The 56,543-nt window shown below is 64.9% G+C and carries 53 protein-coding genes (1 of these 53 running past the window's edge); 24 read left to right on the top strand and 29 right to left on the bottom strand.

The window, feature by feature from the left end:
* Positions 1 to 165: the 5' portion of a DUF1192 domain-containing protein gene (locus JQ635_RS31715; protein WP_211413720.1), read on the bottom strand. The gene continues 27 nt to the left of window position 1, outside the view; the window shows 165 of its 192 coding nt (coding positions 1-165); it begins with the start codon at positions 163 to 165; its stop codon lies beyond the left edge, outside the window.
* Between the two features lie 110 nt (positions 166 to 275).
* On the opposite strand from JQ635_RS31715, the gene JQ635_RS31710 reads away from it, so the two are divergent.
* Both JQ635_RS31710 and JQ635_RS31705 read left to right on the top strand, forming a co-directional pair.
* Complete coding sequence (locus tag JQ635_RS31710; protein WP_211413719.1) at positions 276 to 1,274, top strand: NAD(P)H-quinone oxidoreductase; 999 nt, start codon at positions 276 to 278, stop codon at positions 1,272 to 1,274.
* Positions 1,275 to 1,413: 139 nt separating this feature from the next.
* On the top strand, positions 1,414 to 4,290 hold the full coding sequence (locus tag JQ635_RS31705) for an EAL domain-containing protein (protein WP_211413718.1): 2,877 nt from the start codon (positions 1,414 to 1,416) through the stop codon (positions 4,288 to 4,290).
* A gap of 786 nt (positions 4,291 to 5,076) precedes the next feature.
* Here the strand turns inward: JQ635_RS31705 and JQ635_RS31700 are convergent.
* Positions 5,077 to 5,325: a hypothetical protein gene (locus tag JQ635_RS31700; protein ID WP_211413717.1), complete on the bottom strand. Its 249-nt coding sequence runs from the start codon at positions 5,323 to 5,325 to the stop codon at positions 5,077 to 5,079.
* 11 nt (positions 5,326 to 5,336) lie between these two features.
* A complete protein-coding gene (locus JQ635_RS31695; protein ID WP_211413716.1) occupies positions 5,337 to 5,597 on the bottom strand; it encodes a DUF7662 domain-containing protein in 261 nt (86 codons plus the stop codon).
* 155 nt (positions 5,598 to 5,752) lie between these two features.
* Between JQ635_RS31695 and JQ635_RS31690 the strand changes: the two genes are divergently transcribed.
* Positions 5,753 to 7,249, top strand: coding sequence for a sensor domain-containing diguanylate cyclase (locus tag JQ635_RS31690; protein ID WP_211413715.1), 1,497 nt, complete (start codon positions 5,753 to 5,755; stop codon positions 7,247 to 7,249).
* A 183-nt stretch (positions 7,250 to 7,432) separates the two neighbouring features.
* On the opposite strand, the gene JQ635_RS31685 is transcribed toward JQ635_RS31690, so the two are convergent.
* The gene (locus JQ635_RS31685) at positions 7,433 to 8,311 is read right to left on the bottom strand and encodes a UTP--glucose-1-phosphate uridylyltransferase (protein ID WP_211413714.1); all 879 of its coding nucleotides are present in this window, start codon (positions 8,309 to 8,311) and stop codon (positions 7,433 to 7,435) included.
* A 200-nt stretch (positions 8,312 to 8,511) separates the two neighbouring features.
* On the opposite strand from JQ635_RS31685, the gene JQ635_RS31680 reads away from it, so the two are divergent.
* Complete coding sequence (locus JQ635_RS31680) at positions 8,512 to 9,897, top strand: lytic murein transglycosylase (RefSeq protein WP_211413713.1); 1,386 nt, start codon at positions 8,512 to 8,514, stop codon at positions 9,895 to 9,897.
* A 181-nt stretch (positions 9,898 to 10,078) separates the two neighbouring features.
* Complete coding sequence (locus JQ635_RS31675) at positions 10,079 to 11,782, top strand: SGNH/GDSL hydrolase family protein (RefSeq protein ID WP_211413712.1); 1,704 nt, start codon at positions 10,079 to 10,081, stop codon at positions 11,780 to 11,782.
* A 152-nt stretch (positions 11,783 to 11,934) separates the two neighbouring features.
* Here the strand turns inward: JQ635_RS31675 and JQ635_RS31670 are convergent, their stop codons facing one another.
* Both JQ635_RS31670 and JQ635_RS31665 read right to left on the bottom strand, forming a co-directional pair.
* Positions 11,935 to 12,297 carry a CsbD family protein gene (locus tag JQ635_RS31670; RefSeq protein ID WP_211413711.1) on the bottom strand — a complete coding sequence of 121 codons (363 nt, stop codon included), beginning with the start codon at positions 12,295 to 12,297 and terminating at the stop codon, positions 11,935 to 11,937.
* Positions 12,298 to 12,359: 62 nt separating this feature from the next.
* Positions 12,360 to 13,097, bottom strand: a complete 738-nt coding sequence (locus tag JQ635_RS31665) for an SDR family NAD(P)-dependent oxidoreductase (RefSeq protein WP_211413710.1) — start codon at positions 13,095 to 13,097, stop codon at positions 12,360 to 12,362.
* A 99-nt stretch (positions 13,098 to 13,196) separates the two neighbouring features.
* On the opposite strand from JQ635_RS31665, the gene JQ635_RS31660 reads away from it, so the two are divergent.
* Complete coding sequence (locus JQ635_RS31660) at positions 13,197 to 13,976, top strand: SDR family NAD(P)-dependent oxidoreductase (protein ID WP_211413709.1); 780 nt, start codon at positions 13,197 to 13,199, stop codon at positions 13,974 to 13,976.
* A 194-nt stretch (positions 13,977 to 14,170) separates the two neighbouring features.
* Positions 14,171 to 15,058, top strand: a complete 888-nt coding sequence (locus JQ635_RS31655) for a TauD/TfdA dioxygenase family protein (protein ID WP_211413708.1) — start codon at positions 14,171 to 14,173, stop codon at positions 15,056 to 15,058.
* A 397-nt stretch (positions 15,059 to 15,455) separates the two neighbouring features.
* Here the strand turns inward: JQ635_RS31655 and JQ635_RS31650 are convergent, their stop codons facing one another.
* Entirely contained in the window at positions 15,456 to 16,100 is a 645-nt protein-coding gene (locus tag JQ635_RS31650) for a YqgE/AlgH family protein (protein ID WP_211413707.1), read from the bottom strand.
* 142 nt (positions 16,101 to 16,242) lie between these two features.
* On the opposite strand from JQ635_RS31650, the gene JQ635_RS31645 reads away from it, so the two are divergent.
* From JQ635_RS31645 to JQ635_RS31625, 6 genes are all read left to right on the top strand, one after another.
* Positions 16,243 to 17,076 carry a protein-disulfide reductase DsbD domain-containing protein gene (locus JQ635_RS31645; RefSeq protein WP_211413706.1) on the top strand — a complete coding sequence of 278 codons (834 nt, stop codon included), beginning with the start codon at positions 16,243 to 16,245 and terminating at the stop codon, positions 17,074 to 17,076.
* Positions 17,077 to 17,920: 844 nt separating this feature from the next.
* A complete protein-coding gene (locus JQ635_RS31640) occupies positions 17,921 to 19,288 on the top strand; it encodes a flippase (protein WP_433996584.1) in 1,368 nt (455 codons plus the stop codon).
* Between the two features lie 53 nt (positions 19,289 to 19,341).
* The gene (locus tag JQ635_RS31635) at positions 19,342 to 19,578 is read left to right on the top strand and encodes a hypothetical protein (protein ID WP_211413704.1); all 237 of its coding nucleotides are present in this window, start codon (positions 19,342 to 19,344) and stop codon (positions 19,576 to 19,578) included.
* The gene (locus tag JQ635_RS39270; RefSeq protein WP_283826912.1) at positions 19,575 to 19,760 is read left to right on the top strand and encodes a type II toxin-antitoxin system RelE/ParE family toxin; all 186 of its coding nucleotides are present in this window, start codon (positions 19,575 to 19,577) and stop codon (positions 19,758 to 19,760) included. The genes JQ635_RS31635 and JQ635_RS39270 overlap by 4 nt, the downstream gene beginning before the upstream one ends.
* Positions 19,754 to 19,900, top strand: coding sequence for a hypothetical protein (locus JQ635_RS39430; protein ID WP_433996583.1), 147 nt, complete (start codon positions 19,754 to 19,756; stop codon positions 19,898 to 19,900). The genes JQ635_RS39270 and JQ635_RS39430 overlap by 7 nt, the downstream gene beginning before the upstream one ends.
* Before the next feature lie 163 nt (positions 19,901 to 20,063).
* Positions 20,064 to 20,888 (top strand): sulfite exporter TauE/SafE family protein, encoded by an 825-nt coding sequence (locus tag JQ635_RS31625; protein ID WP_211413703.1) that lies wholly within the window; start codon positions 20,064 to 20,066, stop codon positions 20,886 to 20,888.
* Positions 20,889 to 21,016: 128 nt separating this feature from the next.
* Here JQ635_RS31625 and JQ635_RS31620 read toward each other — a convergent pair whose 3' ends face one another.
* From JQ635_RS31620 to cysG, 12 genes are all read right to left on the bottom strand, one after another.
* Entirely contained in the window at positions 21,017 to 21,805 is a 789-nt protein-coding gene (locus JQ635_RS31620; protein ID WP_211413702.1) for a 3-hydroxybutyrate dehydrogenase, read from the bottom strand.
* Positions 21,798 to 22,982 (bottom strand): DUF3734 domain-containing protein, encoded by a 1,185-nt coding sequence (locus tag JQ635_RS31615; RefSeq protein WP_211413701.1) that lies wholly within the window; start codon positions 22,980 to 22,982, stop codon positions 21,798 to 21,800. Before JQ635_RS31615 ends, JQ635_RS31620 begins: the two co-directional genes overlap by 8 nt.
* 78 nt (positions 22,983 to 23,060) lie before the next feature.
* Positions 23,061 to 23,564 (bottom strand): CAP domain-containing protein, encoded by a 504-nt coding sequence (locus JQ635_RS31610; RefSeq protein WP_211413700.1) that lies wholly within the window; start codon positions 23,562 to 23,564, stop codon positions 23,061 to 23,063.
* 177 nt (positions 23,565 to 23,741) lie between these two features.
* Positions 23,742 to 24,776 carry a sulfate/molybdate ABC transporter ATP-binding protein gene (locus JQ635_RS31605; protein WP_211413699.1) on the bottom strand — a complete coding sequence of 345 codons (1,035 nt, stop codon included), beginning with the start codon at positions 24,774 to 24,776 and terminating at the stop codon, positions 23,742 to 23,744.
* Entirely contained in the window at positions 24,766 to 25,689 is a 924-nt protein-coding gene (gene cysW, locus JQ635_RS31600; protein WP_211413698.1) for a sulfate ABC transporter permease subunit CysW, read from the bottom strand. Before cysW ends, JQ635_RS31605 begins: the two co-directional genes overlap by 11 nt.
* Positions 25,690 to 25,699: 10 nt before the next feature.
* Positions 25,700 to 26,536, bottom strand: a complete 837-nt coding sequence (gene cysT, locus JQ635_RS31595; RefSeq protein WP_211413697.1) for a sulfate ABC transporter permease subunit CysT — start codon at positions 26,534 to 26,536, stop codon at positions 25,700 to 25,702.
* A 37-nt stretch (positions 26,537 to 26,573) separates the two neighbouring features.
* Positions 26,574 to 27,575 carry a sulfate ABC transporter substrate-binding protein gene (locus JQ635_RS31590; RefSeq protein WP_433996582.1) on the bottom strand — a complete coding sequence of 334 codons (1,002 nt, stop codon included), beginning with the start codon at positions 27,573 to 27,575 and terminating at the stop codon, positions 26,574 to 26,576.
* Positions 27,576 to 27,687: 112 nt separating this feature from the next.
* Positions 27,688 to 28,413 carry a phosphoadenylyl-sulfate reductase gene (locus tag JQ635_RS31585; protein WP_211413695.1) on the bottom strand — a complete coding sequence of 242 codons (726 nt, stop codon included), beginning with the start codon at positions 28,411 to 28,413 and terminating at the stop codon, positions 27,688 to 27,690.
* The gene (locus JQ635_RS31580) at positions 28,410 to 28,925 is read right to left on the bottom strand and encodes a DUF934 domain-containing protein (protein ID WP_211413694.1); all 516 of its coding nucleotides are present in this window, start codon (positions 28,923 to 28,925) and stop codon (positions 28,410 to 28,412) included. The genes JQ635_RS31585 and JQ635_RS31580 overlap by 4 nt, the downstream gene beginning before the upstream one ends.
* Positions 28,912 to 30,567 (bottom strand): nitrite/sulfite reductase, encoded by a 1,656-nt coding sequence (locus tag JQ635_RS31575; RefSeq protein WP_211413693.1) that lies wholly within the window; start codon positions 30,565 to 30,567, stop codon positions 28,912 to 28,914. The genes JQ635_RS31580 and JQ635_RS31575 overlap by 14 nt, the downstream gene beginning before the upstream one ends.
* Positions 30,568 to 30,597: 30 nt before the next feature.
* Positions 30,598 to 30,906 (bottom strand): DUF2849 domain-containing protein, encoded by a 309-nt coding sequence (locus JQ635_RS31570; RefSeq protein ID WP_211413692.1) that lies wholly within the window; start codon positions 30,904 to 30,906, stop codon positions 30,598 to 30,600.
* On the bottom strand, positions 30,903 to 32,327 hold the full coding sequence (cysG, locus tag JQ635_RS31565; RefSeq protein WP_211413691.1) for a siroheme synthase CysG: 1,425 nt from the start codon (positions 32,325 to 32,327) through the stop codon (positions 30,903 to 30,905). Before cysG ends, JQ635_RS31570 begins: the two co-directional genes overlap by 4 nt.
* A 245-nt stretch (positions 32,328 to 32,572) precedes the next feature.
* Between cysG and cysD the strand changes: the two genes are divergently transcribed.
* From cysD to JQ635_RS31545, 4 genes are all read left to right on the top strand, one after another.
* Entirely contained in the window at positions 32,573 to 33,367 is a 795-nt protein-coding gene (gene cysD, locus JQ635_RS31560; protein ID WP_211413690.1) for a sulfate adenylyltransferase subunit CysD, read from the top strand.
* A 20-nt stretch (positions 33,368 to 33,387) separates the two neighbouring features.
* Positions 33,388 to 35,304 carry an adenylyl-sulfate kinase gene (cysC, locus tag JQ635_RS31555; RefSeq protein WP_211413689.1) on the top strand — a complete coding sequence of 639 codons (1,917 nt, stop codon included), beginning with the start codon at positions 33,388 to 33,390 and terminating at the stop codon, positions 35,302 to 35,304.
* Between the two features lie 386 nt (positions 35,305 to 35,690).
* Entirely contained in the window at positions 35,691 to 37,856 is a 2,166-nt protein-coding gene (locus JQ635_RS31550) for a malate synthase G (RefSeq protein ID WP_211413688.1), read from the top strand.
* A gap of 130 nt (positions 37,857 to 37,986) precedes the next feature.
* Positions 37,987 to 38,187, top strand: coding sequence for a CsbD family protein (locus JQ635_RS31545; protein WP_027553924.1), 201 nt, complete (start codon positions 37,987 to 37,989; stop codon positions 38,185 to 38,187).
* Between the two features lie 247 nt (positions 38,188 to 38,434).
* Here the strand turns inward: JQ635_RS31545 and JQ635_RS31540 are convergent, their stop codons facing one another.
* The gene (locus JQ635_RS31540; protein ID WP_130363252.1) at positions 38,435 to 38,590 is read right to left on the bottom strand and encodes a Thivi_2564 family membrane protein; all 156 of its coding nucleotides are present in this window, start codon (positions 38,588 to 38,590) and stop codon (positions 38,435 to 38,437) included.
* Between the two features lie 273 nt (positions 38,591 to 38,863).
* Here JQ635_RS31540 and JQ635_RS31535 point away from each other — a divergent pair, with 273 nt between their 5' ends.
* Together JQ635_RS31535 and JQ635_RS31530 are read left to right on the top strand one after the other, a co-directional pair.
* Entirely contained in the window at positions 38,864 to 40,957 is a 2,094-nt protein-coding gene (locus tag JQ635_RS31535; protein WP_211413687.1) for a methyl-accepting chemotaxis protein, read from the top strand.
* 246 nt (positions 40,958 to 41,203) lie between these two features.
* Complete coding sequence (locus JQ635_RS31530; RefSeq protein ID WP_211413686.1) at positions 41,204 to 43,297, top strand: methyl-accepting chemotaxis protein; 2,094 nt, start codon at positions 41,204 to 41,206, stop codon at positions 43,295 to 43,297.
* Positions 43,298 to 43,519: 222 nt separating this feature from the next.
* On the opposite strand, the gene JQ635_RS31525 is transcribed toward JQ635_RS31530, so the two are convergent.
* Positions 43,520 to 44,167, bottom strand: coding sequence for a DUF2865 domain-containing protein (locus tag JQ635_RS31525; RefSeq protein WP_211413685.1), 648 nt, complete (start codon positions 44,165 to 44,167; stop codon positions 43,520 to 43,522).
* 19 nt (positions 44,168 to 44,186) lie between these two features.
* A complete protein-coding gene (locus JQ635_RS31520) occupies positions 44,187 to 44,963 on the bottom strand; it encodes a L,D-transpeptidase (protein WP_211413684.1) in 777 nt (258 codons plus the stop codon).
* 207 nt (positions 44,964 to 45,170) lie between these two features.
* Here JQ635_RS31520 and JQ635_RS31515 point away from each other — a divergent pair, with 207 nt between their 5' ends.
* The 5 genes from JQ635_RS31515 to JQ635_RS31495 all read left to right on the top strand — a co-directional run bounded on the left by JQ635_RS31515 (position 45,171) and on the right by JQ635_RS31495 (position 49,439).
* Complete coding sequence (locus JQ635_RS31515) at positions 45,171 to 46,283, top strand: AI-2E family transporter (RefSeq protein WP_211413683.1); 1,113 nt, start codon at positions 45,171 to 45,173, stop codon at positions 46,281 to 46,283.
* An 80-nt stretch (positions 46,284 to 46,363) separates the two neighbouring features.
* Positions 46,364 to 46,735, top strand: coding sequence for a DUF883 family protein (locus JQ635_RS31510; protein ID WP_211413682.1), 372 nt, complete (start codon positions 46,364 to 46,366; stop codon positions 46,733 to 46,735).
* Between the two features lie 91 nt (positions 46,736 to 46,826).
* The gene (locus JQ635_RS31505) at positions 46,827 to 47,282 is read left to right on the top strand and encodes a hypothetical protein (protein WP_211413681.1); all 456 of its coding nucleotides are present in this window, start codon (positions 46,827 to 46,829) and stop codon (positions 47,280 to 47,282) included.
* A 308-nt stretch (positions 47,283 to 47,590) separates the two neighbouring features.
* Positions 47,591 to 48,733 (top strand): OpgC domain-containing protein, encoded by a 1,143-nt coding sequence (locus tag JQ635_RS31500; protein ID WP_211413680.1) that lies wholly within the window; start codon positions 47,591 to 47,593, stop codon positions 48,731 to 48,733.
* A gap of 97 nt (positions 48,734 to 48,830) precedes the next feature.
* Complete coding sequence (locus JQ635_RS31495) at positions 48,831 to 49,439, top strand: TetR/AcrR family transcriptional regulator (protein ID WP_211413789.1); 609 nt, start codon at positions 48,831 to 48,833, stop codon at positions 49,437 to 49,439.
* Here JQ635_RS31495 and JQ635_RS31490 read toward each other — a convergent pair.
* The 7 genes from JQ635_RS31490 to JQ635_RS31460 all read right to left on the bottom strand — a co-directional run bounded on the left by JQ635_RS31490 (position 49,436) and on the right by JQ635_RS31460 (position 56,306).
* Positions 49,436 to 51,094 (bottom strand): CHASE domain-containing protein, encoded by a 1,659-nt coding sequence (locus tag JQ635_RS31490; RefSeq protein ID WP_211413679.1) that lies wholly within the window; start codon positions 51,092 to 51,094, stop codon positions 49,436 to 49,438. The two genes, JQ635_RS31495 and JQ635_RS31490, sit on opposite strands and share 4 nt — an antisense overlap.
* 299 nt (positions 51,095 to 51,393) lie before the next feature.
* Positions 51,394 to 52,017, bottom strand: a complete 624-nt coding sequence (gene ureG, locus JQ635_RS31485; RefSeq protein ID WP_211413678.1) for an urease accessory protein UreG — start codon at positions 52,015 to 52,017, stop codon at positions 51,394 to 51,396.
* Between the two features lie 159 nt (positions 52,018 to 52,176).
* On the bottom strand, positions 52,177 to 52,905 hold the full coding sequence (locus JQ635_RS31480; RefSeq protein WP_211413788.1) for an urease accessory protein UreF: 729 nt from the start codon (positions 52,903 to 52,905) through the stop codon (positions 52,177 to 52,179).
* A complete protein-coding gene (locus JQ635_RS31475; RefSeq protein ID WP_211413677.1) occupies positions 52,886 to 53,560 on the bottom strand; it encodes an urease accessory protein UreE in 675 nt (224 codons plus the stop codon). The genes JQ635_RS31480 and JQ635_RS31475 overlap by 20 nt, the downstream gene beginning before the upstream one ends.
* A 13-nt stretch (positions 53,561 to 53,573) precedes the next feature.
* Positions 53,574 to 53,873 carry a putative quinol monooxygenase gene (locus tag JQ635_RS31470; protein WP_124159230.1) on the bottom strand — a complete coding sequence of 100 codons (300 nt, stop codon included), beginning with the start codon at positions 53,871 to 53,873 and terminating at the stop codon, positions 53,574 to 53,576.
* A 140-nt stretch (positions 53,874 to 54,013) separates the two neighbouring features.
* Positions 54,014 to 55,729 carry an urease subunit alpha gene (ureC, locus tag JQ635_RS31465; RefSeq protein WP_211413676.1) on the bottom strand — a complete coding sequence of 572 codons (1,716 nt, stop codon included), beginning with the start codon at positions 55,727 to 55,729 and terminating at the stop codon, positions 54,014 to 54,016.
* A gap of 37 nt (positions 55,730 to 55,766) precedes the next feature.
* Complete coding sequence (locus JQ635_RS31460; RefSeq protein ID WP_211413675.1) at positions 55,767 to 56,306, bottom strand: HD domain-containing protein; 540 nt, start codon at positions 56,304 to 56,306, stop codon at positions 55,767 to 55,769.
* Between the last annotated feature and the right edge of the window lie 237 nt (positions 56,307 to 56,543).

Below are 56,543 nucleotides of genomic sequence, written 5' to 3'. Positions count from 1 at the left end.
ATCGCGCGAGGCGCGCTTTTTGGTGGCGGCTTCTTCCAGTCTGGCGATCTCGGTCTTGAGCAAGGTCACGCGCTCGGTCAGCTCCTCCACTGACAAGAGTGAGAGATCCTGTCCGATTTCGTGCGTGACCTTCTTGCGCGGGCGGTCGTCGTCTTCAATCGGCATGTCGTTCCTCCTGCGTTCGCGCTCGCACACGGCTTAAGCGGTTGCCAGCTTGGGCCGCGCTGGCTAAGCAATGGCCTCGTTCCTCCTGCACCTTTGCTCAAGGACACATCATGGACAAGCTGCCAGCGCAAATGACCGTGGTCGCCATCTCCAAGCCCGGCGGACCGGAGGTGCTGGTGCCGGAACAACGCAGCCTGCCGCAGCCCGGTCCTGACGAGATCCTGGTCAAGGTGATGGCCGCCGGCGTCAACCGGCCCGACGTCGCGCAGCGCTCCGGCGCCTATCCGCCGCCGCCCGGCGCCAGCGACCTGCCCGGCCTCGAGATTGCCGGTGAAGTGGTGGCGGTCGGCAGCAATGCCAAGCGGCACAAGATCGGCGACAAGGTGATGTCGCTCGTTGCCGGCGGTGGCTATGCGCAGTACTGCATCGCCCAGGATGCCCAGGCGATGAGCGTGCCGCCGGCGCTGTCGATCAAGGAAGCCGGCGCGCTGCCGGAAACCCTGATGACGGTCTGGCACAACGTGTTCGAGCGCGGCGGCCTGAAAGCCGGCGAGACGCTGCTGATCCACGGCGGCTCCTCCGGCATCGGCACCATGGCGATCCAGCTCGCGAAAGCGTTCGGCGCAAAGGTGTTCGTCACCGTGGGATCGCAGGACAAGGTCGACGCCTGCCTCAAGCTCGGGGCCGACCGCGCCATCAACTACAAGACTGAGGACTTCGTCACTGTCGTCAAGGAAGAGACCAACAAGGCCGGCGTCAATCTGATCCTCGACATGGTCGCCGGCGACTATGTCGACCGCAACTATGACGCTGCCGCAGTCGACGGCCGCATCGTGCAGATCGCAACGCTCAACGGTCCCAAGATCACCGCCAATATTGCCAAGGTGATGGTCAAACGCCTGACCCATACCGGCTCGACACTGCGCCCCCGTAGTAATGCGGACAAGGCGGCGATGGTGGCCGCAATCGAGCAGAAAGTGATGCCGCTTTTGCGCGAAGGCCGCGTCAAACCGCTGATGGACAGCACTTTCCCGCTGGAAAAGGCAGCCGACGCCCACCGGCGCATGGAGACGAGCGCACATATTGGCAAAATTGTGTTGGAGGTCTAGGCCAGCGGCCCACAGGAGACGCCGGAAACCCTTTGATTTTCCTCGCTTTCGTGGCATCTATCGCGACGCACCGAACCAATTCTGTCCGGTGTGAAATCGTCTTCCACCGAAGAGTTGCGTCGAACGCGGAGAACTGACCTTGCGTCTGATCAGGTGCCTCGCGCCCATCGCGCTGGGCCTCATGATTCTCGTCGCCGCGTACCCTGCGCGCGCGCTCGACGCCGTCAGCGTCCGCAGTGACGCGCCCGCGATCGACCTCACCGGCGTGCTCGAGCATCAGCGCAGCGATGCCGACCGCATCCAGGTCTCCACCGCGCCCGGCACCGACGGCATCGTCCGCCGCATCGAGGTACGCGCCCGCGAAGGCGGCCAGAACTGGGTGGTGTTCGCGCTCGCCAACAACACCGACGACCAGCTCGACCGCCTGATCGTCGCTCCGCATTACCGCATCGTTTCGTCAGGTCTGTTGTGGCCCGACCTCGGGCTGTCGCGCATCGCGACCATCACGCCGTCGATCGGCGACCGGCCCGAACGTCAGGAAAGCGCAACCGCGGACGTGTTCCGCATCACGCTCGATCCCGGCGCCGTTGTCACCTTCGTCGCGGAGCTCCGCACCGACAAGCTGCCGCAGCTCTATCTGTGGGAGCCCGAAGCCTACAAGGACAAGGTCAACTCGTTCACGCTGTACCAGGGCATCGTGATCGGCATCTCCGGCCTGCTTGCGCTGGTGCTGACCATCCTGTTCGTGGTGAAGGGCAGCATCATGTTCCCGGCCGCCGCGGCGCTGGCCTGGGCGGTGCTGGTCTATATCGGCGTCGATTTCGGCTTCTGGGGCAAGGTGCTCGACATGTCGAACAACGCCGAGCGCATCTGGCGCGCGGCGGGCGAAGCGATCCTGGCGGCAACGCTGCTGGTGTTCCTGTTCGCCTATCTGAACCTCAGTCGATGGCATGTGCGCTATTCGCACATCACGGTGGGTTGGCTCGCGTTCCTCGGCTCTCTCGTTGCGCTTGCGCTGTTCGATCCGGCCGTCGCCTCCGGCATCGCGCGTATCTCGCTGGTGCTGATCGCCTTCGCCGGATTTGCGCTGATCGTCTATCTCTCGACCCACGGCTTCGACCGCGCGGTGCTGTTGATCCCGACCTGGTTCCTCCTCGTGGTCTGGGTGGTCGCGGCCGGCATGACGGTGGCGGGCTCCGTCACCAACGACATCGTCGGCCCTGCCCTGCTCGGCGGCCTCGTGCTGATCGTGATGCTGATCGGCTTCACGGTGATGCAGCACGCCTTTGCCGGTGGCGGTGCCACCACCGGCGTCGTCTCCGACATCGAGCGGCGGGCCTTGGCGCTGGCCGGCTCGGGCGACCTGATCTGGGACTGGGACGTGTCCGCCGACAAGGTCTTCACCAGCCCCGAGACCGAAGCCCTGCTTGGATTGAAGCGCGGCACGCTGGAAGGCCCGGCGGCCTCGTGGTTGGAGGTGCTGCATCCGCTCGACCAGGACCGTTTCCGCGCCGCGCTCGACAGCGTGCTCGACCAGCGCCGCGGCCGCCTGGTGCAGGATTTCCGCCTGCGCACTCCCGACGGCCATTTCATGTGGTTCGCGCTGAAGGCGCGCCCGGTGGTCGGCTCCGACGGCGAGGTCTCGCGCGTGGTCGGTACCCTCACCGACGTCACCGAGCTGCGCAACGCCGAGGAGCGCCTGCTGCACGATTCCGTGCATGACAATCTCACCGGCTTGCCCAACCGCAAGCTGTTCATGGACCGGCTGGGCGCGGTCGCGCATTTCGCCAAGACCATGCCAACGCTGCGGCCGACGCTGATGGTGATCGACCTCGATCGCTTCAAGCAGGTCAACGATTCCGTCGGCATTGCGGTCGGCGATTCCATCCTGCTGACGCTCGCCCGCCGCCTCACCCGCATCCTGAAGCCGCAGGACACGCTGGCGCGGCTTGCCGGCGACCAGTTCGGCCTGATCCTGCTGTCGGAGCAGGACCCGGCGCGGATCACCAATTTCGCCGAGACCATCCGCAAGACCATCCGCGCGCCGATCGCCTTCAACGACCGCGAGATCTTCCTCACCGCCTCGATCGGCCTTGCGCTCTCCGACCCGCAAGTTCAGCTCACCGACGAGATCATCAAGGACGCCGAGCTTGCGATGTATCATTCCAAGCGCATCGGCGGCGACCGCATCGATGTGTACAAGCCGGCGATGCGTGCACGGAAGACCGACCGGCTGACGCTGGAGAGCGAGCTGCGCCGCGCCATCGAGCGGCAGGAGATCACGATCCTGTACCAGCCGATCGTGCGGCTGGAGGATCGCTCCGTCGCCGGCTTCGAGGCGCTGGCACGCTGGGATCATCCGAAGCTCGGGCGCATGGCGCCCTCGGAGTTCATCGGCATTGCGGAGGAGACCGGCCTGATCGTCGACCTCGGCATGTTCGTGCTCGACCAGACCGCAAAGCAGCTTTCAGTGTGGCAGCGCGCGATGCGCTCGCGCGAGCCGATCTTCGCAAGCGTCAACGTCTCCTCGCGGCAGCTGCTGCGCCACGATCTGATCCACGACATCCGCACCGTGCTGTCGCGCTCCTCGGTGGCGCGCGGCACGCTCAAGCTGGAGCTGACGGAATCGCTGGTGATGGAGAACCCGGAGCACGCAGCTCAGATGCTGACGCGCATCCGCGAGCTCGGCACCGGCCTGTCGCTTGACGATTTCGGCACCGGCCATTCCTCGCTGGCCTATCTGCAGCGATTCCCATTCGACACCATCAAGATCGACCAGTCCTTCGTGCGCACCACCAACCGCGGCACCCGCCCGGTGATCCTGAAGTCGATCATCGCGCTTGCGCACGACCTCGGCATGGACGTCGTGGCCGAGGGCGCCGAGACCGATTCCGATGCGGTCGAGCTCTACCAGATGGGCTGCGAATACGCGCAGGGCTTTGCCTTCGGCGAGCCGATGGACGCGGATGCGGCGATGCGCCTGCTGACCGAAGTGCGGCTGGAAGCGGCGAGCTGACCTCCCTCCCTCTCCTCTTCTTGAGGGGCCGCCCGCGAGGCCACGGGGTGAGGTGCCGACGAGGCCGTGCTTGATCCAGATCAATGGGCCGCTGCTCAATCGCCACGAAAAATGGCGGGCAGCATTCGATCCCGTCCTTCTCAGGAGTTACGGATGACCCGGCACCTTTTCTTCGCGATCACCCTCATAGGCACCGGAATGTTCCTCGTCCCCTCGGCCGAAGCAGTGACGGCTGCACGATGCGAGGATCGAGGCGCAAACTGCATCGGCACATGTGCCGACTACACCGGCGGGGCCGGTGACGTTCGGGGCCGCCAGAACGTATGCGTGCGCGCCTGCAACCGGCAGACAACCAGTTGTCTGATACGAGCACACGCCGCCGACGAACGCTGGCCCCGTGAGCGCCAATGAAGGCCTTGGCTCGACACCTCGGCTAGCGTCCACCGTTCTCACGCTCGCGGCGGATCGCGCGTCCGCCTGATCTGGTACCGTAGGGTGGGCAAAGGCGCACTTGCGGCGTGCCCACCATCCCTCCATGCATGCCGCGCTCATGGTGGGCACGCTTCCGCCTTCGCTCTTCGAGCTACGGCGGACAAGTCGCTTTGCCCACTCTACGATACTGCTTTCCCTTCTCCCCTTGTGGGCGAAGGTGGCGCGAAGCGCCGGATGAGGGGTTGGTTCAGCGAGTTCAAATGCAAGAGGCTCGCCCGTGGAGAGAGACCCCTCACCCGTCTCGCCGCTGCGCGGCGAGCCACCCTCTCCCACAAGGGGAGGGGGGAAGAGGAGTTAGCTTGCCTTCCGCCGCAAGCCTACGACCAGCCCAATCCCCGCCAACAGCGACACCGCCGCCAGCGCTCCCCACACCATTCCCGCCTGCTCGAGATACACGTCCTGCGAGACCGGATCGTAGCAGCGGCCGAGTTCGTTAAAACAGTCGCGCCAGCGCCAGTAGCGGGCCTCGAAGGCGAGCGCGAACAGTACGCCGAGACCAATCAGCGCCGTGCCAAAAATCCCTCTCAGCCAGCGCAGGATCATGCGGCGCGGCCTCACCTGCGCTGGGATTTCTGCTTCCTGAACCGCACGCTCTGGCCATCAGGCATCCGTGTCGCCACGAAGCCGGCGGCGAGGCAGGCTTCGCGTTGCGGCATCTGGATGTCGGGGCTGCGCAGGCTGTCCCACCATGAGGCACGATTGGCCGCGCGCGGCAGCGCCGCGCCGATGATCTCCTCGATCTCTTCGAAAGTCAGCACGAATTCCGCCTGCTTCTGCCGCAGCAGATAATCGCGCAACGCGTCGTAGTCGTTCACTCTCGTCCTCTCGTCCGAAGCCCGGATCTCTTCACATGAGGCCTGCCGAAAATCGTTAGCCGCATCAACCAATTCTTAACTCATTGCGGCAGCGCCGTACCAGCTTAAACACTGCTCAAGGTTTAGGGCGCATCCATCAGGGTCGGGAGCAAACGATGCTGTCTGGATGGCGCGAAGTCATGGCCCGCCGGCCGTGGCGGATTTCGGCGAAGCTGCTGATCATCTCGTCCGTGGTGACGGTGATCGGATTTTCCGCCATTTGCGTCAACGTCATGCTCGACATGCGCCGCGGCGAGGAGGCGCTGGCCCGCCAGACGCTGGAAAACCTCGCCACCACCATCGAGTCCGACATCAGCCGTAACATCGAGATCTACGATCTGTCGCTGAAGGCGGTCGCCGGCAACATGCTGCTGCCGGAGCTCGCCACAGTCTCGAAGCCGGTCCGCCATCTGATCCTGTTCGATCATGCGACGACGGCCCGGCATTTCGGCGCCATCCAGGTCTACGACGCGGAGGGCAGGCTGACCATCGACGCCTCCACGCTCGACCCGGCCCCCGAGAACCGCGGCGACGAGGATTATTTCAGGGTTCATCGCGACAATCCCGGCGCCGGCCTGTTCATCAGCCGCCCGATGCTGTTCCGCGGCACCTATTCGATCGTGCTGAGCCGGCGCATCAGCGACACCGACGGCGGCTTCATGGGCGTCGTCGCGGGCGCGATCCGCTTCAGCTATTTCCACGAATTGTTCGAGCGCCTGAGCCTCGATCCCGAAGACACCATCACGGTGCTCAAGCGCGACCGCACCATCATGATGCGGCGGCCGTTCGACCTCGACGTGATCGGCAGGAACCTGAACGACCGCCAGAACTGGAAGGCCGACAATCTCCGTGCCGGCGGCTCCTATGCGGGGCAAGGCCCCGTCGACACCACGCCGCGGCTCTATGTTCGCAGCAGCGGCGACAGCCCGCTGTTCGTCGTGGCCGGCAAACCCTTAAGCACCGTGTTCGAGCTGTGGCGGAAGGAGGCCTATCGAATCGGCGCCGTGGTGCTGGCGCTCATCGTGTTCATGCTGGCATCGACGCTCGTGCTCGCGCGCGAGATCGGGCGGCGCGCCGAGGCCGAGCGCAAGCTCGAGGAGCTGGCGACGACGGATGCGCTCACCGGATTGAAGAACCGCCGCAAGTTCGACACCGTCATCGACGTCGAATGGCGGCGCGCCATGCGCCAGAAGACGGCGGTCGCACTGCTGATGATCGATGCCGATCACTTCAAGGCCTACAACGACACCTTCGGCCACCAGGCCGGCGACCAGGTGCTGGTCGGCATCGCCATCTGCATTTCCGACTCGGTGCGACGCGCCGGCGACTGCGCCGCGCGCTATGGCGGCGAGGAGTTCGCGGTGCTGCTGCCGGACACCTCGGCCACCGAGGCCTTCACGATCGCCGAGACAATCCGCCTCAAGGTGCAGGGCTGGTCCGACGACCAGGCGACATCGACGGTGTCCTGCGGTATCGCCAGCCTCGTCCCCACCGCCGGCATGGACTGGACGATCCTGGTCGCCGCCGCCGACAAGGCGCTCTATGCCGCCAAAGCCGGCGGCCGCAACCAGTCCGTGGTCGCGAGCCTGCCGAAGCTGTCGCTGGTGGCGTGAGGGACGGTCCGTTGTAAGCGGAGCCGCACGCCACACCCGCGGTGTCGTCCCGGCGAAGGCCGGGACCCATAACCACAGGGAAGAGTTTGGCGAGGACTCGCAGTTCGGTACTGCTACCGACTGCAATCGATGGATCACGCGGTATGGGTCCCGGCCTTCGCCGGGACGACAGCGGGGGTGGGGCTACGACTGCCCCAGATACTTCTTCATCTCCGCGATCAGCCCGTCGCGCAGCTCGGGGCGCTTGAGGCCGTAGGCGATGTTGGCGCGGAGGAAGCCGGGCTTGGAGCCGCAATCATGGCGCTCGCCCTCGAACTCGACGCCGTAGAATTTCTGCGACTTGGCGAGGCCGATCATGGCGTCGGTGAGCTGAATCTCGCCGCCGGCGCCGCGCTCCTGCGTTTCGAGGATCTTGAAGATTTCCGGCTGCAGGATGTAGCGGCCGGTGATCGAGAGGTTGGATGGCGCGGTGCCCTTGGCAGGTTTCTCGACCATGCCATCGACCTCGAACATCTTGCCGGTGCGTTTTCCGACGCCGCAGATGCCGTATTGATGGGTGAGATGATCGGGCACCGCCTCGACCGCGATCAGATTGGATTTCTCGCCGAGCGTTGCGGCCGTCTCGATCATCTGCTTCAGGCAGCCGGGCGTGTTGAGCACGAGTTCGTCCGGCAGCACGACCGCGAACGGCTCGTTGCCGACGATGTCGCGCGCGCACCAGACCGCGTGGCCGAGGCCGAGCGGCGCCTGCTGGCGGGTGAAGCTGACGGCGCCGGCGTCCGGCTGGTTCTGCGCCAGAATCTCCTGCTCGGCCTTCTTGCCGCGCGCGGCCAGCGTGGCGTCGAGCTCGAACATCTTGTCGAAATGATCTTCGATGACATTTTTGTTGCGGCCGGTGACGAAGATGAAGTGCTCGATGCCGGCCTCCCTCGCCTCGTCGTAGACGTACTGGATCAGCGGCTTGTCGACGATGGTCAGCATTTCCTTCGGCATCGCCTTGGTGGCGGGCAGGACGCGGGTGCCGAGGCCGGCGACGGGGAATACGGCTTTGCGAATTTTCATGGGATTGATCGAATACCTGAGGACGTGAAGGGAGCAATGGCATCTTGCTAGACTGTTTGCAGCCGCTAACAAAGGCGGATGTGGGGCCTCGCGATCACAGAGTTAAGAAAAAAGCAGCCACTAAAATTTCACCTTTGTTAAGCTATTGGCAACCGGTACCGGGCCTCCTGATGGCGGATTTTTGGCCGGACAGGTGGGACATGATGCAATCGATGGCAGGGCTGGCAAAACGTGCTCGATCCGTGACCGGTGGAGCGATGATTGCGGCCGTCTTGTTGCTGCCGGTTCACGCACAAGCCCAGGCGCAGAACGGGCTGTCGAACCTGTTCGGCGGCATTTTCTCCGGCACCAATCCTGCGCCCTCGCAACCCGTACCAGGCCCGGGCGGAGCGCAACCCTGGAGCGGCGAGGACGGCGCCTCCGGCCATCCGCTGATGACGGCCGCCGCGATCCGCGAGGCTGCCGGCAATTTCGACAATTGCGTTGCCGGGATGTGGCCCGATGCCGCACGGCGCGGCATCACCCAGGACAATTTCCAGCGCTTCACCGCAGGGCTCAGCCCCGATCTACGCATCATGGACCTGATGGACTCGCAGCCGGAGTTCACAAAATCGATCTGGGATTATCTCGACATCCTTGTGAACGACAACCGCCTCGCCAAGGGCCGCGAGGTGCTCGCCAAATACAAGGCGCAGTTCGATGCCACCGAAAAGGCCACCGGCGTCGATCGCTACATCATCGCCTCGATCTGGGGCATCGAGTCCAATTATTCGACGCAAATGGGCGACCGCAGCGTGCTGCAATCGACCGCGACGCTCGCCTGCATCGGCCGCCGCCAGGCCTATTTCAAGGATGAATTCCTCTCCGCATTGGAGATCCTCAACCGCGGCGATCTCCGTCCGGAGCAGATGCGCGGTTCCTGGGCCGGCGCCTTCGGCCCGACTCAGTTCATGCCGACCGCGTTCAAGCGCTTTGCCGTCGACGGCGACGGCGACGGCCGGCGCGACGTCGTCGACAATCCCACCGACCTGATTGCCTCCACCGCCAACAATCTGAAGAAGGACGGCTGGCAGTCCGGCCAGACCTGGGGCTTCGAGGTCGTGGTGCCGCAAGGGTTCAACTACATGCTCGCCGACCGCGCCAAGGCGCAGACGATTACGCAGTGGGAGAAGCTCGGGCTGAAGCGAGCAACCAACCAGCCCTTCCCGCACCCAGCGGAGAAAGCCTATCTGCTGGCGCCGGCTGGCGCGCAGGGCCCGGGCTTCCTGATGCTGCAGAACTACCGCGTCATCATGAAGTACAACCCGGCCGAGGCCTATGCGCTGGCCATCGGCCATTTCGCCGACCGCCTGCGTGGGGGACAGCCCTTTGTGCAGCCCTGGCCGCGTCAGGAGCGCGAGCTGTCCCGCACCGAGCGGCTGGAACTGCAGCAGCTTCTGGCCCAGCGCGGGTTCTACAAGGGCACCCCGGACGGCCAGTTCGGCGGCCAGACAAGGGAAGCCCTGCGCAATTTCCAGGCCTCGATGGGGATCCCTGCGGACGGATTTGCCTCCTCCGACGTGCTGGACCGGCTGCGCGGGCGGTAAAATCGCGCCGAAAGTAACCCTGAACAGGGATTTTGCCCGGCGGCCTTGACGGGGGCGGCTGTTCCCCGGTGTATGGCGCCAGAATTCGTCAAAAATCCGCAACGGAATCTGCCCGTTTGGCGCCCGATTCCGTTATTATATCGAGCCTATTCCAGACCCCATTGCGCGCGGCCGAGATCGCATGTCGAAGAAGTCCCTGTTCAAGGCGCTGACCGAGACCGGCCCGCTGATCGCGCTGGGGACGGCGCTTGCGATATTGGTCTCGGTCGCGGGACCCGCGTCCGCGCAGTTCTTCAACTTCCCCGGCTTCGGCGGCCCGCCGCAGCGCTCGGCCCCGCCGCCGCGCCAGGGCGGCGGAGGCGGATGGTTCGGCGGCGACTTCTTCGCGCCGTTCCAGCAGCAACAGCAGCAGGCCCCGCGCCAGGATTTTTCGCGCGCGCCGGCACCGGCCAAGCGCGACACCACGCCTGACAAGAACGTGCTGGTGATCGGCGACGCCATGGCCGACTGGCTCGCCTACGGCCTGGAAGATGCCTATAGCGAGCAGCCCGACATGGGCGTGATCCGCAAGCACAAGACCACGTCCGGCCTGATCAAGTATCAGCCGAAGGGCGAGCTCTCGGACTGGACGGCGGCGGCGAAGGGCATTCTCGAGACCGAGAAGCCCGACGTGATCGTCGTCATGCTCGGCCTCAACGACCGCATCGCGATCCGCGAGCCCGTCGCCGAAAAATCCGACAAGGCCTCGGACAAGGACAAGAAGAACGACAAGGGCGCGCGCGCCAAGCAACCGGCCAAGCCCGGCGATGCCAAGCCCGGCGATACCGCTGCGAAGCCTGACGACAAGCCGGCAGATGCCGACCTGCCGCAGGATGACGCCGACAATGCCGACACGCCGGCGGCCGCGCCGGAAAAGACGGCGCGCAATCCGAACGGCCTCTATGAATTCCGCGACGAACGCTGGGTCGAGCTCTACACCAAGAAGGTCGAGGAGCTGGCCAATGTGCTCAAGGCCAAGGGCGTGCCGGTGCTCTGGGTCGGCCTGCCCGCGATCCGGGGACAGAAGGGGACGGCCGACATGCTGTTCCTGGATTCGCTCTATCGCGAGGGCGCGGCCAAGGCCGGCATCACCTATGTCGATGTCTGGGACGGTTTCGTCGACGAGGCCGGCCGCTTCCTGCAGAAGGGCCCGGATTTCGAAGGCCAGATCCGCCAGCTCCGCAGCTCCGATGGAGTCTATTTCACCAAGCCGGGCGCACGAAAACTCGCCCATTATGTCGAACGCGAGATCACGCGCCTGCTGGCGGGACGCTCCGGCCCGATCGCGCTGCCGAGCGAGCCTGCGACGCCCGACACCAGCGCCGAGCCCGGCAAGCCCGCGCCGCGTCCGCTGGCCGGCCCGATCGTGCCGCTGGTCGCGGCCTCGATCTCGACCGATCAATTGCTGGGCGGCCCGGGCTCGCGTCCCGCCGCCGTCGATGCGCTCGCTGCGAAGACGATGGTGAAGGGTGAGCCGCTAACGGCGCCCGCAGGCCGCGCCGACGATTATGCCTGGCCGCGCCGCGAGGTCGGCCGCGAGCAGGCCAAGGGCGATACGCCGATGGCGGCGACGACGCCTGACGGCAACGCCGCTTCTCCCACTGCATCATCGGGAGCGGCCGCTGCGATCGCCCCGCCCAAGCTCGCGCCGAAGAAGCCGCCGGTGGTGCAGCAGCCGACGCAGGCGACGCCGTCATTCCGGGATTTCTTCGGCTTCGGCTCGCCGCAGCCGGCACCGGGGCCGCGGCAATTGGCACCGGCGCCCGGGCCGCGCAATCCGAACCCGAACCCCGCGATTCCGCGTCCGCCGGGTAATGTCGGGCGATCGGCGGAAGTGATCCGATAGTCGATCTCGTGTCCCGGACGCGGCGCAGCACCTCTTGGTGATGCGACGCAGAGCCGGGACCCAGCATCTACTTCAAAAGAATGGGCCCCGGCTCAGCAACGCGGCGTTACACGCCGCATTGCGTCCGGGGCACGAGAGACGGGCCAGCAGGCTCAGCCGTAATAGCGCCAGCGCGGCGGCGGACGGCGGGCGGGGCGCGACATCAAAAGCGCGAGCGCAAAGCCGATGCCGCCGGCCACGAGCAGCGCGCCGAGCGGGTTGTCCCGCACTTTCTTCGACAGCGCCTGCGTGCCGTCGCGGAAGGTATCGCCGCTGTTCTCATAGGCGTCCTTGGCATAGCTCGTCGCGATGTCCGCGGCATCCTTGGCGTGGCCGTAGAGATTCTGCACGGTGCCTGCAGCTTCGCGCACCTTGCCCGACGCCTGCGTCTGCGCGTCGCCTGCGAGATCTCCGACCGCGCCTTCCGCGCGTCCGGCGAATTCCTTGGCTGATCCGACAATCCGATCCGTGTCCATGATGCCTCCTCCTCGGGGGTCAGCCCAAGTAACCGATCAGGAGCAGCGCAGTTCCACGGCGATTAGAGAATGAGCCCACCATCGACGACCAGCGTCTGGCCGATGATGTAGGACGACAACGGCGAGGCCAGGAACAGCGCCGCGCCCGCCATGTCGGCCGGCGTGCCCAGTCGCCGCAGCGGAATGCGTGAAAGTGCACCTTCGAGCCGCTTGGGATTGTCGGTCGTCACCTTCGTCATCTTGGTGTCGACGAGACCGGGCGCGATGCCATTGACGCGGATGCCGTCCTCGGCCCAGGCCTCGCCGAGCGTGCGCGTCAATCCAACCGCGCCGGTCTTCGAGGCGTTGTAGGCGGGATTGCCCATGGTGGAATGATAGGCCGCGGTCGAGGACACCATGATCAACGCGCCCTTGGCATCCCGCAACATGGAATGAAACCGCGTCGCGCAAGCCATCAGGCTCATCAGATTGACCTCGACGACCTTGCGGAAGCCAGCCATCTCGAATTCGCCGCGGCGATAGATCACCGCGCCCTGCGCGAGCACCAGGATGTCAAGGCGATCGAACGACGGCTTGAATGCTTCGATCGCAGCGGCATTGCTGACGTCGAGCTGCGCATAGGAAAGACCGGCGAGATCGGAGCCTTCTTCAGCCGAATATTCCGCTGCGTGAGCGCGCGTGCCGCAAACGGCGACAGAAGCGTCCCTGGCGCGAAAGGCCTGCGCGATGCCGTTGCCGATGCCGCTGGAACCGCCGACGACCAGCACCTGCTTGCCCGAAAAATCCAGCTCGTTCACCATCGCGGCCTCCCCTTTTGTTTTGCTTGTTTGACCTGTCTGCGGATCGATGCCAGCCTTGTCAATCTCATAACAACAAGCAAGACGCCGCGAGGAAACAGCATGTCCGAGTTCAGGGAGCTCAGCCGGTCCGTGAAGGGCCTGACCGTTCTCGTCACGGGCGCAGCGAGCGGCATGGGGCTTGCGACCGCACGCGTGTTCGCGAGTGAGGGCGCGAACGTCGCCGTCACCGATTATGACGAGCATGGCGCGCAAGCCGTCGCCAAGGAGATCGCGGCGAGCGGCGGATCAGCGAAGGCGTGGAAGCTCGATGTCGCCGACGGCGGCGAGATCAAGCGCGTGGTCAATGACGTCGCCGCGCATTTCGGCGGACTCGATATCGTCGTCAACAATGCCGGCATCTCCGTGCGCGTCGCAATCGACGACGAGACGTATGAAGACGCCTGGGCCAAAGGCATCGCCGTGATGCTGACCGCGCATCCGCGCATCATCCGCGCCGCGCTGCCGCATTTGCGCAAGTCGAAGAGCCCGCGCATCGTCAACATCGCCTCCACCGAGGCGCTCGGCGCCACCGCATTGCACAGCCCCTATTCAGCGGCGAAGGGCGGCGTTGCGAGCCTCACCCGCTCGCTGGCGGTCGAGCTCGGCCGTGAAGGCATCACCGTCAACTGCATCTGCCCGGGCCCGATCCGCACCGCCATCACCGAGCGCATTTCCGAGGAGCACAAGACCATCTACGCCAAGCGCCGCACCGCACTCGGCCGCTATGGCGCCCCTGAAGAGGTCGCGCATATGACGCTCAGCCTGTGCCTGCCCGCGGCGTCGTTCCTCACCGGCGCAGTGATCCCGGTCGACGGCGGGCTGATGGCGCGCAACGCGTGACAGGCATCCAAGGGGCGTAGCCCGGATGAGCGAAGCGACATCCGGGACTTTGCGCGCACCGTTCCCGGGTATCGCTGCGCTCACCCGGGCTACGGGCTGCCATGCACGCCGCGCGTTGACAACTCCCGGTGCGGGAGTAGCTTTTTCACCGACAGAACGGGACCAACCGTTCGCGGCACGCGGGAGAGAACGTCATGACAATCGCCATCCGGCAGCTTCAAAAACATTTTGTCGGCGAGGTGTCCGGCCTCGATCTGCGCAAGCGCCTCACGGAGGTTGAGGCGCGCGAGGTCGAGGCTGCCATGGACAGGTATGCGGTGCTCGTCTTCCACGACCAGGACATCAACGACGAGCAGCAGATGGCCTTCGCGCTCAACTTTGGCCAGCGCGAGGATGCGCGCGGCGGCACCGTGACCAAGGAGAAGGATTACCGGCTGCAGTCCGGCCTCAACGACGTCTCCAATCTCGGCAAGGACGGCAAGCCGCTGGCGAAGGACAGCCGCGCGCATCTGTTCAATCTCGGCAACTGCCTGTGGCATTCCGACAGCTCGTTCCGCCCCATTCCGGCAAAATTCTCGCTGCTGTCCGCGCGGGTGGTGAATCCGAAGGGCGGCAACACCGAATTCGCCGACATGCGCGCGGCCTATGACGCGCTGGACGAGGAGACCAAGGCGGAGATCGAGGACCTCGTCTGCGAGCACTCGCTGATGTATTCGCGCGGATCGCTCGGCTTCACCGAATATACCGACGAGGAAAAGGAGATGTTCAAGCCGGTGCTGCAACGCCTGGTGCGGACGCATCCCGTGCATCGCCGCAAGTCGCTGTATCTCTCATCGCATGCCGGCAAGGTCGTCGGCATGAGCGTGCCGGAGGGACGCCTCCTGCTGCGCGATCTCAACGAGCACGCGACGCAAGGCGAATTCGTCTACGTCCACAAATGGAAGCTGCATGACCTCGTGATGTGGGACAACCGCCAGACCATGCACCGCGTCCGCCGCTACGACCAGTCGCAACCGCGCGACATGCGCCGGGCGACGGTTGCGGGCACCGAGCCGACGGTGCAGCAGCAGGCGGCGGAGTAGGCGCGACACACACCGCTGTCGTCCCGGACAAGCGTAGCTTCTGGCAACGCGTGGCGTTGTCCAGAACGGAGCGCAGATCCGGGACCCATAACCACAGGGCGTGGTTTGGCGAAGACTCGTGGTGACTGGCCTGCCTCAAACTCCGCCCCGGGGGTATGGGTCCCGGATCTGCGCGCGCTTGAGGCGCGCTTGTCCGGGACGACAGCGGTGGATGGGCAGCGCCGTTGATTCCTCTTCGTCGTCCTGGACCAGCGAGCCGAGCGAGCGCCGATCCAGGACCCATTACCACCGGGCGCAGTTTGGCGAAGGCTTGTTGCTACCAGCCTGCCTCAAACAACGCCCTGGGGTAATGGGTCCTGGCTTTCGCCAGGACGACACCGGTGGTTGATGCGAGCAGCTACGCGTGTCCCGCCTCGTTCGAGAGCATGCCGGGGTCGATGCCTATCTTGCGGAGGGCGCGGCCGTACTTCTCGTCGACATCGTCGCCGAAGATCAGGTCGGTGTCCGCATCGCAGTGCAGCCAGCCGTTGCTCTGGATCTCGGTCTCGAGCTGGCCCGGCGCCCAGCCGGCATAGCCGAGCGCGAGGATGGCGTGCTTGGGGCCGGAGCCGTTGGCGATCGCGCGCAGGATGTCGACGGTCGCGGTGAGGCAGACGCCGTCATCGATCCGCAGCGTCGCGTTCTCGATGTAGAAATCGCTGGAATGCAGCACGAAGCCGCGGCCGGTATCGACCGGCCCGCCGCGCAGCACCTTCATGCTTTCGGCATTCTCCGGCAGCTTGATGTGCTCGCCCTTCTTGATGATGCCGAGCTGCTGCAACAGCTCGGGGAAGTCGATGCTGCCGGCGGGATGGTTGACGATGATGCCCATGGCGCCTTCCGCCGAATGAGCGCAGAGATAGATCACCGAGCGCTCGAAACGCGGATCACCCATCACGGGCATCGCGATCAGGAGACGGCCGTCGAGATAACCGGCCGAGTTCGGAAGCGCGGGACCCGCCTTGCGGGTGCTTTCGCCCGTCCTCTTGCCTGTGGGAGCCATCGGTGAAGCACTCCGGTTTCAATTCCTATCCTGATGTCGGACCTGGCCGCTGTCAAATCAAGGCTTGCAGAGATTTGATTCGAGTGCATCCATCACAAGCAATTCAATGGTTTGCCTAGGTGTGACCCTGTAAAGACCTGCTATGCTGACAAGAGTTCCCCTGCGTGCGGCGATTGGCGTCGCGACAACCCTGCTTGCGTCGGCGCTTGCCGCACGCGCCGACGACGCCTCGCCCTGGCAGCGCGACGGACATTCCGCAGTGCGGCTGCTGGCGGGATCGCGCAGCGGCGCCGTGCTGCTCGGCGGTATCGCCTTCCAGCTCCAGCCGGGCTGGAAGACCTATTGGCGCATGCCCGGCGATTCCGGCGTTCCGCCGCGGTTCGACTTCTCGAAATCAGAAAATGTCGAAGCGGTGACGGTGATGTGGCCGGCGCCGCTGAAGTTCGACGACGGCGCGGGCGGCCATTCGATCGGCTATCACGACCAGATCGTGCTGCCCCTGCGCATCGTCGCCAAGTCCGCAGACAAGCCGGTGACGCTGCGTGCCGAGATCAACTACGCCGTGTGCGAAAAACTTTGCATTCCTGTCGAGGCCAGCGCCGAGCTCGGCTTCAACAGCGTCGCATCGACCGAGGACGCGAACTTGCGTGCCGCGCTCGACACCGTGCCCAAGCCCGCCACGATCGGCGATCCCAATCCGCTCACCATCCGCGACATCAAGCGCGACGGGGCCAAGAATGTGGTGGTCGACGTGATTGTGCCTGATGGCCGCAACGTCAATCTGTTCGTCGAAGGGCCGACGCCCGACTGGTCGTTGCCGATCCCCGCGCCGGTCGAGCCCAGCCCGCCCGGCGTGAAGCGCTTCTCATTTGAGCTCGACGGGCTACCGCCGGGCGCCAAGGCCGAGGGCGCAGCGCTGAAGTTCACGCTGGTTGGACCGGAGAAGTCGTACGAGTTCAATACGAACCTGGAATGATGTTTCCCGATCGTCCCGCTCCCGTGCATAATTGCACACGAGAACGTGTACTCGAGAAGGCGCAGACGTCAGCCCCTGACGCTCAGGCGAAAATCTTACGATCAGCCAGAGCATTACTGTTCCTGGACCCAGAGCAGTCCCAATTTTAGCGATGCCGAAGCAACATGGTCAGTCTCGCAAGCGTCGTATAGGCTCTGTCAAACGTGGCATTCAGCGCCACGTCAAACCACAAGGAGCAAGCCATGATGAATCCAAGGATTCTTGGCGCGGCCGTGGTTGCGGCATCCGCCTTGTTCAGTTCTGCTGCACCAGCGCAGTGGGCCCAATCCAATCCGGACCTCTGCCAAGCTGAATTCGCCAACTGCACCGGTCTTGGAACCGGCAGTCCCCCCACCGCCCCTCGGTATCGGCAAGCATCTCGTCGAACGGCGTATCAACAGCCGGCGCCAGTAGGCGCTCCCGCCGCCGGCAGCTGGGGCAATCCCGGCGGCTGGGGCAATTCCTACGCCATGTATGGCGGCGGCGGCGGCGGTTACGGCTGGAACGGCAGCTGGTCTCAATATGCCGCCCGCAACGGCATCGTCTGCAGGCCTGGCACCCTTTACAAGGGGGCTGACGGTCGCCAGCATCTCTGCCAATAGCCCATCTGCTCTGAGAGGTTACAACAGGCGGCCCCAAAGGGCCGCCTGTTGCATGCCGCGCCCTGACGCCGAACCAATTCATGCGTACGCGCCGTAGGCCGGGACAACATCGTTGACCCAACCGTATCTTAACGAATGGTTGCTAGGTCAAGGGCTGCCGCAGCATGCGGAACGCTTGGTGCGGGACGCTTGGGGACCTCAACGTGGCCGTGATGGATGCAGAGCCAGCAACGACCGGACCGGCCGGACTGATCGCGCGACTGCGCGGCAAGCTGACGGGCGGATCGAGCGAGGCGTCGCTGACGCGGCGGCTGGCGGGCACCATCTTCATCATCCGCGTCATCAGCGCCGGCCTTGCCTATGTCTCGCAGGTGCTGCTCGCGCGGTGGATGGGCACCTCCGACTACGGCATCTACGTCTATGTCTGGACCTGGGTGCTGCTGCTCGGCAGCATGATGGATCTCGGCATCTCGGCCTCCGCGCAAAAGATCATTCCGGAGTACCGCGCCAATGGCGAGCAGGCGCTGCTGCGCGGCTTCCTCTCCGGCAGCCGCTGGCTGACCTTTGCCGCCTCCACGCTGGTGTCGCTCGGCCTTGCCGGCATCGTAAAACTGCTGTCGCCCTGGATCGATCCGGCCGAGGTGCTGCCGCTCTATATCGGCTGCATGACGCTGCCGGCCTTCGTCGTCGCCAACACCCAGGACGGCATCGCGCGCTCGCATGACTGGATGCAGCTCGGCCTGATGCCGCAATTCATCATCCGCCAGGCGCTGATCATCGGCATCACGGGCGCGGCCTTCCTGCTCGGCTATCATCTCGGCGCGGTCGCCGCGATGGCCGCGAGCCTCGGTGCAGTGTGGATCGCGATGAGCGGGCAGATGGTGGTGCTGAACCGCAAGCTCGCCGATCACATCACACCCGGACCGAAGGCCTATGACGTCAGCGGCTGGCTTGCCGTCTCGCTGCCGATCCTGCTGGTGGAGAGCTTCTACTTGCTCCTCTCCTACACCGACGTGCTGGTGCTGCAGCAGTTCCGCCCGTCCGACGAGGTTGGCGTCTATTTCGCCGTGGTGAAGACGCTGGCGCTGGTCTCGTTCATCCACTACGCGATGTCGGCGACAACGGCGCATCGCTTCGCGGAATACAACGCCAGCGGCGACAAGGCGCGCCTGTCGGCCTATGTCGCGCACGCCATCAACTGGACGTTCTGGCCGTCGCTTGCGGCGACCATCGTGCTGCTCGCGCTCGGCAAGCCGCTGCTCTGGCTGTTCGGGCCGCAATTCGTGATCGGCTACGACATCATGTTCGTCGCCGCGATCGGCCTCGTGGTGCGCGCGGCGATCGGCCCGGTCGAGCGCCTGCTCAACATGCTCGGCGAGCAGAAAATCTGCGCGCTGGCCTATGCGCTGGCCTTCGTGATGAACCTCGTGCTCTGCATCGCGCTGGTGCCGCGCTACGGCGGCCACGGCGCGGCGGCCGCGACCTCGTTCTCGCTGACCTTCGAGACGGTGCTGCTGTTCTGGATCGTGCGGCAGCGCCTCGGCCTGCACGTGCTGGCGTTTGGACGCTAGCTGTCAGCTTGAGGTGATTGGAAAGCTCTTCGGCATCTGATATAATCAGCCTCATGGCTGCAAGCGATCTGCGAAACCTTCTGGAACGTGCCCAGGCTTGGCCTGAAGAGGCCCAGAACGAGCTGGTTGCGATTGCTAGCGAAATCGAGAGCGAGCTGCTCGGCGGCGAATATGTGGCGACACAAGAAGAATTGCGGAGTATCGACGCGGCCTTAGCCTCCATAGATCGCGGCGAATTCGCCACGGATGCCGAGGTCGCGGAGGTCTTCGCGAAATTTCGGCGCGGATGAGGGTCGTCTGGACCCGAGAGGCGCTTGCTGACCTCGCAGACATCGCGACCTATTATGCCAGCAACGCCAGCCCAGCGATCGCCGACGCCATCGGACAAAGATTTGCTGATGTCATCGAGCGCGTCCGGGGGCGCCTTTCTCATCGCCACGGGTCACACACCGTTCCCAGGTCCGCGTGGTAACGGTCGTCCGCCATCCGTTTCGGATATTTTACCGTGTCAGTGGCGAGGTCATTCATATCGTCCACATCCGCCACACGTCACGGCGGCCCCTCGCGGGGCTGAACGAGCCGGAAAGGCAATATGCTTCACCTCGGACCTGAGCACGGCTGTTTCGCAGCAGGCCCGGGAAAGAGGTGAAACACCCATCGAGCCTTCCGGCGCAGCATGATTTTTCTTATTCTGTCCAAGTAGTTGCGCCCTAGGGAAACTTTATTCTACGTCATATTGCCCAACTGACGAGATAAACCTAAGATTCCCCGGACCATGATTGATCCACTCTACGTCGCCTCCGGATTCGGCGTCGGCCTGCTTGTCGGGATGACCGGCGTGGGTGGCGGCTCGTTGATGACGCCGCTGCTGATCCTGCTGTTCGGCGTCCATCCCTCCACCGCCGTCGGCACCGACCTGCTCTACGCCGCCGCCACCAAGACCGGCGGCAGCATCGTGCATGGCTGGTCTCGCAGCGTGCACTGGCCGGCGGTGCTGCGGCTCGCCTGCGGCAGTATTCCGGCCAGCGCGCTGACGCTGTTGGTGCTGTGGAAGCTCGATCTCAAAAGCGATACCGAGCGCAGCTTGGTCAATTTGGTGCTGTGCTTCGCGCTTCTGCTGACCGCCACGTCGCTGATCTTCCGCAAGGCGATCATGGAGCGCTACCGCAGGACGCTGGAGCGGGTCGACGAGCGCACCACGGCGATCGCGACCGTTATCACCGGCATCGTGCTCGGCGTGCTGGTGTCGATTTCGTCGGTCGGCGCCGGCGCGGTCGGCGTCACCGTGCTGCTGCTGCTCTACCCGCGCCTGCCGATGGCGACCATCGTCGGCTCCGACATCGCCCATGCCGTGCCGCTGACCCTGGTCGCGGGCGTCGGGCACTGGGCGCTCGGCGATGTCGACTGGGGCCTGATGGGCGTGCTGCTGCTGGGCTCGCTGCCCGGCATCATCGTCGGCAGCTACAGCGCGACGCGCGTCCCCGAGACGGTGCTGCGCCTGACGCTTGCCAGCGTACTGTTCGTGGTCGCCGGCAAGATCATGTTCGCCGAGCTGAACCTGTCGTCGGCATTCGTGACAGCGCTGGCCTGGACGCATTGAGCGGGGAACGGCCGCCTCGTTCTCGATGCCGTAGGGTGGGCAAAGCGAAGCGTGCCCACCGTCTCTCTCAATCGCGGAATGGTGGGCACGGCGCTACGCGCCTTTGCCCACCCTATGGCACCGAGTGCCTACTCCGCGGTCCAGCCGCCGTCGATCGACAGGTTGGTGCCGGTGATCTGCGCGGCATCGTCGCTGCACAGAAACAGCGCGAGGGCGGCGACCTGCTCGGAGGTGACGAACTCCTTGGTCGGCTGCGCGTCAAGCAGCACGTCGTTGATGACCTGTTCGCGCGTCAGGCCGCGCGCCTTCATCGTGTCGGGGATCTGCTTCTCCACCAGCGGGGTCCAGACATAGCCGGGGCTGATGCAGTTGCAGGTGATCTTGTGGGTCGCGACCTCCAGCGCCACGGTCTTGGTCAGGCCGGCGATGCCGTGCTTGGCCGACACGTAGGCCGACTTGAAGGGCGAGGCGACCAGCGAGTGCGCTGATGCCGTATTGATGATGCGGCCCCAGCCCTTCTTCTTCATGCCGGGCACCGCGGCGCGGATGGCATGGAAGGCCGAGGACAGGTTGATCGCGATGATCTGGTCCCACTTCTCCGGCGGGAATTCCTCGATCGGCGAGACAAACTGGATGCCGGCATTGTTGACGAGGATGTCGACCGAGCCGAACGACTTCTCGCCGAGCGCGATCATCCCGGCGATCTCGGCGGGCTTGGTCATGTCGGCGGGCGAATAGACCGCCTTGACGCCGAAATCCGACTCGATCTTGGCGCGCTCCTTCTCGATGTCCTCCGGGGAGCCGAAGCCGTTGATGACGACGTTGGCACCGGCGGCGGCAAAGGCGCGCGCATAGGCGAGCCCGATGCCGCTGGTCGAACCGGTCACGACGGCGTTCTTGCCTGAGAGACTACCCATGTTCTTCGCTCCTTTTTGGCGGGGGCGCGGTGACGTCCCCCGTGAGATCGTAGGTCACCATGGTCTCGCCGGATTGCGGCTCGTCCAACCGGTCCTTGTGGCGCATCGACAGGTGCACGTCGCGCACGCCGGCTTCCCAATGCTCGACCATGGCGACATGCGAGAAGTCGTAGTCCTTGGACGAGGATTCGTAGTTCTTGCTCCGATAGATCAGGTGGACCACCGTGACAGTGCTGTCACGTGCTGCCTTGGCAAGGAATTCGACGGAAGGGTCGTTCTTGAGATAATCGGGCAATTTGGAAATCAGGTCGCGCACGGCCCGGCGGGCATTGTGGATCTGCTTGTTCTTGTCCGTATTCATGCGCGTGCGGCTGGAGAAGCGGATGTCCTTCTCGCGTTCGGTCGCCTCGAGCAGCGAATTCGGCAAATCGCCGCGCGCCGAAAACAGGTCGACCTGGAAGATCAGCATGTCGCGCGCAAGCTCCGCGTCGAGCACGTAGTCGAGCGGAGTGTTGGAGGCGATGCCGCCGTCCCAATAGTGCTCGCCGTCGATGATCACGGACGGAAAGCCCGGCGGCAGCGCGCCGGAGGCCATGATGTGCTCGGGGCCGATCTTCTTGCCGAGCTTCTTGAACTCGTAATTGTCGAAATATTTGAAGTTGCCCGAGGTGACGCCGACCGCGCCGACCGAGAAGCGCGTCTTGAGGTCGTTGATGCGATCGAAATCGACCAGCCGCTCCAGCGTCTTCTTCAGCGGCGCGGTGTCGTAATAGCTTTCCGCTTCGGGATGGCCCGGCGGCCACATCGGGGCGGGCGGAACGCGCGGCACGAAGAAGCCGGGCACGCCGAAGGTGGCGATCAGCGCCGCACTCGTGGAGTTGAACAGCTCGCGGCTGTGATCGCTCTTGCCGACCGGCTTCCACGGCACCGGCGCCGAGACCATTTCCCAGAATTCCTTCAGCCGCTTGACGCGGGTGAGGCCTTCATTGCCGGCGATGATGGCGGCGTTGATCGCGCCGATGGAGATGCCGGCGACCCATTCCGGCTCGAAGCCGTAGCCGCACAGCGCCTGATAGGCGCCGGCCTGATAGGAGCCGAGCGCACCGCCGCCCTGCAGGACCAGGACGCGTTGCGCATTCGCGGGGACGCTGGCGGATTCCGGACTGTGATCGGTCATGAGGGAACAATAGCAAAAGGCGAGCCACCGTGGCGACACTCGGCCGCGGCGTCAATGCATCCCGGGATCAAGTCTGGCTTATCGGGGCTCGGTCGAGGCCAGGATCATGGTCCAGAACACCTTGTACTTGGTGCCCGGAGCATAGCTCGCGGCAATGCCCAATTTTGTGACACCGCCCTTGAGCATGTTGGCGCGGTGCGGAGGCGAGTCGCGCCAGCCGGAAAACGCTTCCGCCAGCGTATGATAGCCGGCCGAGACGTTCTCGACGGCAACCGTGGCCGGATAGCCGCCGGTGGCAAGGCGCTTGGCCAGCGGCGCGCGGACGTCGTGGTCCATCTTGTTGGCGGCCGCCATGGCCTGGGACTGGGATTCGGCGAGCCGCATCAGATCAGGGTCGATCACGACCGTGCCGAGCATGTTGTTCTGGCGGTATTGCGAAATCATCACCGCGGCGGCCTGCGCGTCGAGCTTGGCGCCCGGGACCGCCATGTCCGTATACATCGACGGCTGCTGGACCGGTGCTTCGTTGCCGGCGCAGCCGGCGAGCAGCAAAGTGACGAGAATTGCGGCCGCAGCGCGCATGAATCGAGGCCCCCAATGAGGGGGCCGTTGTTGCATACCAACCGTGGCTGAAAGGTGAATTTTGAGGAAAATCGTAGCTGTCGTTCCGGGGCGCGCGCCAGCGCGAACCCGGAATCTCGCGCCACAATCTCCAGATTCCGGGTCCGATGCTCCGCATCGCCCCGGAATGACGGCACCTTAGCCCGCAAATATCCGGTAGCGGCGGGGATTGAGGCCGATGGTGTCGCCGGCGCGCAGTTCCTTGTCGCGGGGGGCGTCGATCTCGATGGTTTCGCCGCCTGACAGCGCGACCTCGGCCCGCAGCACCGGGCCAAAATTGCGGACATGCTGGACCGCGCCCTCGAAGGCGCCGCTGCCGGGCGGGCCGACCAGCATGTCATGTCGCCGTACGAACAGCTTTGACGCGCCAGACGCCAGGCCCTCCGCCGCGAGCTGAAGCGGCTGGTCGCCGAGCCTGATCACGCCGCCATCGACCTGGACCGGCAGCTCGATGGACTCGCCGATGAAGCCGTGGACGAAGGCGGTCGCCGGGGTCTCATAGACATCGTCGGGCGAGCCGATCTGCTCGATCCGGCCCTTGTCCATCACCACGACGCGGTTGGCGACTTCGAGCGCCTCTTCCTGGTCGTGGGTGACGAAGATCGAGGTGACATTGATCTCATGGTGCAGCGAGCGCAGCCATCTGCGCAGTTCTTTCCGCACCTTGGCATCGAGCGCACCAAAGGGCTCGTCGAGCAGCAGGATGCGCGGCTCGATCGCGAGCGCGCGGGCGAGCGCGATGCGCTGACGCTGGCCGCCGGAGAGCTGGCTCGGATAGCGATCGGCGAGCCAGTCGAGCTGCACGAGGTCCAGCAGCTCCTTGACGCGCGCACGGATCGTCGCTTCGTCCTTGCGCACCGCGCGCGGCTGCACGCGCAGGCCGAAGGCGACGTTCTCGAACACCGTCATGTGGCGGAACAGCGCGTAGTGCTGGAACACGAAGCCGACGTGGCGTTCGCGGGCTCCTTGCGCCAGCGCGTCCTCGCCGTTGAAGGAAACTTCGCCGGAGTCGGGCCAGTCGAGGCCGGCGATGATCCGCAGCAACGTTGTCTTGCCGGAGCCAGAGGGCCCGAGCAGCGCCAGCAATTCGCCGTTGTCGACCTTGAGGTCGACGCCGTCGAGCGCGGCAAAGGTGCCGAACTTCTTGACGAGATTTTTGGCTTCAATGGTCACTTGCGTCTTCTCCTTCATCGAGATGACGTTCGAGGACGGTTTTTGCGATCAGCGTGATCAGCGCCAGCATCGCCAGCAGCGAGGCGATCGCGAAGGCGGCGACGAACTGGTATTCGTTGTAGAGAATCTCGACCAGCAGCGGCATGGTGTTGGTCTCGCCGCGGATGTGGCCGGAGACGACCGAGACCGCGCCGAACTCGCCCATCGCGCGCGCGTTGCAGAGCAGGACGCCGTAGAGCACGCCCCATTTGATGTTGGGCAGCGTGACGCGGAAGAAGGTCTGCAGGCCCGAGGCGCCGAGCGAGATCGCGGCCTCCTCCTCCTGCGTGCCCTGCTCCTGCATCAAGGGGATCAGCGCGCGCGCCACGAAGGGGAAGGTGACGAAGGTGGTCGCAAGCGCGATGCCCGGCACAGCGAACAGGATCTGGATGTCGTGGTCGCGCAGCCAGCTGCCGAAATAGCCCTGCGCGCCGAACAGCAGCACGAAGACGAGGCCCGAGATCACCGGACTCACGGAGAACGGCAGGTCGATCAGCGTGATCAGGAAGGTCTTGCCCTTGAACTCGAACTTGGCGATCGCCCAGGCGGCGACGAGGCCGAACACGAGATTGAGGCCGACCGAGATCGCCGCGACAATCAACGTCAGCTTGATCGCCGCCATCGCCTCCGGCTCGGCGAGCGCGGCGAGATAGGCGAGAATGCCGCGCGAAAATGCCTGCGCGAACACCACGACCAGCGGCAGCACGACGAAGACGGTGAGGAACAGCACCGCCAGCGTGATGATGGCGATGCGCACCGCGCGCGCCTCGGTGCGGAGGGTGTCGCGCGCGGCCGCCGCATGTGCGCGCGCCTTTTCACGTGCCTTGGCATCGGAAGCCGAGAGCGACACGGCATCTGCGATCTGCATCGTCATCGCGTCCCCCTCAGCGCGCCGGGATCCGGCTCTGCGCCCAGCGCTGGAGCCGGTTGACGGCGAAGATGACGACGAAGGACACGACGAGCATGACCACCGCGATGGCGGTCGCATCGGCATAGCGAAACTCTGAGAGCCGGATCACGATCAAGAGCGGCGCGATCTCGGAAACGTTGGGCAGATTGCCGGCGATGAAGATCACCGAGCCGTATTCACCCACCGCGCGCGCGAAGGCGAGCGCGAGGCCCGTAAGCAGCGCTGGCGCGAGCGAGGGCAGGATCACGCGAATGATGGTCTGCCAGCGGCTGGCCCCCAGGCTGCCCGCGGCCTCCTCGATCTCGGGGTCGAGATCCTGGAGCACCGGCTGCACGGTGCGCACCACGAAGGGGATGCCGATGAAGATCATGGCGACGAAGATGCCGACCGGCGTGAACGCCACCTTGATGCCGAGCGCGGCGAGTGGTGCACCCAACCACCCCTTCTCGGCGAACAGCGCGGTCAGCGCGACGCCAGCTACAGCCGTCGGCAGCGCGAAGGGCACGTCGACGATGGCGTCGAAGATGCGCCGGCCGGGGAAGCGGTAGCGCACCAGCGCCCAGACGATGATGCTGCCCATCACCAGATTGACGCAGGCCGCCGCAAAAGCGAGTCCGAAGGAGACCCGGAGCGCATTCAAAGTGCGGCGGCTGGAGAGGATGTTCCAGAACTGCTCGGGGCTGAGCTCGAGCGATTTCAGGAACAGGCCGGCGAGCGGAATCAGGATGATGATCGACAGCCAGGAAAGCGTCAGTCCCATCGTGAGACCGAAGCCCGGCAATGTCCGGCGTCGTGCTGCTAGTGCGCTCACCAGGCCCCCTGCTAAAGCCTCCTACGACAGCGCCCGATCAGTTCTTGTAAATCTGATCAAAAACGCCGCCGTCGGCAAAATGTTCCTTCTGCGCCTTGGTCCAGCCGCCGAAGACGTCGTCGATCGTGAACAGCTCGACCTTGGCGAAAGCGTTTTCATACTTCTTGGCAATCTCGGCATCGCGCGGACGGTAGAAGTTGCGCGCGGCGATCTCCTGACCTTCCTTGGTGTACCAGTACTGAAGGTAGGCGTCGGCGGCGTTGCGTGTGCCCTTCTTGTCGGCAACCTTGTCAACGATTGCGACCGGCGGCTCGGCGAGGATCGACTGCGGCGGCGCTACGATCTGGAATTTTTCCGGACCAAACTCCTTGAGCGCGAGATAGGCCTCGTTCTCCCAGGCGAGCAGCACGTCGCCGACGCCGCGCTCGACGAAGGTCACGGTGGCGCCGCGCGCGCCGGTATCCAGTACCGGAACCTGCTGGTAGAGTTTTCCGATGAAGTCCTTGGCCTTGTCGGCCGAGCCGTACTTCTTCTGCGCAAAGCCCCAGGCGGCGAGATAATTCCAGCGCGCCCCGCCAGAGGTCTTCGGGTTGGGCGTGATCACGGCAACACCGGGCTTGAGCAGATCGTCCCAGTCCTTGATGCCCTTGGGATTGCCCTTGCGCACCAGGAACACGATGGTCGAGGTGTAGGGCGATGAATTCTGCGGCAAGCGCTTCTGCCAATCGGCCGCGGTCAGTCCCTTGTTCGCGATCGCGTCGATGTCGTAGGCGAGCGCCAGCGTCACCACATCGGCCTGCAACCCGTCGATCACCGCGCGCGCCTGCGAACCGCTGCCGCCATGCGACTGCTTGATCTCGACGCTCTTGCCGGTTTCCTTCTGATAGGCGGTCGAGAACGCCTTGTTGAACTCGACGTAGAGTTCTCGCGTCGGATCGTACGACACGTTCAAAAGATTGATGTCAGCGGCGAGAGCCGAGCTTGCCCAAAGCAGTCCTGCAGCGAGCGGAACGATACGGCGCATCATATCCATCTCCATTCACCTCGACGACATCAGCGTCATCGATGGCACGCAGGCATAACTCAGGGCGAAACACTCTCAAGTCAACGGAACCGGATTTTCTTGTTTGCGGCGTTGCAGGCCGACTGTCCTACGAAGTCTTCATCGTATGGATGCCGCATTCTGTCTTCGCCTGGCCGCGCCAGCGACCGGCGCGCGCATCCTCGCCCTCGGCCGTTCTGCTGGTGCAAGGCATACACCCAACCGAGAGGAAACCGGAGGCAGCCAGTGGATGACGCGGCAATTTGGCGCGGACGAAAATCGCTTCGAGTTCTTCGCGCGAGACATTGGCGAAGGGATTGAACTTCAACCTCCCGCCGTCGTCCTCGACGACGGGAATATCAGCGCGTGCATTGCCCTGGAAGCGCTTGCGGCCGTTGAGCCAGGCATCGAACGGCTTCAGCGCGCGCGCCAGCGGCTCGACCTTGCGGATGCGGCAGCAGGCATCGGGATCGGAGAACCAGAGGTCGCGGTCGGGATCTTCGCGCGACAGCGCCTCCTCCGCCGGCTTGATCGAGCGGACGTCCTTGAGGCCCAGCGTCGCGATCAACGTATCACGATAGGCCAGCGTCTCCTCGAACAGCCAGCCGGTGTCGAGGAAGATCACGGGGATCGCGGGATCGACATCCGCCATCACCTTCAAGAGCGTCGCCGATTCCGTGCCGAAGGAGGACACCAGCGCAAGCTTCTCGCGCCCGACCGTCTTCAGCGCCGCGGCGATGACCTCCGCGGGCGAGGCATCGCGCAAGGCGCGATCGAGCTCCGCCGCCGAAGGCAACGCAGACACGGACGAAACCTGAGACGCGATCGCGTTCACGTGCCGACACCCTCGGAGTGACGCAGCTGCATGCGCCGGTGCAGCGCCGTGATGCGGCCGTCGCCGGTCGGCTGGTAGAACACCGAATAGCGCTTTGCGGTCTGCATGAAGGCTTCCGCGTCGGCCTGCTTCTTGACCTCGAAGGAATCGAAGCCGGCGCGCAGCATGAACACGAACTGGTCGCGCAGCACCTGGCCCGTCGCGCGTAGCTCACCGCGATAATTGTAGCGCTCGCGCAGCAGCCGCGCCTGGCTATAGGCGCGCCCATCGCGGAAGCTCGGGAACACCAGCGCGACCGCGGCGATCTTGCCGAGATACGGCACGAGCTCGGCGATGTCGCGATTGTTCGGCCAGATCACGCCGACCTTGCCGGTGCGCTTGAGCAGCGCGTCGGCCTCGCCGAGAAAGCGCTCGGCCGGCACCAGGATGTCGCCGCCCTCGGGCAGCGGGGTGTCGACGGCGAGCTTGACGAAGCTGTCGTCGGCAATCTTTCCGCCGTTAACGAGTGGCATAGACGCGCTCCTTGAAGGGTTCGACGCCGAGGCGCTTCACCGTGTCGACGAACAGCTCTTCCGGCCGCTCGCGCAGCGCAAGATAAGCTTCCACGATGTCCTCGATGACGTCGGCGACCTCGTCGAACTTGACGCCGGGGCCGATCAGATTGCCGAGCGCGGCGTTCTCGTCGGCGCGGCCACCGATGGTGATCTGGTAGACCTCCTCGCCGTTCTTCTCGACGCCGAGAATGCCGATATGGCCGACATGGTGATGGCCGCAGGCATTGATGCAGCCGGAGATGTTGATGTGGAGACGGCCGATCAGGTTGGCCAGCTCATGATTGGCAAAGCGCCGCGTCAATTCCTGCGCGATCGGGATCGAGCGCGCATTCGCCAGCGAGCAATAGTCGAGGCCCGGGCAGGCGATGATGTCGGTGATCAGGTTGACGTTGGGCGTCGCCAGGCCAAGCTTGTCGAGCGCCTTCCACAGCGCCGGCAGGTCGCGCTTGGCGACGTGCGGCAGCGCCAGGTTCTGTTCGTGGCCGACGCGGATCTCGCCGAAGGAATATTTGTCGGCGAGATCGGCCAGCGCATCCATCTGCTCGGCGGTGGCATCGCCGGGAGGCGCGCCGATCGGCTTCAGCGAGATCGTGACGATGGAGTAGCCGGGGTTCTTGTGCGCGGCGACCGAGTTCTTGCGCCAGGCCTCGAACTCGGGATCGGCCGCGGCCTGCCGCAGCTCGTCCGGCATGTGCGGCAGCTTCTCGTAAGACGGATAGATGAAGCGCGAGCGGATGTCCTCGATCACCTCGTCGTCGATCTGGAGCGAGGAATAGCGGATCTGCTCCCACTCCTCCTCGACCTCGCGGGAGAACTTCTCGATGCCGAGCTCGTGCACCAGGATCTTGATGCGCGCCTTGTAGATGTTGTCGCGGCGTCCGTACTGGTTGTAGACGCGCAAGATCGCCTCGATATAGCTGAGCAGATCGCGGCCGTGGACGAAGTGCTTGATGGTCTTGCCGATGAACGGCGTGCGGCCGAGGCCGCCCCCGACCAGAACCTCGAAGCCGGTCTCACCCTTCTCGTTCCTGATCAGACGCAGGCCGATGTCGTGAACCTTGATCGCGGCGCGGTCGTGATCCGACGCGGTGATCGCGATCTTGAACTTGCGCGGCAGGAACGAGAATTCCGGGTGCAGCGTAGTGTGCTGACGGATCAGCTCCGACCAGATGCGAGGATCCTCAATCTCGCCCGGCGCGACGCCGGCCCACTGGTCCGACGTGACGTTGCGCATGTTGTTGCCGGAGGTCTGCATCGCGTGGATGCCGACCTCGGCGAGATCGGCGAGCGCATCCGGCAGGTCCGACAGCTTGATCCAGTTGAACTGGACGTTCTGGCGCGTGGTGAAATGGCCGTAGCCACGGTCGTATTTGCGCGCGACATGGGCCAGCGCCCGCAACTGGTTCGACGCCAGCGTTCCATAGGGAATCGCGACGCGGAACATGTAGGCGTGCAGCTGCAGATAGACGCCGTTCTGCAGGCGCAGCATCTTGAATTCGTCCTCGGTGAGCTCGCCCGAGAGACGGCGCTGCACCTGGTCGCGGAATTCAGAGACGCGCTCGTTGACCAGCGTGCGGTCGATTTCGTCGTAAGCATACATGATTAAAGTGCCTTACAGCTCGACCTGCGATCAGACCGGCAAGCCGATTGTCACGCCGTCGCGGCGGATCTGCTCGCGCAGATTACCCGGCAGGATCTTGCCTGAAGCGTCGACCTGCACCGGTGCGATATAGGGGCCGATCGCGCCGACGTCATCGGCCACGGCCTCGGCAAGCAACGCTTTCGCCTCGTCCGAGTTTCGCACGATCGCGGCATCGGTCAGTTCCACGGACCAGCCCTTGGCGGCGGTGCGATAGACCACGACGCCGTCCCAGGTGCGGTTGGCGGTCACAACGGACGGGCCCGTGATTTTCAGTTTTTGTTGCAGAGGGGAGGTCATTCGGCTGCATCCAACAGGTCAGAGATGATTTGTTTGGGTGTTTGGCGGCGAAGCGAGCCGGCATGCCGGACCACGTCGCCAATGATGAGGATGGCGGGGCCACCATGGATCCGCCGCACGAGCTCGGGCAGGTCGCGCAGCGTACCGATCGCGCCTTGCGCATCGGGCCGCGTGACGCGGGCGAACACGCCGACCGGCGTCTCCGGCGAGCGGCCGGCCGCGAACAGGCCTGCGCGCACGGCCGGCGCTGCGGTCATGCCCATGTAGACCACAACCGTCATCTTTGTGTCGGTCATCGTGGACCAGTCCACGACTTCCGCATCGCGCGCCTTGTGCGCGGTGAGGAAGGTGATGCGGGTTGCTTCGTGACGATAAGTGAGCGGCACCTCGAAATCGGCAGCGCCACCGAGCCCTGCGGTGATGCCGGGAATGATCGAGTAGGCGACACCGGCGGCGCGCAGGGCTTCGACCTCTTCGCCGCCGCGGCCGAACACGAAGGGATCGCCGCCCTTGAGCCGCACCACGCGCCGGCCTGATTGCGCGGCCTCGATCATGCGTTTGTTGATGGCGTCCTGGCCGATGCCGGGCTTGCCGACGCGGCGACCGACCGGCACGCGCGTGGTGTCGCGGCGGATGCGATCGAGAATCTCGGGCGAAACCAGCTCGTCGTGGAAGACGATGTCGGCGTCCTGCAACGCGCGCAGCGCCTTGATGGTGAGAAGATCAGGGTCGCCGGGACCGGCGCCGACCAGCGCGACCGAGCCTTCCGGCTTGTCGGCGCGTGCGAAACCCGAGGGATCGGAAATACCCTTGAGCGCAGCGTCCGCTTCGCCCTTGCGGCCGGCGAGCACGGCGGCGCCGATCGGGCCGTCGATGACGCGCTCCCAGAAGCGGCGGCGCAGCGGAAACTCGGCGATGCGCTCGTTGATGGATTTGCGAAAGGTGCCGATGAACTCGGCGAGCTCGCCGATGCGCGCCGGCAGCAGCGCCTCGATCTTCTCGCGCACGCGCCGCGCCACCACCGGCGAGGTGCCGCCGGTGCCGACCGCGACCACGACATCGCCGCGATCGACGATGGCCGGGAAGATGAAGCTGGAGTGCTCGAGATCGTCCATGACGTTGACAGGCAGGCCAAGCGCCTTCGCCCGCGCCGACATCGCAACGCCGACATCGCCCGCGCCCGCGCAAACGATGGCGATGACGCCGGAGAGATCAGCGGTCAGCGGGTCGCCGGCCGCGATTTCGATGCGCGACGCGTTCTCTGAGCCGAAACCAAAGTCATGATTGCCGTCGATCGCATGCACGCGGAGGCGCGCGCCGGCAGCGGCGAGCACGCGCAGCTTGGCGCGCAAAAGCTCACCCGCGCCGATGAGGACCACCGGACCGGCCTTGAGATCGAGAAACACCGGCAAGAACCGCATGCGATACTCGCTTCCCCCACATCCGGGGTTGACTGGAATTATTTTCTATATATGTGTCGTTTCGAGCGCGCAAAGAGAAAATTTTTTCTTCTCTTCTGCACCGCAACTATAGAATTTTCGCCTCCAAACGCAAAGTGGCAGAGATGCATCTTCTCAAGGACGATTCCGCTGTTGTCGGAATGAGCAGCCCGGCCCCCATCGGACGCGCGGGCTCGCAAGAATTTTCTGCTGATGTTGCGCCCAGCATGGACCATCTCGACCAGCTCGAGGCGCAGAGCATCTACATCTTCCGCGAAGCCTTCGCCCGGTTGAAGAAGATTGCCCTGCTGTGGTCGCTCGGCAAGGACTCCAACGTCATGATCTGGCTGGCGCGCAAGGCGTTCTTCGGCCGCATGCCGTTCCCGGCCCTCCATGTCGATACCGGCAAGAAGTTTCCGGAGATGTATCGCTTCCGCGATCATTACGGGAAGGAGTGGGATCTCGATCTGCGTGTCGAGCCCTGCCCGCCCATCGATGCCGTCGACCCAACGCTGCCGCCGGCCGCCCGTTCCGCCGCGCGCAAGACCGAGGGCCTCAAGATGGCGCTCGCCAAATACGGCTTCGACGGCCTGATCGCCGGCATCCGCCGCGACGAGGAGGCAACCCGCGCCAAGGAGCGTGTGTTCTCTCCGCGCGGCCTCGAAGGCAATTGGGACGTGCGCGATCAGCCGCCTGAGTTCTGGGACCACTTCAACGCCTCGCCGCCGCAAGGCGCGCATTTGCGCATCCATCCGATCCTGCATTGGACCGAGGCGGACATCTGGGCCTACACCAAGCGCGAGAACATCCCGATTATCCCGCTTTATCTCTCGCAGAACGGCAAGCGCTATCGCTCGCTGGGTGATCAGGACATCACCAATCCCGTGAACTCGACGGCATCGAACATCGACGAGATCCTGGTCGAGCTCGAGCAGACCAAGGTGCCGGAGCGCGCCGGCCGCGCGCTCGACCACGAGACCGAGGACGCCTTCGAGCGCCTTCGCGTCGCCGGCTATCTCTGATCCAAGGACGCGAGCGCGATATGAACATGATCGTCACCCAAGCTTCGCCTGCGACTCCGAACGGCACCACGCGTCCGCAAGTGCGCATCGTCATCGTCGGCCATGTCGACCACGGCAAGTCGACGCTGGTCGGCCGCCTCCTGCACGAGACCGGCAGCCTGCCCGACGGCAAGCTCGAAATGCTGAAGGCCGTCAGCGCGCGGCGCGGCATGCCGTTCGAATGGTCGTTCCTGCTCGATGCGCTGCAGACCGAGCGCGACCAGGGCATCACCATCGACACCACGCAGATCCGCTTCCGCACCAATTCGCGCGACATCGTCCTGATCGACGCGCCTGGCCATGCCGAATTCCTGCGCAACATGATCACCGGCGCCTCGCAGGCCGACGGCGCCGTGCTGATCATCGACGCGCTGGAAGGCGTGCGCGACCAGACGCGGCGACACGGCTATCTCCTGCATCTGCTCGGCGTGAAACAGGTCGCCGTCGTCGTCAACAAGATGGACCGCGTCGATTTCTCCGCCGACCGCTTCAAGGACATCAGCGACGAGATCTCGGCGCATCTCAATGGCCTCGGCGTGACGCCGACCGCCGTGATCCCGATCTCCGCGCGCGATGGCGACGGCGTTGCCGAGCGCACCGACCGCATCGGCTGGTACAAGGGGCCGACCGTCGTCGAGGCGCTCGATAGGCTCGAGCCGGCGCGGCCGCTAGAAGCGCTGGCGCTGCGCCTTCCGGTGCAGGCGATCTACAAGTTCGACGACCGCCGCATTGTCGCGGGCCGCATCGAATCCGGCAGCCTCATTGCCGGCGACGAGATCGTGATCATGCCGGCCGGCAAGATCGCGAAGATCAAGACGGTCGAGAGCTGGCCGGCGACGCCGGTGGCGGGACGGCAAGGCGCAGGCCGTTCGGTCGGGATCACGCTCGATCGCGAACTGTTCATCGAGCGCGGCGATATCGTCGCGCATGCCGGCACCGCCCCGCGCGAGACGCGCCGCCTGCGCGCGCGCATCTTCTGGCTGCACGACAAGCCGCTCGCCAAGGGCGACCAGCTCCTGGTCCGCTGCGGACCGAAGGAAAGCCGCGCCACCGTCGTCGCCATCGAGAAGGCGGTCGATCCCGGCGAGCTCTCGAGCAGCGAGAACAAGGCGATCGGCCGCAACCATGTCGGCGAGATCGACATTTCTCTTTCGAATCCGATTGCCACCGATCCCTACACCGAGAACCCGCGCACCGGCCGTCTCGTGATCGAAGTGTCCGGCCGTATCGCCGGCGGCGGCCTCGTGCTGTCGGTCGATGCCGGCCAGCGCGCCGTGCCGGTCGATATCGTGCCAGTGGAATCGGCGCTGCGGCCCGACGAGCGCTCGGCGCGCTATCAGCACAATGGTGCGGTGGTCTGGCTCACCGGCCTGCCGGCTTCCGGCAAGTCGACACTGGCCAAGGCACTGGAGCGGCGGCTGTTCACCAATGGCGGTTCGCCGATCCTGCTCGACGGCGACACGCTGCGCGCCGGGCTCAACGGCGATCTCGGCTTCTCAGCCACCGATCGCAGCGAGAACATCCGCCGCCTCGCCGAGGTCGCGACGCATCTCGCCCGCAACGGCCACATCGCGATCGTCGCCGCCGTGTCGCCGGCCCGCGAGGACCGCGCCACCGCGCGCCGCATCGCCGACACCGCGTTCCGCGAGATCCATGTCGCGACGCCGGCCGGCGTCTGCGAGGAGCGCGATCCCAAGGGCCACTACAAGAAGGCCCGCGCCGGCGCGCTCGCTTCGTTCACCGGCATCGGCAACGACTACGAGGCACCGCAGGCCGCCGAGCTCGTGATCGACACGTCGAAGCGGACGGTGGCCGAGGCGGCCGACGAGATCGAGCAGATGCTGAAGACATCAGGCGTGCTGTTCGACGAAGTCGTGGACCTCGCCGCGAATATTTGAGGCAGGCGCCCCACCTGGGCGCACACCCTGCACCACATCAACGGTGTCGTCCTGGCGAAAGCCAGGACCCATACCGCGTGATTTATGCTTTGGGCTCGGTCGGAGTACCGGACTACGAGTCGTCGCCAAACTCCTCCCTGGGGTAATGGGTCCTGGCTTTCGCCTGGACGACGTCGGGGAGAGGTCGTGCCCGTTGCCTTTGCAGGGCGCATTCCGAATACCGCCTCCCCTCACCTCGTCTTGACATTTTGACAAACCCCTGGGGGTCTTCTCACCGCCCCGATTTTGGGGCTAATAGGTCCCGAAAGCCGCCCCTCGTGGGCGCATTTTGCTGCTGTCGGGTCAAAAGCAGCCAAAAACAGCCATTTCCAACAAGAAAGCCCATCATGAAACGCGTCGACGCCCACGGATTAAAGATCGCCCCTGTTCTGTTTGACTTCATCGCCAAGGAAGCGGCCCCGAAAACGGGGATCGCGCCGGATGCGTTCTGGGCCGGGGTTGCCGCCATCATCAAGGACCTGGGGCCGAAAAACCGCGCGCTGCTGGCGGTGCGCGACACGCTGCAGGCCAAGATCGACGACTGGCACCGCGCGAACAAGGGCAAGGCGTTTGACCTCGACGGCTACACCACCTTCCTGAAGGAGATCGGCTATCTCGTTCCGGAGCCGGTGACGCAGAAGGTCGAGACCGCCAACGTCGACGAGGAGATCAGCAAGATCTGCGGCCCGCAGCTCGTGGTGCCCCTCACCAATGCACGCTACGCGCTGAACGCGGCGAATGCGCGCTGGGGCTCACTCTATGATGCCTTCTACGGCACCGACGCGATCCCGCACGACCCGTCGGAGAGCGGCAAGGGTTACAATAAGGCGCGCGGCGACAAGGTGATCGCGAAGGCCAAGGCATTCCTTGATGCGGCCGCGCCGCTCGCAACCGGCAGCCACACCGACGTCACCGCCTATAGCGTCGTCGCGGGCCAGCTCGCGGTGAAGCTAAAGAGCGGCAACGCGACTGCGCTGAAGAACGCCGCGCAGTTCGCGGGCTTCCAGGGCGATGCGGCCACGCCGAGCGCGGTGCTGCTCGTCAACAACGGCCTGCATGTCGAGGTGAAGATCGATCGTGGCAGCACGATCGGCAAGGATGATCCCGCCGGCGTCGCCGACATGATCATGGAAGCCGCGGTCTCGACCATTCTCGACATGGAAGACTCGGTCGCCGCTGTTGATGCCGAGGACAAGGTGCTGGTCTACCGCAACACGCTCGGCCTGATGAACGGCACGTTGTCGGCCGATTTCGAGAAGGGCGGCAAGACGCTGACGCGCTCGCTCAACACCGACCGCAGCTACAAGACGCCGGACGGCAAGGGCGAAGTGAAGCTGCACGGCCGCAGCCTGCTGCTGATGCGCAATTGCGGTCACCACATGTTCACCGACGCGGTGCTGGACGAGACGGGCGAGGAAGTGCCGGAAGGCCTGCTCGATGCCGCCGTCTCGGGCCTGCTCGCGATCCACGACCTCAAGGGCAATTCGAAGGTCAAGAACAGCCGCACCGGATCTGCCTATATCGTCAAGCCGAAGATGCACGGCCCGGACGAGGTGTCGCTCACCTGCGAGATCTTCGACCGCGTCGAGAAGATGTTGTCGCTGCCGGAGAACACCCTCAAGGTCGGCATCATGGACGAGGAGCGGCGCACCACCGTCAACCTCAAGGCCTGCATCCAGCGCGCCTCCAAGCGCATCATGTTCATCAACACCGGCTTCCTCGACCGCACCGGCGACGAGATCCACACCTCGATGGAAGCGGGCCCGATGATCCGCAAGAACGAGATGAAGGCGCAGGCCTGGATCAAGGCCTATGAGGACTGGAACGTCGACATGGGCCTGACCTGTGGCCTGCCCGGCCACGCCCAGATCGGCAAGGGCATGTGGGCTGCGCCCGACAAGATGGCGGACATGCTGGCGCAGAAGCTTGGCCATCCGCAGGCCGGCGCCACCACCGCCTGGGTGCCCTCGCCGACCGCTGCGACGCTGCACGCGCTGCACTATCACCAGGTCAACGTCATCGCGCGCCAGCAGGAGCTGACCAAGGGCGGTCCGCGCGCGAAGCTCTCCGACATCCTCACCATTCCGGTGTCGAAGTCGAACTGGGCGCCTGACGACGTCAAGCAGGAGATCGACAACAACTGCCAGGGCATTCTCGGCTATGTCGTGCGCTGGATCGACCAGGGCGTCGGCTGCTCCAAGGTGCCCGACATCCACGACGTCGGCCTGATGGAAGACCGCGCGACGCTGCGCATCTCCAGCCAGCATCTCGCCAACTGGCTGCACCAGGGCGTGATCACCGAGGCGCAGGTGATGGAATCGCTCAAGCGCATGGCCGTCGTCGTCGACAAGCAGAACGCGGGCGATCCGATCTACAAGCCGATGGCACCCGCCTTCGACGGCGTCGCCTTCAAAGCCGCCAGCGACCTCATCTTCAAGGGCCGTGCGCAGCCGAACGGTTACACCGAATACATCCTCACCGCGCGCCGCCGCGAGGCCAAGGCGCTGGGTTGAGCTGAGTCGCTGGAACGTCAAAAGCCCCGGCCTGCGCCGGGGCTTTTTCGTTGGACGAAACGTCGCGACACGCTGCGGAACGGCAGCGCGCGCCTTGCGTTGTCCGGCCATCAACCCATGGGAGATGGTCATGGACTGGAATCGGATCGAAGGAAACTGGAAGCAGTTCAAGGGCTCGGCCAAGGAGAAATGGGGCAAGCTCACTGACGACGATCTCAAACTGATCGAGGGGCGTCGCGAGCAGCTCGAAGGCCGGCTCCAGGAGCGCTACGGCAAGGCCAAGGACCAGGTTCGCCAGGACGTCGACGACTGGCTGAAGTCGCTGCACTAAAGCGCGATGAGATTTGATGAATCGTCATCGCGCTTTAGGTTGTTGTTTGCGCATGATCTTTCCGGAAGACCGCTTCGCACTTTTCCGGATCATGCTTTAGCGCAGCATGAACGAAGCCCCGGTTGAGGCCGGGGCTTCTTGTTTGGGAGCAGTAGCCCGGATGAGCGAAGCGACATCCGGGAAAGTGGCTAGACGAGTCCCCGGATGTCGCTTCGCTCATCCGGGCTACGACACTACGATGCCTTCGCTAGAATACCGTCAAGTATTTCAACAGCGACACCACGCCGATGATGATGACGATGACGCGCGCGATCTGCTTGGCACGGCCATCCATCGGCAGCATGTTGATGAGATAGAGCACGAGGATGACGACGAGAAAGGTGACGAGGACGCCGATCAGCATTGCAGGGCCCCCCCCTTCTGGCAAATTGCTAACGGTGTCCTAACGCCCGTCTCGCGCGCCGGTTCCATCCCGGCAACCCATTGCAACTTCTAGTAAATGCGTATTTCTACCAGCGGGCTGGCTGCCTAAAATTTTACCCTTTTCCTCTCACATGCAGAAACCGTCTGGCCATGAGGCGCCAACGGCATGTGATTGCCGATACTAACGGGCCCCTCCCTTTCGATTGTTGCCGGGCGCCCTCGCGAACTTCGACTTGGGAACTGGGGGACCTCGATGCTGAATCGTCTGACCGTATCCGCGCTGCTCCAGGCGGTGATCGCGATCACGTCGGTCTGTGTGGTCGTTGCGCTCTCGCTCACGGCCTATGCATCCTGGGACCGGCTGAAGACCGCCAACCGCATCTCGCAGATTGCGGATGCGTCCGCCGACCTGTTCAAGGCGATGCACAATCTGCGCACCGACCGTTCGACCACCAACCGGCTCCTCAACGCGACCGAGCCGATGGATGCCGAGATCGAGAAATATCTGCGTGCGATCCGGGACGCCGAGATGCCGGCAATGGCACATGCGCTGGAGCTGCTGCCGACGATGGAGTTTCCGCAGTCCGCAACGCTGGTGCCGGAGCTCGCGCGCCTCCACAAATCGGCGAGCGAGCAGCAGAAACAGTTCTGGGAGGAGGTCGTCAAGCCCAAGGACCAGCGCCGCGCCGGCCTGCCGAAGGAATACATGGAGACGACGCAGGGCCTGCTCGACACGCTCGACAAGCTCTCGAACGCCTTGGCCGCGACCGTCAATCACCAGGACGCGGCGATCGACCAGCTGCTGTCGATCAAGCAGAATGCCTGGCTGCTGCGCAACACCGCGGGTGAGGCCTCGCTGATCATCTCCCTCGGACTCAACAGCGGCCGCATCGCGCCGGAGGCGCGCCTCGCCTACACCCAATACGTCGGCGGAACGGCCGCGATGTGGAAGGCGCTGGAATTGTCGGCCTCGGGCATGGAGCTGCCGCCGGCACTGTCGTCCGCCATGGCCGCGGCAAAGACCGCCTATTTCGATCCGCAATATCTGGCCCTTCGCGATCGCCTGGCCAACACGCTCGCCAATGGCGAAAAGGCCGAAATGACCGCGAACCAGTGGACGCCCGTCACGGTGGGCCGCCTGTCCAGCGCGGTTACCGTCGCCGAGACGGCGCTCGACGCCGCCAAGAGCCATACGCTGGAACAGCGTGGTGCCGCGCTGCGCGCGCTGATCGTGCAGCTCGTACTGCTCGCGCTCGCCGTCGCCCTTGCCGTCGGCGCGATCATGCTGGTCAGCCGCCGCGTCATCCGTCCGCTCAACACCATCCGCGATGCCATGCTCAAGGTCGCCGGCGGCGATCTTGCGGTCGACAGCGGCTATCTCGACCGCAAGGACGAGATCGGCGCGCTCGCCGGCGCGCTGGAAGCCTTCAAGCAGCAGGCGACCGACAAGCTCAAGATCGAGGCGCAGGAGCGCGAGCGCAACGCCGGCGCGTCCGCGCGCCAGCGCGCGATCGAGGCCTATGTCGGCGAGTTCGAAGGCGTGGTGCGCAAGACGCTCGGCGAATTGAGCGAAGCTTCCGGCGAGATGCGCAAGACCTCGGGCGACCTGTCCGCCGTGTCGCGCCAGACCAACGACCGCGTGCAGGTCGCCGGCAAAGCCTCCAACGACGCCTCGATGAGCGTCGACAGCGTGGCCGCTGCCGCCGAGGAGCTCTCGGCTTCGATCAACGACATCAGCCAGCAGGCCGCCCATGCCGCCGGCATCGCCGGCCGCGCCGTCACGCAAGCGCGCGAGACCGACGGCACCGTGCAGGGCCTGGCAAAATCCGCCGGGCGCATCGGCGAGGTCGTCGGCCTCATCAACACCATCGCAGCGCAGACCAATCTGCTGGCGCTCAACGCCACGATCGAGGCGGCGCGCGCCGGCGAAGCCGGACGCGGCTTCGCCGTGGTTGCTTCGGAGGTCAAGTCGCTGGCAAGCCAGACCGCGAAGGCCACCGAGGAAATCTCCGAGCAGATCGCCGATATCCAGAAGGTCGCCGGAGACGCCATCAACGCAATCCAGACCATCGGCGGCATCATCGGCGAGGTCAACGAGGTCGCGACCGCGATTGCCGCCGCCGTGCAGGAGCAGGGCGCGGCGACCCAGGAGATCACGCGCAGCACGCAATATGCAGCGCAGGGCACCAAGAACGTCTCGGACAACATCACCGGCGTCAAGGCCGACGCCGATGCCGCAGCAGCAGCCGCCGACAATGTGAAGCACGCCTCCGAGATGCTGGAGAGCCAGAGCCGCCAGCTCGGTCACGAGGTCAGCGACTTCCTCGGCAAGATCCGCGCGGCGTAGGGCACTAAGGCATACGGCCAGCCATATCCCCCGATGTCGTCCTGGCGAAAGCCAGGCCGACGATGGGGGCGCCCGTAATTATACGGCGGGAACACTGTCTAAGTTTTTACCCTTTTCAGGCCAAATGCGCCTCAAGCGCCCGCCATAGGCTGGCGCTTCTATCGCGTGCAACCCTTTGGTCTTTCGAAGTTCGTTGGGGGGCTGCCGTTTAGGCCACGAACTTCGAAATGCGTACCGGGGTATCCGATGTTCAACCGCCTGACCGTATCCACGCTGCTGAAAGCGGTGATCCTCTCGACCGCGCTCGTTGTGGTCATCGGCTTCTCGATCAGTGCATGGAGTTCATGGACCCGGCTTCAGCAGGCGAACCGGATCGTTGCGGTTTCCGGCGCCTCGGCCGAAATGTTCAAGGCGATGGCGAACATCCGCGCCGACCGCTCGACCAGCAGCCGTCAGCTCTCCTCCGACGTCGCGATGGACAAGGACATCGAGAAATACATTCGCGAGATCCGCGACGCCCTGATGCCGGCGCTGGCGCGTACGCTCGAGATCCTGCCCACGACCGACCTCGCCCAGCGCGACGCATTCCTCAATGATCTCGGCACGCTGAACAAGACGCTGCTGGCGGAGCAAGCCGAGTTCTGGATCGAGGTGGTCAAGCCGAAGGCTGAGCGCCGCGCAGGGCTTGCCAAGGAATATGTCGCGACCGAGGACGCGCTGATGGCGCTGCTCGAGAAGCTCTCCGGCGCGCTCGCCGCGAGCGTCAACCATCAGGACGCAACCATCGACCAGCTTCTCACCATCAAGCAGATGGCCTGGCTGCTGCGTAACACCGCCGGTGAATCCTCGCAGATCGTCGGCAATGCCCTCAACGCCGGCAAGATCGCCCCCGAGGTACAGCTCACCTATACCAAGCTGGTCGGCGGCACCGACACCGCCTGGACCGCGATCGAGCTTGCCGCCTCGGGCATGCAATTGCCGCCGGCGCTGGCGGCTGCGATCAGCGAGACCAAGACGACCTATTTCGATCCGCAATATGCCGCGACGCGCGACGGCGTCATCACGACGATCGCCAAAGGCGAGAAGCCGTCGATGACCGCGAACCAGTGGAGCCCCTATTCGGTGCCGCGCATGATGAGCGCGGTGAGGCTCGCCGATGCGGCGCTGCAGGCGGCCAAGGATCATTCCGCCGCCCAACGTGCGGGCGCCGTGCAATGGCTGATCGTCAACATCGCCCTGCTCGTCGCTGCGATCGTCCTCACCGGTGCCGCCATGCTGGCAGTCAGCCGCCGCGTGATCACGCCGCTGCACCGGATCCGCGATGCCATGCTCAAGGTCGCCGGCGGCGACCTCGGCGTCGACAGCGGCTATCTGGACCGTCACGACGAGATCGGCTCGCTTGCGGGCGCGCTGGAGACGTTCAAGCAGCAGGCGATCGACAAGCTCAAGATCGAGGAGCAGGAGCGCGAGCGCAACGCCGGCGCCGCCGCGCGCCAGCGCGCGATGGAGGCCTATGTCGGCGAGTTCGAGGGCGTGGTCCGCAAGTCGCTGGGCGAACTGAGCGAGGCCTCCGGCGAGATGCGCAAGACCTCGGGTGATCTGTCCGCGGTCTCGCGCCAGACCAATGAGCGCGTCGAGATCGCCGGCAAGGCCTCCAACGACGCCTCCATGAGCGTCGACAGCGTCGCCGCTGCCGCCGAGGAGCTCTCCGCCTCGATCAACGACATCAGCCAGCAGGCCGCGCATGCCGCGGGCATCGCCAGCCGCGCCGTCAACCAGGCCCGCGAAACCGACAGCACCGTCCAGGGGCTGGCGCAATCCGCCGGGCGGATCGGCGAGGTCGTCGGGCTGATCAACACCATCGCGGCGCAGACCAATCTGCTGGCGCTCAATGCCACCATCGAGGCCGCGCGCGCCGGCGAGGCCGGCCGCGGCTTTGCCGTGGTCGCCTCCGAGGTGAAGTCGCTGGCCAGCCAGACCGCCAAGGCGACCGAGGAGATCTCCGAGCAGATCGCCGACATCCAGAAGGTCGCGGGCGATGCCATCAACGCGATCCAGGCGATCGGCGGCATCATCGGCGAGGTCAACGAGGTCGCCACCGCGATCGCCGCCGCCGTTCAGGAACAGGGCGCGGCGACGCAGGAGATCACCCGCAGCACGCAATACGCGGCGCAGGGCACCAAGAACGTCTCGGACAACATCACCGGCGTGAAGGCCGACGCCGACACCGCGGCCGGCGCCGCTGAGAACGTCAAGCAGGCCTCCGAGACGCTGGAGACGCAGAGCCGCCAGCTCGGCCAGCAGGTCAGCGACTTCCTGGGCAAGATCCGCGCGGCGTAGGGAAGCTGGCGCGACACCTTCGGTGTCGTCCCGGACAAGCGAGCACAGCGCTGATCCGGGACCCATAACCCCGACGGACAATTGTCGCGCGAGCTGGCAACTCCGAGTCTTTGCCAAACCACGTCCTGTGGTTATGGGTCCCGGATCTACGCGCGCTTTGGGCGCGCTTGTCCGGGACGACAGCGGAGATTGGCACCGCATCGCATCACACGCGATACCGGCCTACTCCTTCGCCACCACCGGCACCTGACGGAACCTCGCCCGCACCGAATCCGGCAGCGGCGAAAAGTTCATCGCGACTCCGCGGCGGTCGCTGGCGTTGCGGCTCGCGACCACCAGGCCGTCGGCGCCGGCGACGATGTCGCCTTTGCGCAAGGTGGGATCGTCCTCGACCTTGACCTTGGCGAGCCCGACCGGATCCTTGCCGTTGCAGGTGCAGCCCGCAACGATCTCGTTGCGGTAGCGAAACGCGTTCGGCAGGTCGGAGTACGATTCTCCGTTCTCGGTCGTGGCGTCGTCGATGTTGCTGCCATAGACCAGCGAGGTCTCTGACGCCGGGCAGAAGCTCTTGCAGGATTGCGCCTTGCTGTCGGCGTCATTCCCTTGCGCCGGAAAATACCGGCCGTCGCAGCCGCGCACGCAATAGGCCGCGCCGCCGCCATAGACGGCCCGCTGCCGCGGCGCGTCGTAGCGCGGCATGTCGTCATTCGGGAACGGAGTGCGGATCTGTGGAGGCCGCGCTCCGAACGCGCCGAACAGCGCCGAGAAGAAATCTTCCGCATGCGCGGACGGCGCCAATCCTAGACCAGCTGAGATAGCGACCAGAACTGCCGCACCACCAGCCAGTTTGCCAATCAGGCGTCTCTTCATATCACCTCACTCAAACTCTTCAGTTCACGGCAGACGTCGAGATGTTCAAGGCCTGCCGGCCCGACGGCAGCGTCGTCGCTGCGGGGCGCTTGCGTAGGAGATCGCCGCCTTTCGCCATCAGCGGAGCGTTCTTCGGCAGCACAACGACCTTGGCGCCGACATTGACGCGGCTGAACAGGTCGGTGACGTCTTCGTTGGTCAGGCGGATGCAGCCGGAGGAGACGAACTTGCCGATGGTGGTGGGATCGTTGGTGCCGTGGATGCGATACTCGCTCGATCCCAGATACATCGCGCGCGCGCCGAGCGGATTGCCGGGGCCGCCGGCGACGAAGCGCGGCAGGTAAGGCTGGCGCGCGATCATCTCGGCCGGTGGATGCCAGTCCGGCCATTCCGCCTTGCGGCTGATGTTCTGCACGCCCGACCAGGTAAAACCCTCGCGGCCGACGCCGACGCCGTAGCGGATCGCCCGGCCATTGCCGAGCACGTAATAGAGGTATGTATTGCCGGTATCGATCACGATCGTGCCGGCTGGCTCACTGCGGTCGAAACTGACGATCTGCTTGCGTAGCCGGTCGGGCAATTGGGCATCGTCGTCGGCCGCTTGCGGCGCCTCGCGCGCGTAGGATCCCCGCGAATAGCTCGGATCTTGCTGATATGCCGGCGGCTGCATCGGTGTGTACCCCAGCATCTGCGCATCTGCGCGACCGAAGGGCAGAGCGAGCAGGGCGGTTGCGAAGGCAAAAGCGGTGGCGGCGCGCAGCGAGAAGCGGCGGCGGGCTGGAGAGACCATTGTCATGAGCTGCCCCGTTGGATGTGTGCATCAGGGTGATGCTGCAGCCAACAAACGCAGGCGGGCCGACCCAGGTTCCGCCTCTCGCTGCTGCGGCGACGTCACAGTCAAGCGAGCGCAACTTCACGAAGCCGCGATGGAACCTCGGCGCCGCCTCGGACGTTGTGAGGACGTCAGTGGGCGCGCGGAAGCTTTCCGTGCGGGAGAGGTATTGTGCGCGTCCTTCCCAGTGAACGTCTAAGTCCCGGCAACGGCCAAGGCGACCCGCTCCCCGGCAGCCATGCCGACCTGCCGCCGGTGATCCGCCGCACCGAGTTCGTCGCCTTCGCGCTCGCCGGCCTGCTGCTGATCGCAGTGGTCGCGGTGCTCTACGTCGCCAAGGCGTTCTTCCTCCCCGTGGTCATGGCGTTTGTCACCGGCACCATGCTGTCTCCGGCGGCGACCTTCCTGGAAAACCGCAAGGTGCCGCGCGGGCTGGGCGCCGTCCTGATCGTGATTGCCGTGAGCGCCGTGGTGGCCTTCATCGTTGCGCTGATCGCCTCGCCCGTGATGGAGTGGAGCTCGCGCCTGCCGGAGCTCGGCGCGCAGTTAAAGGACAAGCTGCACGTGTTCGACCGGCCGCTGGCGCTGTGGCTCGAACTGCAAGCCATGGTCGGCGGCCCGGTGGGGCTGCCGAGCTTCCCTTTGCCGAAATTCGAATGGGTGCAGCCGACGCTGGAATTCCTCTCACCCACCTTCACCGAATTCCTGCTGTTCTTCGTGACGCTGATCCTGTTCATCGCGAGCTGGCGCGATCTGCGGCGGGCGTTGATCATGACGTTCAGCGACCGCGATGCGCGGCTGCGCACGCTGCGCATCCTCAACGAGATCGAGGTCCATCTCGGCAACTACCTGCTGACGGTGACCGTCATCAATATCGGCGTGGGCATTGCCACCGGCCTCGTCTGCGCCGTGACCGGCATGCCCAACCCGGCCGGCCTGGGCGCGCTTGCAGCAACCCTCAACTTCATCCCGATCATCGGCCCAATCGCGATGTTCGCCATATTGGCCGTGGTGGGGCTCGTCGCCTTCCCGACCATCGGCGGCGGCCTGGTTGCCGCCATCGCCTTCGGCGGCATCACGTTCCTGGAGGGACATTTCGTCACGCCGACCATCATCGGCCGCCGCCTGGCGCTGAATGCGCTGGCGGTGCTGCTGGCGCTGGCGTTCTGGACCTGGCTGTGGGGGCCGATGGGCGCCTTCCTGTCGTCGCCGCTACTCATCGTCGGGCTGATCCTGAAGGAACATCTGTTGCCGGTGGATGCGCCGCAGCTGCCGCAGGCTTGAGGCGGTTTCCGCAAACGGAACTTACCCGACGGCGAAACGTTTTCCGGCTATCTCAGCCGCAAACAGTTCGGAGCCCCCAGATGTCAACGAGCAATGCCGAAGCCGGGATGAGAGACTGGACCGACAAAGCCACCAGGGAACGCCTCGAGAAGGATTTAGCAGCCGTGAAAAGCGATATCGCCGCCCTCACCGATCAGATCACCGACGCGCTCGCCACCTTTGCCAATTCCACCAGCAAGCAGGCCAGGCGCGGCTATCGCCAGGCGCGCGAGAACATGGATACCGCGATCGACGACATGTCGGAGCGCGGCAGCGCCATGATGGGCGCGGCGCAGGATGCTTATGGATCGATCGAGGAGACGCTGGAAGAGGCGATCACGCAGCGGCCGCTGGCGTCCGTCGGGCTCGCGCTCGGCATCGGCTTTCTGATCGGCGCCGCCTGGCGCCGTTGATGTTGCGGCTTGGAATTCAGACAGCGGCGCTGCGGCGCCGCCGAGGTCCGCATATGACGACCGGGCTTGTGGGGATCCGAGGAGCAAGGCCATGTTTCAGCGCATCATCGACGGGATCAGTGCATCGACCGGCACGACCGTGCGGCTGACCTCCCTTGCCGCGGGCGCGGCATTCGCGCTGTTCATCACGACATGCTTCCTCTGCGCCGCCGCCTTCATCGCAGTCCTAGATGCATATGGTCCGGTGCAAGCCTGCCTCGCGGGTGCCGGCGTCTTCTTTCTGCTGACCCTGACCGCGGCGGTGAGCTACTGGGCGTACAAGCGGCAATTGCGCAAGGAGGCCCGCATTGCGGCCGAGCGCGCCGCGAAGTCGACGGTGCAGAGCATGCTCGCCGACCCCATGCTGCTCGCCACCGGGCTGCAGATCGTTCGCGCCATCGGGATCAAGCGGCTGCTGCCGATCCTGGCGATCGGCGGCGTCGCGCTCGGAATCATGGCAAGCCGAGCTGGCGTCGCCGACGAAGCATCGGCAGAGCCCGCCGAGTAACGGCGAGTATCTCAGTTCAGCGACCGCGACCGACGGCACATCGCGGTCGTGGAGGATACCAGACAGCGATTCTTCGACCCGAGGTCGCTGATCGGGGAGTCGCCAGGGACGAGCGCAGGTCAGATCGTCTGCCTTTGCAGAAATTGCGTCCCGGGCAGGTTAAGCGAGGGCAAGCAAAAGCAACGGCACACCCTGCGTAATTTTACGCCAGTAGGGACAAAACCGGCCCTGCTCACGCAAACGCTACTCGGATAGGCAGGCGGTTGCCGGTAAAAGCATCACCCTGATTCCCAAAGCTATTTTACTCAATGAAACCGTCCGTCAAGGCGAACCTCGCCGCATTCCAGCACGACGCCAGACTGTATCTGACGCTCGGCATCGCCAATTGGTCGGTGTTCGTCGACCATATCCCGAACAACGTCGTCAACCTGCTGACGCTGCGGAATTTCGGCTTCAGCGGCGCGGCGGATTTGTTCGTGTTCGTGGTGGGCTACGGAGTCGCCATCATCCACGGCAGGATGGCGCTGGAGCGCGGCTACGTGGTCGCGGCGACGCGCGTCTTTCGCCGCGTCTGGCGGCTCTATGCCGCCTATGTCGTGCTGTTCGTGATCTATATCGACACCATCGCCTATGTCGCCTCGCAATCGATGGCGCCGGAGATCATCCACGAATACAACATTTCGGGAATTCTCGAGCACCCGCTGCGCATCCTGGTTCGCGGCCTCATGCTCCAGGAAGAGCCGCTGAACCTCGACCTGCTGCAACTGATGATCCCGCTGATGGCGTTCTTTCCGCTCGTGCTGTGGGGATTGCTGCGACGGCCGAACGTGACGCTCGCCGCATCGGTCGCGCTGTACGTCGTCGCGCGCTGGTTTGATTGGAATTTCCGGGTCTATCCGGACGGGGAATGGACCTTCAATCCGCTGTGCTGGCAGATGCTGATGGTGCTGGGCGGCTGGTTCGCCGTGACAGGCGCGCCGGGGCGTGCGCTGCGCGACATGTCCTGGCTGCGGATCCTCGCAGGCGCCTATCTGGTCTTCGCGATGGCCATCACCCTGATGCGCCATTCGCCGACGCTGTCCATCTACCTGCCCGATCTGCTCCTCAACAGCATCTCGCCGACCGACAAGGAAAACCTCGCGCCCTATCGCGTGCTCCACTTCCTCGCCCTCGCGCTGATTGCGACCCATCTCATTCCGGCCGATCATCCCGGCCTGAAATGGAGGCCGCTGCAGGCGGTGATCGCGTGCGGCGAGGAATGGCTCGCGGTGTTCTGCGTCGCCGTGTTCCTGTCCTTCGCCGGCCACCTCATCCTGATCACCGGGCCGAACCTGGTGCTGATGCAGGTCGCGGTGAGCATCACCGGCTTCGCGACGATGACCGGGCTCGCCTACTACATCGCCTGGTCGAAACGGCAGGATCTGCCGGCAGCCCTGCGGCAGCAGGCCTAGAGCTGGATCGCTCAGGCCACAAAATCGTGCGATTCTGCTAGGCCGAAAGCGGCCGCTGCGCTATGCCGGGACTCTGCGTGAGGAGACCGGCGTGGCGATGGCGAAAAGCGGGGGTGAAGAAGCGGAGAGCGCGCCCCGGCGCGGCCGGCCAAGGTCGATCGAGACCACCAACGCCATCCTCGAAAGCGCCTATGCGCTGATGGCGGCCACGGGCCTTGCCACTACCACCATCGATGCGATCGCACGCCACTCCAGCGTCTCCAAGATGACGATCTACAAATGGTGGCCGTCGCGGGAAGCGCTGCTGATCGATGCCTTCCTGCATCATGCCGCGCAGATGCTGCCGCTGCCGCCTGCGAGCGCCGGCACGCCCGCGGTGCGCGCACGCCGCCATGCCTCGGCCTATGCCGACGCGCTCCAGGGCGAGTTCGGCAAGGTCCAGCTCGCCGTCATCTCCGAATGCATCTCCAAGACCGGCTCGGCGGAGCTGTTCTATGCACGATACTTGCAATTCCGCCGCGACGCGCTGGTGGACATGATCGCCGCGGGCCAGAAGGACGGCAGCATTCTGGCCAAGGGGCTGCCTGAGGATCTCTACGACGCGATCTATGGCAGCCTGTTCTATCGCTACATCTTCGGCATCGCGCCGATCACACCTGGCTACGCGCGCAATCTGGTCGATCTGGTGTTGCAGCCGAAAAGTTAGCCCCGCGCCGGGCGGACCGGCGCCGAGATCTTGTCCGTGCGGTCGCGCTCGGTCATGTCGACCACCGTCTCCATCGGCGCGGTCAATTCATAGACGTAGGAGACGTCGGTGAAGAAGCGCTTGGCGGTGCCCCCCAGCGCCTCGGGCGCGACGCGGTCGAGCAGGATCAGGCCGAAATCGGAATCGGGCCGGCGCGTCGCCTCGCTGGTGTTGAACTCCTCCCAGCGGAAATGAAAGACCTCCTCGGGCGCTTCGCCGGTCACCGTCCAGTTGGCGGTGATGTGCGGATGCTTGCCGACCAGCGACAGGCCTTCGTCGGAATGCGAGGCGAGCTCGAAGAACAGCAGCGACAGGCTCTGCGCGGCGCGCGCGCTGACCGCGATGTCGGGGCCGGTAACAGCGATACGATCGGCATGCGGAATCGCACGCGCCTCGAACAGGCCCTTCAGCTTGACGCCTTGCCATTGGCTCTCGCTGAGCAGCGAGACCACGTTGGACATGGCGTGGATGCGGCCGATCAGGAGTTCGCGCGCGACGTCGATGTCCGAGCCGTGGCGCAGCGTGCGCGTCACGATCGACTGGATCACGGCCAGGATGTTCTTGACCCGGTGGTTGAGCTCGTCGATGACCGCGGTCAGGCGGCGCTCGAAGCCGATCCGCACCTGGATCTCCCGGCTGAGCCGCAGATTGTTGTAGGCGACATAGCCGAACAGGCCGCACACCATCGCGGTAATAGCAAAACCGATCGCCGCGACGATGATCGCGGTCTGCTCGGCGCGGCGCGCCGAATTGGTCTTCGCGTAATAGCCGAGCTGCCAGTCGCGGCCGCCGAAGCTCACCGTGCGTGTCGCCGATGGCGCCGGGCCGTCCGCGCCCATGCGCGTGGAGACAATGCCCTGGTCGTTGGCGACGAGCTCGCCGCCTTCCTTGCGCGGATCCTTGAGTGCAACCGAGAACAACGACATGTCGTCGTTGGTCAGCATCAGCGTGGCAAGCTCGTACGAGAACGTGACGAAACCGGCCGGCTCCGTTGCTCCCTCGGGAATCACGGGAGCAGCCACGATGATGCCGATCGGGCCGTTCCCGCGCAGCAGCGGCACCGGATCGGAAGCAACCGATCGCTTCTCGATCCTGGCCCGGGCGAGCATCGCGCTGCGCACCGGATCCTGGTCGTAGCTGCGGCCGGGCAGCGCCTTGGTCTCGTCGCTGCGCGGCTCGAGGTCCATCAGCACGTCGATCGGATGGGTGAGGCTCGCGGGGGCGATCGGCTTGTCGCTGTAGTCACGGATCTGCGGCTTCGGGAAGCCGGCCGCCGCGATCGCCGCCTGCGCCGCCGCGAGCTCGTTCGGCTGCAGCCGGGCAACCCAGCCGGCCACCACGAAATCCGTCTTGAACGCGTAGATCGCCGAGCGCAGTGGCTCCAGCATGCTGGGCTTGAGCACCGACGGCGCGCGGAACAGGCCTGAGGCGACACGCGCGAGCAGCTCGCGCTCGGTGAGCCGGTCCTGAACCAGGCTGGCATGGACGTCGATCGCCCGCGCGAGCGCGATCCGGTCCAGTGCCAGCTCCTGGTCGTGGACGCGATAGGCCGCAAGCCCGGAAAGCAAGGCCCCGAGCAGAGCGATGAAGCCGATGATGAAACCCAGCCGGACCACGCGACTACTCAGACGGAAGCGGGAGGTCGGCAATAAACACGGAGCATATGAACGCCGCTCGAACGGCCATGTGCCGAAACAGGGTGAACCCCAATGGCGGAGATAATGGAGGAGGAGGCATCAGTACGCAACTTGGGTCGCCTGGAAAGCTTAATCCGCCCGGCCGAGGGTCCGGCCGGGGTGGAGTTGCCCCGGGCACCGGAGGTATTCAATCGCCGTGTCCGAAATTTGTTCCGCCAGGCGCGGCCCTGCCCCAGGCGTTAACGGCGAAAAGCGCCTGCGCCAAGTCGTCGCGTCGGTCAGCCCGCCCGTTTCAGCCCGCCTTTGGCCTCGATGAAGCCGACGATGCGGTCGAGCCCCTCGCTCTTCTTCAGGTTGGTCATGACGAAGGGACGCTCACCGCGCATGCGCCTGGCGTCCGTCTCCATCTTCTCGAGGGAGGCGCCGACATGGGGCGCAAGATCGATCTTGTTGATGACAAGGAGGTCGGACCGGGTGATGCCGGGACCGCCCTTGGACGGGATCTTGTCGCCGGCGGCGACGTCGATGACGTAGATGGTGAGGTCGGCAAGCTCCGGGGAAAAGGTGGCAGCGAGATTGTCGCCGCCGGACTCGATCAGCACGAGGTCGAGGCCCGGGAATTTCGCGCGCATGTCCGCGACCGCTGCGAGGTTCATCGAGGCGTCCTCGCGGATCGCCGTGTGCGGGCAGCCACCGGTCTCCACGCCAGCGATGCGATCCGGCGTCAGCGAGCCCGAACGCACCAGGAATTCGGCATCCCATTTGGTGTAGATGTCGTTGGTGATCGCGGCGATGTCGTAGTGCTCACGCATGGTCTTGCAGAGCAGGTCCATCAGTGCGGTCTTGCCCGACCCGACCGGGCCGCCGACGCCGACACGCAAGGGGCCGTGAGAAGTCGCCATCGCTTCTTTCCTATCGTCGTCCTGGCGAAAGCCAGGACCCATTACCACCGAAGTTCGTTGATGCAGCAAGCTGGAGCCACATCCCGCCACTACCACGCATATTTGGGGTAATGGGTCCTGGCTTTCGCCAGGACGACGGCGGAATGCTGCGCAACGTCCTCACGACCTGAACAGCCGCGTATATTGCGTCTCGTGCCGCAGGCTGGCGAGATCGGCGCGGAACGTGGCGCTGCCGAGATCGTCCAATGTCGCGTTCAGCGCACGGTTGGCGGTGGCGGCCACCGCCGCTTCCAGCCGCACCAGCACGCGCTGGCTGTCGGTCTGGCCGAGCGGAATGAGGCGGCTGGCCGCCGAGATCCAGTTCGAGACCAGCGCATGCAGGAAGGCGTGCAGGGTCGGCGCCAGCGGCACGCTGTGCTTAGCTGCGACCACACCGACGGCGACGGGATAGACCAGTGGCGTGCTGCATGCGGCAACCATGGCAGCCAGGCCCTCCGCATCCCACGCGGCGCGGGAGATATCGATGAAGGCGCGGCCCTGCGAAGCCGTCTCCAGCTGCCGCTCGCGCGACGGCACGAAGGCGCTCGCGAGTTCCGCGATGTCGCGCAAGGAGGTCTCCTCGCCCGCCTCGGTGGCGCGATAGGCCTGGACCAGGAACGTTGCATCGCAGAAGCCGGAACCGTCGCCGAGCATCGCATCAAGCCAGTCGGTGAGCGTCGCGATGTCCGTGATGTCGCCCGCCTCGACCGCCCATTCGATGCCGCTGGAATAGGAGAAGCCGCCGACGGGAAACGCCGGCGACAGCCAGGTCATCAGCCGGTACAGCGCCGCCGCCTCGCGTTCCGCGAGGTCGCCGGCGTCGACCCGCTCATTTGTGGTCATGAGCATGCTTGTGGCCGTGGTGGTGGTCGGGATGGTCGCAATGCTCGTCGTGGTGATGGTGATGATCGTGCCCATGGTCATGCGCATGATCATGATCATGATGATGGTGATCGTGGCCGTGATGATCGTGACCGTGATGGTCATGATCGTCATGGCGATCATGGCCATGATCGTGGTGGTGATGGCCGTGATCGTGGTGCGCATGGTCGTCGTGGCCATGCGCGTGGCCGGCATCGGCATAGGCGCCGCCTTCGGGATCGAACGGCGCCTCGATCTCGATCACGCGCGCGCCGAGGCCCTTGACCATGGCCTCGATGACATGGTCGCGGCGGATGCGCAGGCTCTTGGCCATGATCTGCGTCGACAGGTGGCGATTGCCGAGATGCCAGCCGACGCGGATGAGGTGGTGCGGATCGCGGCCGCGGATCTCAAGCAGCGGCTCCGGTGCCGCGACCACCTCGACCAGCCTTCCGTCCTCCAGCACCAACGCATCGCCGCCGCGCAACGCGACGGCATGCTCCAGGTCGAGCAGGAATTCGAGGCCGCGCGTCCCCGTCATTGCCATGCGGCGGCGGTGCCGATCGTCGAAATCGAGCACGACCGTGTCCGCCGGCGCTTCCGTGAAGCGGTGTTGTCCCTTGACCTGCGTCGCCCGGATCATGCGTCTTACCTCTTTACCGTGTCTCGACCTTCTCGGGCGTGATGATTTCGATCTTCGGCGGCGCCGTGAAACACTTCACCGCCACGCGACCAAACGTCTTCATGTGCTCCATGGCCCGATGCGGCACCAGCGCCTCGGCATTCTCCCACTGCTCGACGAACACCATCTTGGCGGGATCGGTGACGCTCTCATGCAGATCATAGGCGATGTTGCCGGGCTCTTTCCGCGTCTCCTTGATGCAGGCGGTGGCGGCTGCAATGAATTCGGCGCGCGTCTCGGGCTTGATGGTCAGGGTTGCAACGACGTAGATCACGAAAAATCCTCCCGGCTTTTCTTCTATGGGTTAGATACCGGGCGGGACATTAGACCAGGCGGGACCGAACGCAAAACCGGAAAAGCGTCCCCGGACGCTCGCTCAAACCGTATTCCTGGGACATGCGTTGAGGCGCTATTTCAGTACATGAAATACCGTTGCGCCATCGGCAGCACCTCCGCCGGCGCGCAGGTCAATAGCTCGCCGTCGGCGCGGACCTCATAGGTCTCCGGATCGACCTCGATATTGGGCGTGGCGTCGTTGTGGATCATGCTCTTCTTGGAGATTTTTCCGCGGGTGTTCTGGACCGCATAGAGCTTCTTCTCGATGCCGAGCTTTCGCGCCAGGCCACCGGTCACCGCGGCCTTGGAGGTGAACACCACAGAGGATGCCGTACGCGCCTTGCCGAAGGCGCCGAACATCGGCTGGTAGTGCACCGGCTGCGGCGTCGGGATCGAGGCGTTGGGATCGCCCATGGGCGCCGCGACGATCGTGCCGCCCTTGACGACACAGTCCGGCTTCACGCCGAAGAAGGCGGGCGACCATAGCACGAGATCGGCAAGCTTGCCCTTCTCGACCGAGCCGATCAGCTTCGACACGCCGTGCGCGATCGCGGGGTTGATGGTGTACTTGGCGATGTAGCGCTTGACGCGGAAATTGTCGTTCTCCCTGCCCTTGTCCTGCGGCAGCGCACCGCGCTGCTTCTTCATCTTGTCGGCGGTCTGCCAGGTCCGGATGATGACCTCACCGAGACGGCCCATGGCCTGCGAGTCCGAGGACATCATCGAGAGCGCGCCGAGATCATGCAGGATGTCTTCGGCCGCGATCGTCTCCTTGCGGATGCGACTCTCGGCGAACGCCAGATCTTCCGCGATCGAGGGATCGAGGTGGTGGCACACCATCAGCATGTCCAGATGCTCGTCGATGGTGTTGCGCGTGAACGGGCGCGTCGGATTGGTCGAGGACGGCAGCACGTTCTTCAGCCCGGCGACCTTGATGATGTCAGGGGCGTGGCCGCCGCCGGCGCCTTCGGTGTGGAAGGCATGGATGGTGCGGCCCTTGAAGGCCTTGATGGTGTCCTCGACGAAGCCGGATTCATTCAGCGTGTCGGAGTGCAGCATGACCTGGACATCATAATCGTCGGCAACCGACAGGCAGTTGTCGATCGCGGCCGGCGTGGTGCCCCAGTCCTCGTGCAGCTTCAGCGCGCATGCGCCGCCCTTGATCATCTCGACCAGCGCGGCGGGGCGCGAGGCGTTGCCCTTGCCGGAGATGCCGAGATTGACCGGGAAGGCGTCGAACGACTGGATCATCCGCCCCATGTGCCACGGCCCCGGCGTGCAGGTGGTGGCGAAGGTGCCGTGCGAGGGACCGGTGCCGCCACCGAGCATCGAGGTGACGCCGCTCATCAGCGCGTGCTCGATCTGCTGCGGGCAGATGAAATGGATATGGCTGTCGAAGCCGCCGGCGGTGAGGATCTTGCCTTCGCCCGCGATGACGTCGGTGCCCGGCCCGATGACGATGGTGACGCCGGGCTGGATATCGGGATTGCCGGCCTTGCCGATCGCCGAGATCATGCCGTCCTTGATGGCGACGTCGGCCTTCACGATGCCCCAGTGATCGACGATCAGCGCATTGGTAATGACGGTGTCGGCCGCGCCCTGCTTGTTGGTGACCTGCGACTGCCCCATGCCGTCGCGGATCACCTTGCCGCCGCCGAACTTCACCTCCTCGCCATAGGTCGTGAAATCCTTCTCGACCTCGATGATGAGGTCGGTGTCGGCCAGCCGCACCTTGTCGCCGGTGGTCGGGCCGAACATGTCGGCATAGACGGAACGCTTTATTTTGACGGACATCACAAGCCCCGTTTGCGTTTGAATTCCAAATCAGTGCTCACAGCGAGGCCCTCGCTTTTCGCACCATGTCGTCGAATGTCGTATCGAGCCATGAATTGCCGCCACGGCAACCGGCGACAACCTGCTCGGCCCAGCCGGTGTAGTCGGCGAGATCGGCGCGCTCCGCAGCTGAGGGATCGGAATGGATGCGCGCGCCGATATTGCTGACCTTGTCGGCGATCTTGATCAACTTGGCACCCGGGGATTTCTTCGGCGCATCGACCACCTGCCGGCGGCGCCGCTCGGCCTTGGGCAAGGTCATATCGTCGGTGCATTCGACGACGAGAGACGCGACTCGCTCGGAGAATGTCTGCGCGAGCTCCTCACGCGTGGTTTCGGTATCCTCGATCACATCATGCAGCCAGCCGGCCGCGATCAGCTCGGCATCGGCGCCGTCGGTCGCGGTCGCAAGCAGGTTCGCGACCTCGGCGAGGTGATTGATATAGGGCTCATTGCCGCGCCCTTTGCGCGCCATGCCGTTGTGGCGGCGCGCGGCCAGTTCAGCGGCTTCGGAGATGAGGCGTATGGCGGAGAGCATCGCAGTTACAGCGCTCCTCGATGACGACGTCCGCTATCGACGCAGCCTTCCAAAATGATTGCGATCCGAGTTCGCGGCATACCCCTCTCCCCAACCCTCCCCCGCAAGGTAGGGCTATCGCATATGGGCAAGGACGGTGAGGAGGAAGTCGTTATTCCATCTCGCCTGGAGCATTTTGTGGCTGATGCGGGCCGGACCAGGCGTGGCTTGCAGGGCATTGATGGCCAGCTTGCGGAT

This window comes from Bradyrhizobium iriomotense (assembly GCF_018130765.1).
Taxonomy (GTDB): domain Bacteria; phylum Pseudomonadota; class Alphaproteobacteria; order Rhizobiales; family Xanthobacteraceae; genus Bradyrhizobium; species Bradyrhizobium iriomotense_A.
Note: the sequence above shows the minus strand (reverse complement) of the source record. Positions and strands in the feature narration are given on the sequence as shown.

What these genes read in the sequence shown, in the direction of transcription:
- JQ635_RS31710 (WP_211413719.1), top strand. Translation starts at nt 276, where the DNA reads ATGGACAAGCTGCCAGCGCAAATGACCGTGGTCGCCATCTCCAAGCCC.
- JQ635_RS31700 (WP_211413717.1), bottom strand. Translation starts at nt 5,325, where the DNA reads ATGATCCTGCGCTGGCTGAGAGGGATTTTTGGCACGGCGCTGATTGGT.
- JQ635_RS31690 (WP_211413715.1), top strand. Translation starts at nt 5,753, where the DNA reads ATGCTGTCTGGATGGCGCGAAGTCATGGCCCGCCGGCCGTGGCGGATT.
- JQ635_RS31685 (WP_211413714.1), bottom strand. Translation starts at nt 8,311, where the DNA reads ATGAAAATTCGCAAAGCCGTATTCCCCGTCGCCGGCCTCGGCACCCGC.
- JQ635_RS31680 (WP_211413713.1), top strand. Translation starts at nt 8,512, where the DNA reads ATGATGCAATCGATGGCAGGGCTGGCAAAACGTGCTCGATCCGTGACC.
- JQ635_RS31675 (WP_211413712.1), top strand. Translation starts at nt 10,079, where the DNA reads ATGTCGAAGAAGTCCCTGTTCAAGGCGCTGACCGAGACCGGCCCGCTG.
- JQ635_RS31670 (WP_211413711.1), bottom strand. Translation starts at nt 12,297, where the DNA reads ATGGACACGGATCGGATTGTCGGATCAGCCAAGGAATTCGCCGGACGC.
- JQ635_RS31665 (WP_211413710.1), bottom strand. Translation starts at nt 13,097, where the DNA reads ATGGTGAACGAGCTGGATTTTTCGGGCAAGCAGGTGCTGGTCGTCGGC.
- JQ635_RS31660 (WP_211413709.1), top strand. Translation starts at nt 13,197, where the DNA reads ATGTCCGAGTTCAGGGAGCTCAGCCGGTCCGTGAAGGGCCTGACCGTT.
- JQ635_RS31655 (WP_211413708.1), top strand. Translation starts at nt 14,171, where the DNA reads ATGACAATCGCCATCCGGCAGCTTCAAAAACATTTTGTCGGCGAGGTG.
- JQ635_RS31650 (WP_211413707.1), bottom strand. Translation starts at nt 16,100, where the DNA reads ATGGCTCCCACAGGCAAGAGGACGGGCGAAAGCACCCGCAAGGCGGGT.
- JQ635_RS31645 (WP_211413706.1), top strand. Translation starts at nt 16,243, where the DNA reads ATGCTGACAAGAGTTCCCCTGCGTGCGGCGATTGGCGTCGCGACAACC.
- JQ635_RS31635 (WP_211413704.1), top strand. Translation starts at nt 19,342, where the DNA reads ATGGCTGCAAGCGATCTGCGAAACCTTCTGGAACGTGCCCAGGCTTGG.
- JQ635_RS39270 (WP_283826912.1), top strand. Translation starts at nt 19,575, where the DNA reads ATGAGGGTCGTCTGGACCCGAGAGGCGCTTGCTGACCTCGCAGACATC.
- JQ635_RS31625 (WP_211413703.1), top strand. Translation starts at nt 20,064, where the DNA reads ATGATTGATCCACTCTACGTCGCCTCCGGATTCGGCGTCGGCCTGCTT.
- JQ635_RS31620 (WP_211413702.1), bottom strand. Translation starts at nt 21,805, where the DNA reads ATGGGTAGTCTCTCAGGCAAGAACGCCGTCGTGACCGGTTCGACCAGC.
- JQ635_RS31615 (WP_211413701.1), bottom strand. Translation starts at nt 22,982, where the DNA reads ATGACCGATCACAGTCCGGAATCCGCCAGCGTCCCCGCGAATGCGCAA.
- JQ635_RS31610 (WP_211413700.1), bottom strand. Translation starts at nt 23,564, where the DNA reads ATGCGCGCTGCGGCCGCAATTCTCGTCACTTTGCTGCTCGCCGGCTGC.
- cysW (WP_211413698.1), bottom strand. Translation starts at nt 25,689, where the DNA reads ATGACGATGCAGATCGCAGATGCCGTGTCGCTCTCGGCTTCCGATGCC.
- JQ635_RS31590 (WP_433996582.1), bottom strand. Translation starts at nt 27,575, where the DNA reads ATGGAGATGGATATGATGCGCCGTATCGTTCCGCTCGCTGCAGGACTG.
- JQ635_RS31580 (WP_211413694.1), bottom strand. Translation starts at nt 28,925, where the DNA reads ATGCCACTCGTTAACGGCGGAAAGATTGCCGACGACAGCTTCGTCAAG.
- JQ635_RS31575 (WP_211413693.1), bottom strand. Translation starts at nt 30,567, where the DNA reads ATGTATGCTTACGACGAAATCGACCGCACGCTGGTCAACGAGCGCGTC.
- JQ635_RS31570 (WP_211413692.1), bottom strand. Translation starts at nt 30,906, where the DNA reads ATGACCTCCCCTCTGCAACAAAAACTGAAAATCACGGGCCCGTCCGTT.
- cysG (WP_211413691.1), bottom strand. Translation starts at nt 32,327, where the DNA reads ATGCGGTTCTTGCCGGTGTTTCTCGATCTCAAGGCCGGTCCGGTGGTC.
- cysD (WP_211413690.1), top strand. Translation starts at nt 32,573, where the DNA reads ATGGACCATCTCGACCAGCTCGAGGCGCAGAGCATCTACATCTTCCGC.
- cysC (WP_211413689.1), top strand. Translation starts at nt 33,388, where the DNA reads ATGAACATGATCGTCACCCAAGCTTCGCCTGCGACTCCGAACGGCACC.
- JQ635_RS31550 (WP_211413688.1), top strand. Translation starts at nt 35,691, where the DNA reads ATGAAACGCGTCGACGCCCACGGATTAAAGATCGCCCCTGTTCTGTTT.
- JQ635_RS31545 (WP_027553924.1), top strand. Translation starts at nt 37,987, where the DNA reads ATGGACTGGAATCGGATCGAAGGAAACTGGAAGCAGTTCAAGGGCTCG.
- JQ635_RS31540 (WP_130363252.1), bottom strand. Translation starts at nt 38,590, where the DNA reads ATGCTGATCGGCGTCCTCGTCACCTTTCTCGTCGTCATCCTCGTGCTC.
- JQ635_RS31535 (WP_211413687.1), top strand. Translation starts at nt 38,864, where the DNA reads ATGCTGAATCGTCTGACCGTATCCGCGCTGCTCCAGGCGGTGATCGCG.
- JQ635_RS31530 (WP_211413686.1), top strand. Translation starts at nt 41,204, where the DNA reads ATGTTCAACCGCCTGACCGTATCCACGCTGCTGAAAGCGGTGATCCTC.
- JQ635_RS31525 (WP_211413685.1), bottom strand. Translation starts at nt 44,167, where the DNA reads ATGAAGAGACGCCTGATTGGCAAACTGGCTGGTGGTGCGGCAGTTCTG.
- JQ635_RS31520 (WP_211413684.1), bottom strand. Translation starts at nt 44,963, where the DNA reads ATGACAATGGTCTCTCCAGCCCGCCGCCGCTTCTCGCTGCGCGCCGCC.
- JQ635_RS31510 (WP_211413682.1), top strand. Translation starts at nt 46,364, where the DNA reads ATGTCAACGAGCAATGCCGAAGCCGGGATGAGAGACTGGACCGACAAA.
- JQ635_RS31505 (WP_211413681.1), top strand. Translation starts at nt 46,827, where the DNA reads ATGTTTCAGCGCATCATCGACGGGATCAGTGCATCGACCGGCACGACC.
- JQ635_RS31500 (WP_211413680.1), top strand. Translation starts at nt 47,591, where the DNA reads ATGAAACCGTCCGTCAAGGCGAACCTCGCCGCATTCCAGCACGACGCC.
- JQ635_RS31495 (WP_211413789.1), top strand. Translation starts at nt 48,831, where the DNA reads ATGGCGAAAAGCGGGGGTGAAGAAGCGGAGAGCGCGCCCCGGCGCGGC.
- ureG (WP_211413678.1), bottom strand. Translation starts at nt 52,017, where the DNA reads ATGGCGACTTCTCACGGCCCCTTGCGTGTCGGCGTCGGCGGCCCGGTC.
- JQ635_RS31480 (WP_211413788.1), bottom strand. Translation starts at nt 52,905, where the DNA reads ATGCTCATGACCACAAATGAGCGGGTCGACGCCGGCGACCTCGCGGAA.
- JQ635_RS31475 (WP_211413677.1), bottom strand. Translation starts at nt 53,560, where the DNA reads ATGATCCGGGCGACGCAGGTCAAGGGACAACACCGCTTCACGGAAGCG.
- ureC (WP_211413676.1), bottom strand. Translation starts at nt 55,729, where the DNA reads ATGTCCGTCAAAATAAAGCGTTCCGTCTATGCCGACATGTTCGGCCCG.
- JQ635_RS31460 (WP_211413675.1), bottom strand. Translation starts at nt 56,306, where the DNA reads ATGCTCTCCGCCATACGCCTCATCTCCGAAGCCGCTGAACTGGCCGCG.